The following is a 57671-nucleotide window of genomic DNA, read 5'->3' on the forward strand; positions in this document are numbered from 1 at the left end:
AAAAGTTGTCGCCCAACAACACGACCATGTCCAGCCGCCCGTCCCTGGCCGCGACACGCTCCATGGCCTGCCCCACTCGCCACTGTTGCAGATCGCCGCTGCCCTGGTCGCCCAAGGCAATCATCGACACGACTGCAGGGTCCAGGTCAATCAACGGCACATACGGCGCCGGTGGTGTGAACATCCAGTAACCCACAATCGCTGCGGCGATCAGCAGGATGATCAAGGCAATACCGGACCTGCGAACAGCTTTTCCAAGAGCGGCACGTCTTGCAGCCGGCAATGGAGTTGGGGTGTGTTTCAATCAAGAGCTCACTTGGCAGGGCCAGTCAGGCATAAGGGAAAAACAGGTTCGGCGTCTGCCAGTAATAGATCACATCGTTTGTTCACACTTTGTTAAGAATTCGCCCCGTATACTTTTTCCAGCCCGTTTTTTTACGGCCCCCTTTCTTCGGTAGCCAGAACCTTATGTCGCGTCCTGCCCCGTTGCTGTTTCTGCTTGGCTGTCTGCTGTTTTTCTTCGCACTTGGCAATCACCAGCTACAAGGCTCCACCGAAGCCCGGGTTGCCGGAATCGCTATGGAAATGCACCTGGATGACGACTGGGTGACGCCGCGCCTGTTCGGTGAACCCTTCCTGGAGAAACCGCCCCTGAGCCTGTGGCTCGACGCCGGGGCAATTCGTGCATTCGGCGGCACACCGTGGGCGGTACGACTGGCATCGGCGTTTGCCGGGTTGTTCAGCGTGATGCTGTTGTACGCGATGCTGCGTCGGTTCGGCCGGCCGAAAGCCATTGCCTGGACCGCCGGGATCCTGCTGGCGACGATGGCCAGTTACTGGAGCAACGTGCGGGGTGTCGGTGAAGACGCCTTGCTCGCCCTCGGTGTGACCATGGCGCTGTTGGCGTTTTTCCAGGGACAGCGACATGCCACGGTCGGCAATGCCTTGCTGTTCGCTCTCGGGATTGCCATTGCGACCCTGAGCAAAGGCGTGCTGGGCCTGGCGATGCCAGGTGTGGTGATCTTCGCGTTCCTGCTGGCCGAGAGCCTGATGGATAAACGCCTGAAAATCACTGACTGGCTGCGCCCCGGCCTGTTGACGCTAGTGGGGCTGATCCCCCTGCTGATCTGGCTCGCCGTGCTCTATCAGCGCGGCGGTACACATGCAGTGAGCGAAGTGTTGCTGACCAACAGCGTCGGCCGTTTCAGCGGCTCCTTTGTAGAAGCCGGGCATTACGAACCGTTCTACTACTACCTCGCCAAACTGCCGGAAGCCTTCCTGCCCTGGAATATCCTGGTGTACCTGGGGTTGTGGCACTTTCGCAAAAGCCTGATGGCCAATCGTTACTTGCTGTTTTTCACCCTGTGGATCCTGGCACAGTTCGTCATGCTGTCGTTGGCGTCGAGCAAACGCACGGTGTACCTGATGTCAATGACGCCTGCCGCGGCGGTGATTGCAGCGGAATATGCCCGTGTCCTGTTTGAAAGGTTGAAGGCCCGTGAAGGTGCCTCAACCCTGATCGGTCGTATCGCCCGGCACCGGCAGGGCTTGGCCGCCGGTTTGCTCACCGTGGTGATCGCCAGCTACCTGGCTGCCGCACAATGGGCAATGCCACGGGCCGATGTCGCGCTGTCCTTCCTGCCGCTGACCGAGCAGATTCAAACGCTACAGGCCAATGGGCAACAAGTCGCCCTGTTCCAGGCCAATGAACGGGTCGGCGGCGCGACCGTGTTCTACACCCGGAAAGTGCTCAAGGGCTTGGACACCGAGGCTCAGTTGCATGAGTTTCTGAAAGCATCGCCGACCAACGTCGCAGTGATGTCTGGCGAAAGCGAGCCCGTCGCGCCATTGAAGGTGCTGAAGGTCATGATGGTAGGACGGCAGCCGTATTATTTTGTCGGGGAGTGATTCCTTCAGGTAGGCCGCGTTATCGTTCTTCGCGGGCAAGCCTTGCTCCTACAGGAGCGAGGTCGATCACAAAAGTTGTGTGCGACACAAACCCTGTAGGAGCGAGGCTTGCCCGCGAAAGCAATCTCCCTGCCACCACCATCCCCCAATCCAGACAACAAAAAACCCGCCACCCTCGATCAGAGGCTGGCGGGTTTTTGTCATTCAGGACCGTGTTCAGCCGACAGTCTGCGCCTCAGCCATCTGCCCCACCCGCTCATGTCGCTGCAACACCGGCACCTCCAGCCGCGCCCGGCCATAAAACGCCAGCGCCGTCAGCAAACACGCCAGCCACACAAAGATCCCGGCCCAGAAGGTATGGGACATGTAGTGCCAGCCCTGCAGGACCCGGGCGGTGCCGTAGATGAACCCGAGCAATAACGAGCCCCACATCACGGCTTTCGAATAGCGCCAGCGGTAGCGGCGCGCCACGAAGTACAGCGCGAGCATGGTGAAGCCACCCGAAGCGTGCCCGCCTGGCCAGCAGCGCCCCTCGCCCGCCTCCTTGAACAGCTGGAAGTTGTTGTACCACTCCACGTGGGCGAGTTTGCCGCCGTAGAGGGTCGTCTCAATCGGGCAATACACACTGGTGTGGGCCTTGAGGAAATGGATCACGCCCGTGCAAATGGCAAACGCGACCACCACGAACAGAAAATCCCGCCGATGATCACGGGCAAAGCGCAGCACCGGTAACGCTTTAGTGCGCTGCAGAAAACCGCCGAGTCGCGGGTGTTTCTGCGGATTGATCAGTGGCCAGACAAACGACAGGATCGCGCCGATCACGGCAACTTCACCGGTCCAGTTCGGAATGATCCGCGCCCATTTGTGGGTCAGCTTCTCGAAGAAGTGAACCTTGTCGAGCGGGAAGATCTGGGCGACCGGGTCAAACAGCAGATTGCTGAAGGCAATGTCGATGTTGGTCATATCGAACATCAGGAACACCACCGCCGCGCAGGCCAGTGGAATGCCGAAGTTCACCCAATAAAAGCGCTTAGAAGAAGCCGTCTGCATCGGAAATCCTGAGTCAGGGAAATTATCGGGTCGTCACCGAGCGCCAGTCAGAGGCCTCGATGTAACCGAGAATGGTGGGCGCTTGCGGTGTTTCGGTCGACACGAACAGCGAGGCGCCGTAACCCAGGGTAGACGTCGACACGTTCATGCTTTTTTCCAGCGCCGTCATGCACTCGCTGTGGGTCACCAGAATCAGGTTGCGGCCCGGCACTTTATGCGCCAGGGCGTCACGCAGCATGGTGCCCTTGCAACTGATCAACCAGTCTTCACCGGCACTGACCGAGTTGAACATGTAGCCGGCGGTCTGCGCCGTGCGCACCATCGGGCTGTTGTAGATGTCAGCTTTGGCCAGGCCCAGGCGTTCGAAATGCGAGCCCACCTCCACGGCGACGCCACGGGAGCGATCGGTGATGCCATCGTTGCCGCTCAGGCATGCCGCCGTGGAGTGATCGCAGCGCTCGACGTGGCGTACCAGCACAATCATGTCGCCCTTGGCCCAGCCGGACATCAACGCCTTGGCCCCGGCCACGTTGCCATGGGCCAGGTCCGGCACGGCGGCGGGCGCCAGCAACCAGAAGGTCAGCGGAATGACCAACAGCGCCGAAGCGAGCACCACCAAGGTGTTGCGATAACGGGCCAAACGGCTCAGATCAATCGAGCGTTTTATCCCGAACAGACTCAGTCTCACTTCCACATCAAGCCGCCTCGCCGACATGTCGCACCTGTCACTAGATGCCGCGAGGGTAGAGAGGCAAGCGTCCCCGGCAAGTGAAACCCATGTGAAAAAAAGCTGAAAACCGACCCAATACCTTGTTACAGGTTCTGTCCGACAAAATCCTTTCAGCTCTCGGCAATGCTGCCGATACAGGTCTGCGACACACCTTGCTGGCACCTAAAAACAACAATCTTCCAGCCAACTGACGATAGAGAAATGCAACGTTCCTGGAGGAATTGTGATGAATAGCTGGTTCGGCAACATCAGCGTGAATATGAAACTGGGCCTGGGATTCGGCCTGGTCCTGGCCCTGACCTGCGTCCTGGCCCTCACCGGCTGGACGAGCCTGGGCGGGTTGATCGACCGCAGCAACTGGATGAGCGACATCACCCAGCTCAATGCCGGCCTGACCAAGCTGCGTGTGGTGCGTCTGCAATACATGCTGACCAACGGCGACGAAACCGCCGCACAGAACGTACAAACCACCCTCGACAGTTTTGCCGCGCAACAAACCGCGCTGCTGGGCAGTTTCAAAAATGTCGACAACCTGAAAATGCTCAAGGAGCAGGCCGGCGTCATCGCCGCTTATCAGGCCTCGCTCAAGGAAATGCGCAGCGCTTACCGCACCGGTAACAGCGCCCGCGATGCCATGGGCGCGAATGCCGAAGCCGCCAACACGCTGATCAATACGATCAGCAAGCGGGTCCAGGAAATGCCCCTGAGCGATCAGCGTTTCGAGCAGTTCCAGGCCGTTACGGCAGCCAAGGAAGCATTCATGCTGGCCCGCTACGAAGTGCGCGGCTACACCGCCACCACCAACGCCGAGACCGAGCAAAAAGCCGTCGGCCAACTGGACGCGGCCATCGCCAGCCTCAAGCCGCTGAACGTGCATTTCGCCGACACCCAGCAAGACGCCTTGCGTCAGTTGGACACCGCGCTGACCAATTACCGCAGCGCCTTGCTGGCGTTCAAAACCGCCACTGCCGACGCCGTGCGCGTGCGCAAGGACATGACCGACCAGGGCACCGCCATCGTCGACCTGAGCGACAAGCTCTATCAATTCCAGATCGACCGTCGTGACATCGAAAGCGCCCAGGCCCGCACCCTGCAGCTGATCAGCACCTTGCTGGCGTTGCTGGTGGGCGTGATTGCCGCCGTGGTCATCACCCGTCAGATCACCGGCCCGCTGCGTGAAACCATGACCGTGGTCGACCGCATCGCCAGCGGCGACCTGTCCCAGGACGTCAAAGTCACCCGCCGCGACGAACTCGGTGTGTTGCAACAAGGCATCGGCCGCATGGGCGTGACCCTGCGCGACTTGATCAGCGGCATCCGCGACGGCGTCACCCAGATCGCCAGCGCCGCCGAAGAGTTGTCCGCCGTGACCGAACAAACCAGCGCCGGGGTCAACAGCCAGAAGATCGAGACCGATCAGGTGGCCACCGCGATGCACGAGATGACGGCCACGGTGCAGGAAGTCGCGCGTAACGCCGAAGAAGCCTCCCAGGCGGCCGCCGCCGCTGACGGTGAAGCCCGCGCCGGCGACAAAGTGGTCAACGAAGCCATCGCCCAGATCGAACGCCTGGCCACTGAAGTGGCGCGTTCCACCGAAGCCATGAGCGTGCTGCAACAGGAAAGCGACAAGATCGGCAGCGTCATGGACGTGATCAAGGCTGTGGCCGAACAGACCAACCTGCTGGCGCTTAACGCGGCGATTGAAGCGGCCCGTGCCGGTGAAGCCGGTCGTGGTTTTGCCGTGGTGGCCGACGAAGTCCGTGGCCTGGCCCAACGTACGCAGAAATCCACCGAAGAAATCGAAGGCCTGGTGGCCGGTTTGCAGAACGGCACGCAACAAGTGTCGGCGGTGATGAACAACAGCCGCGCCCTGACCGACAGCAGCGTCGCCCTGACTCGCAAGGCTGGCGTGTCCCTGGAAAACATCACCCGCACGGTGTCCAACATCCAGTCGATGAACCAGCAGATCGCCGCCGCTGCCGAACAGCAAAGCGCCGTGGCCGAAGAGATCAGCCGCAGCATCATCAACGTGCGCGACGTCTCCGAACAAACCGCCGCCGCCAGCGACGAAACCGCCGCGTCCAGTGTTGAACTGGCACGCCTGGGTGGTCAGTTGCAGCAGATGGTCAGCCACTTCCGGGTCTGACATTCACCGTCTGATCGTTCCCACGCTCCCGCGTGGGAATGCCTCAATGGACGCTCCGCGTCCGCTTCGGCATGTGACGCAGAGCGTCACGGGCTGCATTCCCACGCAGAGCGTGGGAACGATCAACGTGGTCGACGCATATCCTGTCTGATCGTTCCCACGCTCCCGCGTGGGAATGCCTCAATGGACGCACTGCGTCCGCTTCGGCATGTGACGCAGAGCGTCACGGGCTGCATTCCCACGCGGAGCGTGGGAACGATCAATGTGGTCGACGCAAATCCTGTCTGATCGTTCCCACGCTCCCGCGTGGGAATGCCTCAATGGACGCTCTGCGTCCGCTTCGGCATGTGACGCAGAGCGTCACGGGCTGCATTCCCACGCAGAGCGTGGGAACGATCAACGTGGTCGACGCAAATCCTGTCTGATCGTTCCCACGCTCCCGCGTGGGAATGCCTCAATGGACGCTCCGCGTCCGCTTCGGCATGTGACGCAGAGCGTCACGGGCTGCATTCCCACGCGGAGCGTGGGAACGATCAATGTGGTCGACGCAAATCCTGTAGGAGCGAGGCTTGCCCGCGAAGAGGCCCTGATAGCCAACATCAAACCCGACGACTACCCTCCCCAGCCCGGCACCCGCTAAGCTCGAAGAAAATCCCAAGGCGTGTCATGACAATGTCTACCAAGAAGCGAATCTACCTAGGCCTGGCCGTGTTGGTGCTGGTGAATATCGCCGTGCTGGCAGCCGTCGTGCTGAGCAACGTCTCAAGCGCCTATGGCCGGCACATGATCAAAACCACAGAACCTCTTCTGATCGAAGGGCGCAACGGCGATGAACATGACTACGTGCTGCCCCTCGGAACCACGCTTTATTACGATAAAAGCTACCCCGAAGGATTCGATCGTTATTGGGTTTACTTGAACCACAAAGGCGTTATCGCCCACGAAGAAGTGCCGATGCAGCCGAAATACGGCGGCGCTTTGATTGATCCGCTTTGGCTATCGAATATCGACGCCGATACGCTGAAGGACCTGTTCAAACGCTTCCCCCTGTCCAAGGAAGACGTCGCCGCCGCCATAAAGGCCAATCAAATCACCCGGGACGATTTGGCGGACATCCTCCGTTCGATGCCGGAGTAACGCCGCTTACGCTCCACCCCCCATTCACCGCGTCCCGCGCTGACGCAATGCCGACGGCATGAAGTACGCGTCCTCCGGCACCGGTTGGGTGAAGTCCACGGTGGCGGGTTCTTCGTTGTCCAGGTTTTGCACGTAGTAGCGCCGCGCCTGCAAGTCGTGGAAGACGTCCAGCGCGCTCCAGGTGGTGGGCAGGTCGTAGAAGTTTTTCAGGTAGGCCATCGACACCCGCCACAACTCCCCTCGCCCATCGTATTGATCGACCAGTGCGGCGCCCCAGCTGTCCTCGTCCAGAAACAGCACGCGCTTGGAATAGATATGCCGCGAACCGGGTTTGAGCGTGCCTTCGACTACCCAGACCCGATGCAGCTCATAACGGGTGTATTGCGGGTTGAGGTGGCCGGGTGTGAGTAATTGCGCGTACTTCACGTCGGGGCTGCCGACTTTGTAGCTGTTGTAGGGAATGTAGATTTCCTGCTTGCCCTTGAGCTTCCAGTCGTAGCGGTCCGGCGAGCCGTTGAACAGGTCGGTATCGTCCGCCGTGCGCAGGCCGTCGGATGAGGCGATGGGCGTGTCATACGCCAGGTTTGGCGCGCGACGCACCCGGCGTTGGCCGGCGTCGTAGACCCAGGCCTGGCGCGGGTCCTTGAGCTGGTCGAGGGTCTCGTGGATCAACGCTGCACCGCCGGCTAGCCGGGCCGGGCTTTTCACGAAGGCCAAGTAGTAGAACAGGATGTTTTTCAGGTCGGCGAACTGCCCGCCCGGCCGGTAATAGTTGAAGAGCCCTTCCTGCTGCGAAGTCACCAGCGCGAAGCTGCCGTTGCGCTGCACCGGTGCTTCGGAAGCACGACGAACCACGTAGGTGCCGCGATAACGGGTGATGTGGTTCCACAGCGCCTCGATCCCGTCCTTGGGCACCGGGAATGGCACGCCGCCATAGGCATCGGCAAACCCGGTGCCGCCGTCGAGCAGCTTGGCCGAGGTTGCGTTTTTGAAGGTGTTGTCATACAGCCACTGCGGCGCCGAGCCCGAGCGGCGAGACGGATAGACCGGCATCTGGAACGTGTCGGGATAGCTGTTGAACAGCGCCATCTGGCCCGGGCTGAGGTGGGCCTTGTACTGTTCAAGGTTGGCCTTGGTGATGGTGAACTGCGGCTTGTCCGCCGCGTACGGGTCCGGGTGATGCTGACCTGGCTTGTAGCCCGCCGGAGCCTGGGTGATGCCGCCGTCCCACGCCGGAATGGTGCCGGCCGCGTTACCTGCGCGTTCGGCGCCCAGCGGCGTCAGTGTGGTTTTCAGTTGCTGGGCTTGCTGGGGCGTGATGGCGGCCAAGGCGCTGCCGGCCGCCAGGCTCAGGACCAGCGCCAGCGTGGTCTTGGTCAGTCGAGGTGTGAACATGGACGTTCTCCGAAATAACTCGCGGTTAGGGGCACTCACAAGAAGTACTTGAGGTTGAAGCCGACGTTGTCCCGATCACGAAGGCCGTTGTCCTGCCCGCCGCCGTAGAAATTGGTGTATTGCAGCTCGGCCTCCAGCTTGTTCTGGTAATTGGCCTTGACCCCCAGGGTGTAGGCCTTGCGCCCCTCGATGGTGTTGCCGGCCTGGTAGCTGTTGCCCTTGAAGTCATCCTTGTAGACGACGTAGGGCGAGACGTTGACCCCGGCATACACGTCGTTCCAGGTGCCATTGAACATCGCGGTGTAGCTGTAGGAATTGCGGTCGACCTGGTCGCTGCGTTCGCCGCCGGACACATAGGAATAGTTACCGGTGCCGGCGTAATAACGGGTGCTGCCGTCATACGCGGTGTAATGCAGGCTGCTGCCGCGCAGGTGCTCGGACGCCAGTTCGAACACACCGAACATCGAGTCGAACGACAGGCTCGGGCCAAAGTTGTAGATGCTGCCCAGGGACGTGTTGAACGCTTCCACCCGCTCGCCGTTGTTGATCTGGCTGTCGAGGGTGACGCTCTGCCCGCCGATGTTGATGGTCTTGCCGGCCGCCGCAGCGGCAGCGCCATTGGCCAGGTCGCCGATCAAGTCGTTGGTGGCGGCGACGCCGATGGGCAGGTTCGGCCGATAGGCGACTTCACCGAACACCGACGCCTGGCCCAGGGTGGTGTTGAAGCTGAAGCCGTACATGCGGATGTCCTCGGCGTAGCGCCGGTGCGCCTGAATATTGCCCAGCACATCCGCGGTCGCCAAACCATTGGCCAGTTGCCCCGCCTGGCTGCCGGCGACACCAGCCAACAGGTTGGTCAGGGCGTTCATGTCGATGCCCTTGTAACCGCCGAGGTCGGCGGAAACGGTCGGCTCCTTGGCGTGGTAATTGACCATGTACAGCCCGAACTCGGTGCTGTTGAGTGCTTCGGCAATGTATCGAAAGGCGAAGCCGAACTGGCCGTCGTTGCGCGCGTTGTAATCCTTGCCGACCGAGGCCACTTTGAGGGTGTTGCCGAAGGCCGGGGTCACGCCGTTGGCGTACAGGCCGGTGCTGCCGAGGGCCTGTTTGAGCAGCGGGTTGTTGCCCAGCGCGCTGTACAGATCGATCACGTTGCCGAAGCCGGGCACCGGGGTGTCCAGCGCGGTGCCGGTGAAGTCGTTGTAGGCGGTGTTGCCGCCGTCGGCGAACAGGTCGGTTTGCGAGTAGAACGTGCCGACCGGATCAATGCGGGTTTCCTTCCAGTTCGTCTGGTAGAAACTTTCCATGGTCAACGTGTCGGTCAGGCCGATGTTGAAGCTGAGCGCTTCCACCGGCACCAGTACTTCCTTGACCTCGGCGCCGGGCAAACGGTACTTGGCGGCGTCCACCGGGTTGGTGGTGTTGATCCCGCCACGGTAGAAAATCCCCTCGCCCCAGTTGAACACCTGACGCCCGAGGCGGGCCGTGACCGGCATCTGGGCCACGTCCCAGCTCCCGTGGACATAGGCGTCGAGCATCTCGATCCGGCTGCCGGCGATGTCGCGGGTCTGGCCGGTAAAACGGTCGTCCTGCGGGTAACTCTGGCTGGGTTGCGACGGGCTGTTGTTGCGGTAGTAATCGTTGCGCTTGTCCATCAACTGGGTGTCATAGAACGCGGTGCCGCGCATGAACAGCCCATAGTTCTGATAGTTGGCTTCAAGCTCCGAGGTGATTTTGTACACCTCGGAGACCAGCCCGGTGTCGAAGTTGCGATTGCCGTCGCTGGTGTTGACGTCATCGTTGCTCTTGTCCCGGCCCTGAACCCGCCACAAGCGGCCATAGGACAAGGTACTGTCGAACGAGCCGGTGACCTGTTTGTCCAGCACGCTGAACTCCACGGCCTGCACCCCGTCGACCACGCACAGTTGCAGCAGCCCGGCCAGGCCGACGCCGGGTAGCGCCGCGCCAGACAGGCGCAATCGAATCCTCATGGTCTGTTCCTCCTTGTCTGTTTTTTTTGTTTTTGTGTCCGGTCAACGTTGTCGCAAAGGCTAGGGCGCCAGGCCCGCACTGACATAAATCCGGCTGTGCGCACCGAAATGCCCCAGCAACTTGAACAGCTGCTGGTTCAAGGCCGGATGGTCGTAGTCTTCGTGCTGCACCTGATTGCCGGCGCTGAAATCGCTGGTGATCGGCGCCGTCTCCAGCCATCGGCCGATCGCTTCATCGAAGGCGGCGGATGTGTCGGCGGATTCGGCACTTACAACGTCGCGCAGGTAATCCTCCGAGTACGGCGGGTAACGGGCGTCTTGGGCAAAGTCGGCGTACGCCTGGAGCATCGGATGTGGCTGGCCGGCGCGCAGCAGGCGACGCAGCCAGGTCGACTGATATTTCTCCACTTCCATGTGCCGGGTGGCGACCCGTTCGATGGCCGCGTGTTTGTCGGCCTCATACCCGGCCAGTGCCTTGCCTTCGAGCAGCAGCAGGCTCGACAGCTCGACGCCGGGCAGCGGTTTGGCGTGGTAGGGCTGGGTCAGGTCCTGGATGTGGTGCAGGCCCCAGCCGAGAAAACGATAGCCCCAGTAAGGATGACCACTGGCAAACGCCAGTCGCGCCAGGCCCATGTACTGGTAGGCGCGCCAGTCCGGCCAACTGCGCTGGAGAAACCCGGCCGCGGCATACACCACCGCGCTTTCATGGAAGAAGCCCATGTGGAACGGCGCCTGGGAGCTGTACTGAAACCGCGCATCGCCGAACGGCTGCGGACCGAAGCCGTACACCGCGCCGACCTCGCCTGGGTTGTCGCTGAACAGGTTGATGTCGTGGCCGTAATCGGGTTCATCGGCGGCGCTGGCGAGCACGGCCAGGGGCGCGACTTGTTCGCCATCGACCACACGGATAAAGCGCTGGCGATTCCACGGCGAGAGGGTTTGTTCGACCATCACCTGCTCGGCCTTGAGGTGTTCACGCTCGGGCAAATCCTTGCCGGGCATCGGTTGGATGACCATGGCCAGATGAATCAGGGGATTGATGCGTAACGCGGTGAGGAAATCGTGGCGCAGATTGTCCCCAGGCAGGGCGGGCAGTTGCAGGTTGTCGGGGCGCGGCGGGTACTGGGCGAAGTGCTGACGGGCGTAGGTTTCCTGCTCATCCAGCAAGGCGCGCACGGCGTCGTATTGCTGCGCGAGGAACTGCTCCAGCGGTTCGACGTCGACCAGGGAGGCGTCGCGCAAAACCGGCAGATCCTGCAAGGCCAGGTAGCTGCCCACCGTATGGTTGGACCAGCCCCAGGCTGTCGGGACCGTTCCACACAACAGCAGCAGGAGGAATGTCAGCTTCATTGCTTTTAGTTCTTATTGGATATGCAGTGGGGGTGAGCCTAACAACCGACCCCGCCGCTGACACTGTCCAATCTCACCAGAAAAGTTCTCCGATAGCGCCACGTTCACCCGCGGTCTACGCCGGGTGCAAAACACACGTCAGGCCGGGTACCCGGTGATGTTGCGAATGCTTTGGTACAGCGGCTTGAGCTGGCGGTACATGCGCAGGTAGACCTCCTTGTACAGTCGTTCATAGACCTGCTGCGCCTCGGGTTGCGGCATGAAAATCGCGCCGACCCGGGTCATGGCCGCCATCGCCGTGGGGAAATCCGCGTACAAGCCAAGCCCCACCGCGCAGCAAATGGCCGCGCCCAGACCGGACGCTTCGTACACGTGCGGACGCTCGGCCGGCAGGCCGAAAATGTCCGCCGTGAGCTGCATCGCGGCATCGCTCTGGGAACCACCGCCGGCGACGCGCAAGCGCTTGATCGAGACCTTCGAACGCTGCTCGATGCTCTGCAAACCCTGGCGCAGGGCATACGCCAGACCTTCGAGGATCGCCCGGTAAATATGCGCGCGGGTATGCACGTCGCCGAAGCCGATCATCGCGCCTTTGGCTTCCACCCCCGGTTCGCGAATGCCGGGCGACCAGTAGGGTTGCAGCATCAGGCCCATGGAGCCCGGGGGCACGGCGTTGACCAGCGCGTCGAACAATTGCTCGGGCTCAATGCCTTGCGCTTTGGCCTGCTGCATTTCTCGCAGGCCGAACTCGTTCTTGAACCAGCTGACCATCCAGTAGCCGCGATAAATCATCACCTCGCAGTTGTACTGATCCGGCACCGCCGACGGGTAAGGCGGGATCAACGGGACAATTTCCAGGTAGCGCGAGCGGGTGCTGGTGATCGTCGCCGTGGTGCCGTAGGACAGGCACACCGTGTCCGCATCGACCACGCCGGAACCCACCACTTCGCAGGCCTTGTCGGCACCGGCGGCAATCAGCGGCAAGCCCTCGGGTATACCGGTGTGGCGGCTGGCTTCGGCGCTGATGTGACCCAGGGTTTCACCGGGTTTGTGCAGCGTGGGCAGTTGCTCGGGACGCACCGCCAGCGCCTGCCATTTCCAGTCGCGGGGAGCGGCCCAGCGCAGGCGCTTGAAGTCGAACGGCAGGTAGCCGACGCAACAACCCACCGAGTCGACAAACCGCCCGCACAGGCGATGGGTGAGAAACCCCGACAGCAGCAAAAACTTGTCGGTCGCCGCCCACACGTCAGGCTGATGGCGCGCGATCCAATTGGCCTCGGCTTGCGCACGAAAATAATCCACGGTGGCTTGCGCACCGACCAGTTTGAACAGCCAGCCCCACGGTCCCTTCAGCCGGCCTTCGACTTCGGCCTGGCGTTGATCGAGCCACAGGATCGCCGGGCGTAGCGCTTTGCCCTGGGCATCGACGTTGATCACGGTGCCGCGCTGGGTGGTCAGGGACACGCCGGCAATCTGCGCGCGGTCGATGCCGGTTTGCTGCCATAACTGCTGGCAGGCCTCCCCCAATTTTGCCCAGTAATAGTCCGGGTCCTGCTCGGCCCAGCCAGGTTGTGTCGAGTAATAGGCCTGCAACTCGACCTTGCCTTTGCCCAGCAGATTGCCCTGCAAGTCGAAGAGCAGCGCGCGCACGCTCTGGGTGCCATTGTCGATCGCCAGCAGGTAACGCTTGTTCGGGTGGTTATCCATGGAGCTCACTTCAATGGGCATTTTGCGAGGCATCCGGCAAACCATGATGACGTTGCCACAACGCTTGGTAACGCTGTTGTTCCTGCTGCCAATGTTCATCGTCCCAGCCCAGTCGCGGCTGGCAGAGTCGGCGAATGGCGGCAAAGTAATCCTCGCCGCCACTTGGCAGTAACAAACCCAGACGGGTGCGCCGCAGCAGCAGGTCATCCAGGTGCAGGACCATTTCCGTGTCGCAGGCAAAGGCCAGTTCCGCCCACAAGGTGTCCGTGGCGCCGACGCAGGCATGGCCCAGTTCGGCGATCAGGTGCGCCAGTCTCGGCAGGTCACGGCCATGGCGTCCGGCCAGGCGCCGCCATTGACTGCCACTGAGCCCGGCAATCGGCAGCGGCGGCACGGCGGCAAACACCAGGCCGCCGTCATCACTGAAGGCGCGCCCGAGCATCGTCGCGCAGGCCTTGAGCACTTCGATGGCCTGCGGGCGAAAGGTCGTCAGCTTGCCACCGGCCAGGGTCACGCAGCCGGGCTCCAGCCACAGCACATGCTCGCGGGTTTCACTCGACGGTTTGCCCTGGTGCTCACCCGCCGCACTGCCGACCACCGGGCGCACACCCGACCAGGTCGACAACACATCGGCGGCGACCACGCCGGCATCGGGAAACTGTTGAGCGCAGGCGGCCAGCAGATAGTCGAGTTCCTCGGCGCTGATGCTCGCGCTCTGGTCCAGATCGTCCTGATGATCGAGGTCCGTGGTGCCGACCACCGTGGCGCCTTCCCAAGGGAAAACAAACACCGGTCGACGGTCGCGCTCATGCAGGAAGGTGAAGGCCTGCGCCACGGGCAGGCGCCAGCCCGGCAGCAACACATGACTGCCGCGCAACGGGCGCAACTGACGCGGAGCGTCGGATGGCCGCAAGCGTTCAGCCCAGGCGCCGGTGGCCACGGCCAACACCGCACAGCGCAATCGCAGCGATGCACCGCCCTCGCCGTCCTCGACCTCAACCCCGCACACCCGCCCCTCTTCACGCAGCAATTGCTGCACGCGCATGCCGTTGATGACCACGGCGCCGTCGGCCCGGGCCTCGCCCAAAACCCGCATCACCAGGCGCGCGTCATCGGTCAGGGCATCGACAAAACAGGTGCCGCCCAGCAGGTCTTTTTGCTTCACGCCTGGCGCGAGATAACCCAGTTGCTGCGGATCATGGAAGTGATGACTGCGCCGCCCGGCCAGTGCGTCATAGACGCTCAACAAACCGCCCAATACCCGTGGGCCGGGAAAGCCGCCACGGTAATGCGGCATCAGGAAACTCATCGGTTCCACCAGCCCCGGCGCTTCGTCGAGCAGGCGCTGGCGTTCGCGGACCGAATCGCGGGTCAGGCGCCACTGGCCCTTGGCGATGTAACGCAAACCGCCATGGACCATTTTCGAGGAACGGCTGGACGTGCCCCAGGCGAAATCCCGCTGCTCCAGCAACAGGCAACGCCAGCCACGCCGTGCGGCTTCGCGCAGGATGCCAGCGCCGCTGATGCCGCCGCCGATGACGATCAGGTCCCAGGTTTCATCCGCCAGCGTTGACAGCACCTGTTGGCGCCACGCCGCGTTCCAGTCGAGGCTCATGGCCGTCACTCCTGCAACAGCGTGCCGGGGTTCAGGCGCCCGGCGGGATCGAAATGCCGACTCAGCGCCTGCAAGGTGTCCATCGCCAGTGCGCCCTTCTCCCGCAGCAGGTACGGCGCATGGTCCTTGCCCACGCCATGCTGGTGACTGATGGTGCCGTGGTGGTCGACGATGGTCTGGCTCGCGGCCTGCTTGAGCGCCTGCCAGCGCGCCAGGGTGGCGGCGTAGTCCGCTGCCGGACGGAACACGTAAGTGGTGTAGATGCTCGACCCTTCGCCATAGACATGGGACAGGTGCGTGAACACATGCACCTGCTCGCCTTCAGCGGCCAAGGCGTCGCGCAGGCTGTTTTCGACCCGGCCGAGCAGGTTGTCGACGTTGCTCCAGTCGGTGGCGGTTTCCAGGGTGTCGACCACGTAACCGGCGTTCCACAGGTTCTCGCGCAGGTAGGGGAAACGGAAACGGTTCTGCGACCATTTCTTGCCAAGCAAGGTGCCGGTGAACACGCCGCCGAAGGCTTTCAGGTGCTGCCGGGCCTGGCTCAGGGACAGCGCATTTTGCCGGCGATTGCCGGTCACGCCGAACGTCAGCAGGCACTTGCCCGCACCGGCGCCGCGCAGGGCCAGGTACTTTTCCAGCCAGGCGATCTGCTGTGGATGACCGGCCAGCGCCAACTGGGTTTCGGTTTCCACCGCGTTGGACAAGCGCAGCATCGACAGCGGCACGCGGGCCTGGGCCAACTGACGGATGGCTCGCAGCGCCTGCGGCCAGTCGGGCAGGAACACCCCATAGAAACGCTCATCGGCCGGCAGCGCACTGACCCGCACCTTGACCTCGGAAATGATCCCGAAACGGCCTTCACTGCCCAGTACCACTTCGCGCAGATCGGGACCGGCGGCCGAGGCCGGGAACGTGGCAATTTCCAGAGGACCGGCAAAGGTTTCCAGGGTGCCACCGGCGAACAACTGCTCGATGCGCCCATAGCGCAACGATTGCTGGCCACTGGAGCGGCTGGCGACCCAACCGCCCAGGGTCGACAGTTCCCACGACTGCGGGAAATGCCCCAGCGTATAACCACGGGCACGCAGCTGACTTTCCACTTGCGGCCCTGTCGCGCCGGGGCCGAAGGTTGCCAGCAGGCTCTGTTCGTCGAGGTCCGTCAGGCGATTCATCCGCGCCAGGGACACCGTCACCACCGGCCGTGTGGAACGCGGCGGATTGATGTGCCCTGCCACCGAGGTGCCGCCGCCATAGGGAATCAGGCACAGGTCCTGCGCCTGGGCCAGCGCCAGTAATTGACGAATCTGCTCGGCGCTTTCGGGGAAGGCCACGGCGTCGGGATAAAGCCCCGGCGCTCCTTCGCGCAGCGCCAGCCAGTCCGGCAGGCTCTGACCCCGCGCATGCAACAGACGATCCTGCGCCGTCACGCTGTACAAGGGATGTTCCGCCAACCGTGAGGCCGGCACGCGGGCCAATGCCGTCTCGAGCGTTGCATCGGGCAACGTTCGACCGACACCGAGCCGCTCATTGAGAAATCCCGCGCCCTGGGCCGGCAGTTCGACCACCGTGGTTGCATCTCCCCAGCCGTTCCAGCGTCGCATGCGTGTGTCCTTTTGCGGTTCTGATAGTGATATTTCAGGAGCCCATACTAGTCAGCTGCCGAAAAGTGTCACGGTCGCATCCGGCCAGTTCGAGTAGCCAATTGAGTCAAACGTCGCGTAAACCTCAGCCATTTACTTTAGCTGTGGTTTCAACTTACCTTTCAGCGCATTGATCCGCGCACGCGGGCTTTGATCAAAGGACTACGATCATGCAATCCCTGGGCTTCACTTCAGTCCCTCCGCTGCTCAAATACGTGCGCCATGCCGAACAACTGGGCGTGGCCATCGAGCCGGCGTTGGCGGCGTCCGGGTTGCAGGCGCAGCAGTTGAGCGACAACAGCCTGCGCTTGCCGGGCGAAGTGCATGAACGGTTGCTCGATTATTTCTGCGAACATTCGGGCGATCCGTTGTTCGGCCTCAACGCCGCGCGTTTTGTGTTGCCCAACTCCTGGAGCGTGCTGGGTTACATCACCATGAACTGCGCGACCCTGGGCGATGCCATGAGCCGCATCATGCCGTTCGAGAAGCTGGTGGGGGACATGGGGGTCAGCCGCGCCGAGGTGCGGGACAGTCATGTGCACTTGATCTGGACCTGCCGTCATCAACGGCCGCGCATCCGCCGGCATCTGGTGGAAAACGTGCTCGGTTCCTGGCTGCAATACGCGCGCTGGATCGCCGATACCCAACTGTCACCGGCCGCCGTCTGGCTCGAACATCCACGACCGGCCGACACGACGCAGGCGCAGTACGAACAGTTCTTCGACTGCCCGGTGTTGTTCGACCAGCCCTATTCGGCCCTGATTGTGCCGTTGCCGTATTTGCAGTTGCCGTTGCGCCAGGCCGATCCGCAATTGCTGCGCACCCTGGAAGAACATGCCCTGGGACTCATGGCCACGCTGGAGGACGCATCACTGGAGCAGCGGGTCAAAAGCATCCTGCGCCAGTTGCTCAAGGAAGGGCTGCCGCGCAAAGAGCAGGTGGCCGAGCAATGCGCCGTGTCGGTGCGCACCCTGCAACGCCAGTTGCATCAGGCGGGCACGTCGTACCAGCAGATTCTCGATGACCTGCGCCAGGAGCTGGCTGAGCATTATTTGCTGAACAGCACCTTGCCGATCCAGGACATCGCCCAGTACCTGGGTTTCACCGAACCGCGCTCGTTTCACCGTACGTTCAAGAGCCGGCGCGGGATGCCGCCCGGCGAGTTTCGCCAGACCCACCGCGCGCCGGACGAAGGCTGAAACTCAGACACAAATCGCATTGGTAAACACCAACCGATTGCCGAACGGGTCGATCACGGTCAGGTCCTGGCTGCCCCATGGCGTGGCCTGGATCTGCGGTTTGGCGTAGGTGTAATCCTTGGCGCTCAGTTGTTGCTGGAAGGCTTCCAGTTCATCGGTCTCGATGCGCAATGCCGAACCCGGCGTGGCGTCGCCATGGTGTTCGGACAGGTGCAGCACGCATTCGCCCCGGGAGACTTGCAGGTACAACGGGAAATTGGCTTCGAAGCGATGCTGCCAATCGATGTTGAAGCCCAGGAAGTCGACGTAGAACGCCACTGCCTTGGCTTCATCGAAAATCCGCAGGATCGGGGTGGTTTTGCCGAAGCTCATGGGTTGCTCCCTGGTTGGAAAGGCCCAGTGTAGCTGGGCTGGATGTCAGCGCTTCGGCTTGGCGATGGCTTTCTTTAATTGCAGAGTGCCACCACTGTGATGCAGCTCTCGGAATGTTTACCGGAACCCGTCGCGCAAATCCCCTTCCCGCGCCAGAAACCGCCCTTCCCTTTTGCCGTTCGCCTGGCCATCGATGTAACTCAACACACCATTGACCCACACCCCATCAATCCCTTCCGCCGCCCGTTGCGGGTCATGGAAATCCGCCACGTCGCGAACGGTCAACGGATCAAACAACACCAGATCCGCCCAATGCCCTTCACGAATTTCACCGCGTTCCTTCAAGCCAAAGCGCGCCGCCGACAAACCGGTCATCTTGTGCACGGCGGTGTGCAGCGCAAACAGCCCGACATCACGACTGAAATGCCCGAGCACCCGCGGGAACGCGCCCCACAAACGTGGATGAGGAAACGGATCTTCCGGCAACCCGTCGGAGCCGACCATCGACAACGGATGCGCGAGGATGCGCCGCACATCCGCCTCGTCCATCCCGTAATACACCGCACCGGCCGGTTGCAGACGCCGGGCGGCGTCGAGCAGCGGCATGCTCCATTCGGCAGCGATGTCGATCAAGTCGCGGCCACTCACTTCAGGATGGGGCGCGGACCACGTGATGGTGATGCGATGGGCATCGGTGACTTGCTTGAGGTCCAGGGTCGAAGAACTCGCCGCGTAGGGATAACAATCGCAGCCCACGGGATGGGTTTGCGCCGCGTGCTCAAGGGACGCCAACAACTGCGGACTGCGGCCCCAGTTACCGACGCCGGCACATTTGAGGTGGGACACGATCACCGGGGATTTGGCATGACGGCCGATCTGGAACGCCTCGTCCATGGCCTCCAGCACCGGTTCGAATTCGCTGCGCAAATGGGTGGTGTAGACCGCGCCGAAAGCGCTCAGCTCTTCGGTCAGTTGCATCACTTCATCGGTGGACGCCGAGAACGCACTGGCATAGGCCAGCCCTGTGGATAACCCGAGCGCGCCGGCCTCCAGGCTTTCGCGCAGCTGCTCGCGCATCGCGCTGATTTCATCCGCAGTGGCCGTGCGAAACAGGTCGTCGAGGTGATTGCTGCGCAACGCGGTATGGCCGACCAGCGCCGCCACATTCAACGTGGTGTTCGCCGCTTCGACGGCGGCGCGGTAATCGCTGAACGTCGGATACACAAACGCCGCACGGGTGCCAAGCAGGTTCATCGGGTCCGGTGGATCGCCACGCAGACTGACCGGCGAGGCACTGATCCCGCAGTTGCCGACAATCACGGTGGTTACACCCTGGCTGAGTTTGGGCAGCATCTGCGGTTGGCGGATGACCACGGTGTCATCGTGGGTGTGCACGTCGATAAAACCCGGCGCGAGCACCCGGCCGGCGGCGTCAATTTCATCCGTGGCGCGAGCGTCGTGCAGGTCGCCGATAAACGCGATGCGGCCGTTCAAAATGGCCACGTCAGCGGAATAACCGGGCGCGTTGCTGCCGTCGATGACCAGGGCGTTGCGAATCAGCGTGTCGTACAACATGTCAGTCTCCAGGCCTCAGCTCCTGCCCTTGATCAAATGGTGATCGAACCCTTGCTCCACCAGGTAACGCCAGGCGACCTGGACCTCGTCGGGAATCAGCTGTTCCGCCTGGAAGCCCAGCGCAGGGTAAACCATGATGCGGTGCACATCCCCGACCATCTCGTCGATCAGCCCCAGGACCCCGATCAGGTTGCTGATCCCTCCCGGAAAAGCGAACGACGGCGCATCCACACACGCCTCCAATTCGGGCCACTGCACGGGCAAGGTCAAGGCCACACGGCGGATGGAGTTCGGTTTGGTCAGGAACGTCGCTCGATGCACCTGTGGGAACAGCGCCTTGGCAAACGCGATGTTCTCGGCAAAGTTGGTGGCGCGCGGTTCCAGGGTGAATTGATCCGCCGTCACCCCCAGCGCCAGGGCTCGTTGCGCAAAAATATCGGCTTCGGTGCGTTCCCACAAATGCTTCGTCCAGTTGCCGGTATTGCCGGTGAACAGCAGGTGCGGGGCGACGCCTTTTTTCAGCAGTTCGCAGGCGTAATCGCAGACCCGCAAATCGTAGGAACCACAGACCACGATCAGCTCGCAAGCCTGGTGCTGGCGCCCTGCTCCGAGGAAGTCCCACAGGACGGTGGCGTGTTGCAGGGTCGGCGTCATGAGCGGGCGAACCTCTGGGCAACCCGCCCACTGATGAACAGACCGCTATTGCCAAAGACGTGAGGCCCCAGATCGGTCAGCGAGACCGGCAGCGCGGTGAAATCCGCATACACCCGCGTCGCGCCGTGATCGGTCAACGTCGAGTCTTCGCCGATGCCCACACACAGCGCGCCGCTGCTGATCGCCGACTGCACGCCGCTGACCGAGTCCTCGAACACCAGGCATTCATCGCTCTGGCGCTCCAGTTGCGCCGCCGCCAGGCGATAGGCATCCGGCGCCGGTTTGCCACTGCGCACGTCGTCGCGGCAAATGATGCTGTCGAACACCGATGTCAGATTATGTTGCTGCAGGACATGTTCGACCCGCGCTCGCCAACTGCTGGTGACCAGCGCCATGGGCACCGCGCTCGCCTTGAGTTGCGCGATAAACGCGGCCACCCCCGGCACCAGCGCACAAGTCGAGACCTGCTCGACCGCATCGACTTGCTGCTTGATCGCCACGCGCTGCGGCTCGTCAAACTGACCGAACAGCGCCTGCATCGTATGACCGCCCGGGCGGCCGTGAATGTGTTCGGTGATAAAGGCCTGATCCACGGCCACGCCGTAGCGCCGGGCGACGCTGGTCCAGGCGAATTCGATGACGTCGCGGGACTGGATAAGCACGCCGTCCATATCAAAGCAGACGGCTGTAAACGTTCGTTGTGTCATGAGTTGAACTTCGCATCTTCTGATGAGCAATAAACGCCAGCACTGTGCCGATCAAGGCAAACAGCGCCATCACGTAGTAGGACCACTGCGGCTGCGTTTCGTACAAGTACCCGGCAAAAGGTGTGGCCAGGCCCATGGGCAGCGCAACCGCCAGGGAGTAATAGACGCCCTGAGTAAAGACCTGAATGTCTTGCGGCGCATGGTCGCGAATAAACCGCATGATCGCCGAGTGGTACGCGGCAAAACTCAGGGCATGCAGGCACTGCCCCAGCAGAATCACCGACACCGCATCACTGTTGGAAAACACCGCCCAGCGCAGCGCCGCACAGACGCTGGAAAAGATCACGATGGACAAGGGCGAACAGAACGACAGGACCTTATTGGAGAGCGCGAAGTAAGTGATTTCCGCCAACACCGCCACCGACCAGAACGCGCCGATATAGGCCGAAGAGTAGCCCTTCACGCCCCAGCCAATCGACGCCGTGGAAAAGTACAGGGTGTGGCTCAGCTGAATAAAACTGGCGGCGGCAATCGCGATCAACAGACTTTTGTGCGCACACAGCGCCTTCCAGTCCGGTCGTTTAATCGTGCGGCTGACCGGCTGCAAATGTGCCCGGGACACTTGGCGCTTCAAGCGCAGACAGGCCAGCGCGGTGAACAACATGCTCGCCGCAATCACGATCGGCACCCAGGATTGGCTGGAGTGCGCGAACAACAAACCGCCGAGGGTCGAGGTCAGGATAAACGCCGACGAGCCCACCGCCCGCACCCAGCCGTAGTTCTGCAACGCCTGTTTGTCACGCTTGAGCAGATAGGACTCGGACAGTGGCAACACCACCATCCACAGTCCGCCAAACAGCACGCTCAGGCACACGAAGATCCACAGGTGCGCCGGCATGAAGTAGAACAGCAACGTACAGAATGACGCCGAGAACCCGAGAAAAGCGGCGAGACGCAGTTGGTCCACGCGCCAGTCGGCCACGTACGTGATAAACACCCCGGTAAACACCTGGGGCCAATAAGCCGCTGCTATCAGCAGGCCTATCTGGCTGGCGCTGAACCCCAGCGAATCCAGCCAGGTCGGCCAGAACGGATAAATAATCCCCTCGGCCGCAAAGAACCCGAAAAAGATCAAATACATTCGTCAACCATACGCTCAATGCTCCAAAGCAGGGCTCCACGGGAGCCCTGAAAACGATCCCTTATTCGAAGCGTTGTTGGGTGAAGCTGTTCTTGCCCTTGCGCCAGACGATCAGCGATTCACCCATCACCACCAGATCGACCATGCCTTCTTTCAACGCATCCAGCGCGTCCTGGGACGAACAGACGATCGGCTCTTCATGCCGGTTGAACGAGGTGTTGATCAACGCTGCCTGGCCGGTCTTGTCGTGCCAGGCGTTCAACAGGCGATGCATGAACGGGTCGCCTTGCGGGCGGATGACCTGCGGCCGCGCGGTGCCGTCGATGTGCACCACCGCCGGGCTGGCCTCGCGAAACTGCGGGTGACAATCGTAGGTCATGGTCATGGTGTCTGCCGCGACCTGATCCTCATCCCAGCCGACGTAGCACGCGGCGGCCTGCTCAATGGCCGTGACCGGGCCGAACGGCATGAACTCGGTGCGGTGCATGCGCTTGTTGAGCCAGTCGTTCACCTCGGCATCCTGGGCGTGATAGACGATGCTGCGGTTGCACAGCGAACGCGGGCCGAATTCCATCTTGCCCTTGAACATGCCCAGCACCTGATTCTCCAGCAGCGCCTCGGTCAGGACGTCGATGATGTTCGACGGCGTGTGGTAACCGAGTTCGGGGTAGTCACGTGTGATCAGGTTGATGTTCTGCGACACGCTGCGCGCTTGCGGCCCGAGAGCCATCGCCGGGTTCTTGAAACGGGTGCCGTTTTCCAGGTACGCCGCCCCGACCGCCGCCGCCAAGGCCAGGCCACCATCGCCCATGCACGGCAACACGTAGACGTTTTTCACCCCTGGAATCTCGCGCAGGCGCTGATTGAGTTTCACGTTGCCGAACACGCCGCCAGCCAGGCACAGGTTGGTGCTGCCCCGTTGCGCCAGGTGATGCGTGACCGTCGCCACCAGCAGGTCTTCGGTGTGGCGTTGCACGGCGGCGGCGATGTCTTCGGGGGTTTGCCGGGCGAAGAGGGTTTCCAGCGGTTCGCTGTAGTGGTGGTAGGACGGCAGGAACAGATCACCGCAGCAGGCCTTGATGCGCCCGTCTTCGAAACGGATCATTTGCTGCATCACCCCCAGCAGCTTTTGTGGATCGCCAAACGCGGCCAGGCCAGTGACTTTGCCTTCATGTCGATTGGGTTTGTAACCGAGCAAGTGGGTGATCCGACCGTAGAAATAACCCAAGCTGTCGACGCTGGTTTCGCGCTGCAACACCGTGGTTTCGGTGGGGCTGTACCAGGTCACGGTCAAGGACTGGAAATCACCGCGGCCGTCGCAGGTCAGGGTCAATGCCTCGTCAAACGGTGAGCAGACATAGGCGCCGAGGGCATGGCACTCATGGTGGTCAATGTAATAAGCCTTGCCGGTCAACTCATTGGCCGTAATGAATGCTTCAAACTCGGTTCGTTTCTCTTTATCGTTTTTGACTTCATCCGTTATACGTTGTCGGAATTGTGTCAGCCCTTGCGGATTATTCCGGACTTCTTCAACGATGCGATCAAAGTACAACTCAAGGTGTTTATCGGCACTGAAACCAGCATTCCATCCATACGCAACATAATTGACATCTTCGAGTGATAACCCCGCTTGGTTCAGTACAAACTCAATGGACTGTTCCGGCCAGATCTTGTGATCTTTTATACGAGTAAAGCGCTCTTCGCTGACCGCTGAAAGAATCTGACCATCACGTACCAGGCAGGCACCCGACAAATCATTATTAGTAATGCCTAAAATGATCATAACTGCTCCTTGTTCTTGCCAATTCCAGTGATGACTGTGCCTACGCTTGATAAGCGCAGCGCTCTAGCCTGGGTTTATGAGCGAATTTGCGGCATCTATCGCCGAACGTCATAAAGGGTGAAGTGGCGGAGTCAAACGACTCGCCTGAGATATGCCTTACGGGAAGACATCAAGAGTGTGTATTGCCATCGCAAAGTCCTTTTGCAAAAAAAGTCCACGGGCATTTACCTGTGTGCCCGGCTTCATGCCGGGGTAACAAGTGGATGTCGATACTTCTTATTCTTGCCATCAGAGTTGGCTATGTCGGTGCAGGCAACAGCCTAGTAGCAAACTTGCGAAGAATCTCTTGCACCCTCCACTAAAAATTAAATACCACGCTGACCTCCCCTGTTTCCGGGGACTTCAGTGGGCAAAATAAACAGTTAGATTCACCCGGCATAAAAAAGGCCCGCCGAAGAGCATTTTGCTCGTCGGCAGGCCATTGCTTGTAACTTCAGACAGGATCAGTCGGCATTTGCCTCAGACCATTTCGTGCAGGATCCACTCGGTCACCGAAGTACGTTTCGGCGCCCAGCCCAGCTGTTCACGGGCATGTTTGCCGCGCACCCGGCTGTTCGAACCCAGGCCATAGTTGGCCATTTCATAACCCCACTCGGCTTCGGCGTCTTTCAGCGGCCAGTCTTGCGGCTCGCCGAGGTTCAGGGCCTTGGCCATGGCGGTGGTCATGTCGATAAACGACGACTCTCCGCTTTCGACAAAGTAGAACGTGCCCGGAACGTTTTTGGTCAGCGCCAGCAGGTACAGGGCGACGACGTCTTCGATGTGCACGTTGGACCAGATGTTCTGGCCAGTGCCGACGTGGCGCACCACACCACTTTTACGGGCCTGTTTGAGCAGGCGCGGCAACTGCACGCTGTCGCGCTTGACGCCCAGGCTGTGGCCGTAGATCAGGGTGTTGCAGATGACGGCCGAGTTCACCCCGTCCTTCGCGGCGGCGAGGATCAGGTCGTCGATGGCCACGCGGGCGGCTTTGTCGACGGTGGGTGCCGGCAGGTTGTCTTCGTAGTAGATGACGTCGCTGGATTTACCGCCCGACGCATCGCCGACGATGCTCGAACCGCTGGTGTGCAGGAACACTTTGTTGGAACCGCGCAACGCATCGAGCAAAGCTTCTACAGCGGCGCGATGGTCGCTGCTGGCGGCGTTGATCACAGCGTCGGCGGCGCGGGCCTGCTCGGCCAGCAATGCGCTGTCATCGAGGGTGCCGATCACCGGCGTGATGCCCAGAGCGGTCAGTTCATTGGCTTGTTCGGCGCTGCGCACCAGACCGGTGACGTGATGGCCGGCCTGGACCAGACCCGTGGCGATGGAACCGCCGATAAAACCGGCAGCGCCGGTAACGAATACGTTCATGGAGAAACTCCCTGCGTGAATAAGTGATGCAACGAGTATCAACGACCGATCCCTGTCGAAAAATCCCCGGTGGCCCAATTCACTCTTGCGCAGGGATCACGAATCAGCCCTTGAAATCGGAATTCGCGTACACCGCCAATTTGCCCTGGATGAAGTCCAGGAAGCACTGGATGCGCAGGGCCAGTTGCGAGTTGCGGTAGTACACCGCGTTGATCGGTTGGCGATAACCGCTGTTGAATGCCGACAACACCTCTTTCAGGCGTCCGGCGCGGATGTCGTCGTGGGTCATAAAATCCGACAGGCAGGCGATGCCCTGGTTTTCCAGCGCCAAGTGCCGCACCGTCTCGCCGCTGGAAGCGTTGATCGCCCCGTTGATCGGCCAGCGATCACCGTGCACATGACGCAACGGCCATTGGTTGAGGCCTTCGTTCTGGGTGAAGCCGATCAGCGTGTGATCGTTGAGGTCGGCGACGGCAGTGGGTGTGCCGTGTTGCTCAAGGTAAGCCGGGCTGGCGACGATGTGCAGCGGGCTGCAACCCAGGGAGCGCGCATGCAAGGTCGAGTCGGCCAGGGTGCCGATACGGATGGCGATGTCGGTGCTTTGTTCCAGCAGGTCAATGATCAGGTCGTTGCTGTTGAGCTCGAGCTGGATGTCCGGGTAGAGACCGCGGAACTCATCGATGTACGGCACGATGGCGTGCAGCATGAACGGTGATGCGGCATTGATGCGAAGGCGTCCGGACGGGGTTTGCTGGCGGGAGTTGAGGCGTTCTTCGAGTTCGTCCATCTGATCGAGGATCCGCTTGGCGTGTTCGAAGAAATACTTGCCTTCCTCGGTCAGGTCCATGCGCCGCGTGGTGCGGTTGATCAGCGTGGTATCGAGCTTGGCTTCCAGGCGCGACAACGTGCGGCTGACCGCCGACGGCGTTTGCCCGACTTGCTCGGCCGCAGCGGAAATCGACCCGCATTCAATCACGCAGACGAAAATCTGCAATTCATCGGATCTGGCTTTCACTGAATTCCTCTTATCGATATTGCTGCGGCAAATCCCTGCAGATGAGGGGTTTACTGTGGCTCTGGTCACAGATTCCGACTGTCGATAGTAGCTGACTGTCAGGCCTTGAGCCCAAACACCTCAGTCAAATGCTGCTCATAGCGCTTCACATCACCTTCAATGTCCGGGCGTTTCATCACGTCCACGCACAGGAAAGTCGGCAAACCGGTCATGCCGAGGAAGGTGTTGGCCTTGTGGAACGGGAAGTACACCGCGTCCACGCCTTTGGCTTCGAAGAAGTCGGTCGGATCGTCAAAGGCTTGCTGCGGCGCGTTCCAGGTCAGGGACAACATGTATTGCTTGCCCTGCAACAAACCACCACTGCCGTACTTTTGCGACGCATCGGAACGGGTGCGGCCGTCGCTGGCGTAGAGGCTGCCGTGACCTTCGGTGAAGACTTCGTCGATGTACTTTTTCACGGTCCACGGTGCGCCCATCCACCAGCCCGGCATCTGGTAAATGATCACGTCGGCCCAGACAAACTTGGCGACTTCTTCGGCGAGGTCATAGCCCTCGTCGATGAACGTGGTCTTCACGTCCAGGCCCCCACGATCCAGCACGCTGAGCGCGGTGTCATGCAGGGTGGTGTTGTAGCGGCCATCGGAGTGGGCGAACTTTTTGCCGCCGTTGAGCAAGAGGACTTTTTTCATGAAGGATCTCAGAAGGTTGGGAATTCGATGGCGGCAGAGTAGCGATGCGCCTCGCGTGGAATAAGCCACGAATTCACAAAATTCATTTGACCAAAACGCACGAATCGATAGGCGATTGTTGCCATAGACTTTCGCCGATTCTTATTTTCGAGGGATTTTTTCGATGAGTGATGTACAAGGCTTCATCCTGCACGCCAAGACCCGCCCGGAAAAAGCCGAGGCCTTTGAAGCGCTGTTTCGCGCCTATGTCGCGCCAAGCCGCGCCGAACCCGGTTGCATCGAGTACCACATGCTGCGCGACCAGCAGGACCCGACGCTGTTTATCTTTTACGAGATCTGGGAATCCCAGGCGCATCTGGATGTGCACTCGAACCTGCCGCACATGAAGCAGTTCCGCGAGCAGCGCATGAACTTCCTTGAGCGGGATTTCGACATTCGCGCCATCGAGATGCTCAGCCCGTCGTCTAGCCGCTGATCAGCAAGTGGCCGCCGAGTGCACCAAGGCCGATGAAGAACACCCGCTTGAACAGCACGGCGCTGATCCGCTGACGCAACCACTGCCCGAGCAACATGCCGAGCACCGCCGGGATCAGCGCCAACAGCGAGGCGCTCAACTCGCCACCGCCCAAGGCACCGCGCCAGAACAGGCCGGCGGCCAGGGCCAGGGTCGAGACGGTGAACGACAACCCCAGCGCCTGCACCAGTTCATCCTTGTTCAAGCCCAGTGCTTGCAGATAAGGCACTGCCGGAATCACGAACACGCCGGTGGCTGAAGTGATAACGCCGGTTAGCACACCGCAGACCGGGCCGAGCCAACGCTCGGTGCGACTGCTGACTCGCAACGCTGGCAGAAACAATCCGCTCAAGGCGTACACCAACAACGCCGCCCCCAATCCCCGCACCACCCAATGCCCGCCGGCCATGCCGATCCACAGCGTACCGGCGCCGGTGCCGATGAAGATCGCCAGCAGCATCGGCCACAAGCGTTTGATCAGCCCTTGCAGATGCCCGCCGAAGGCCAGTTGCCAGACGTTGGTCAGGGTCGCCGGGATGATCAACAACGCGGCAGCCTGCGACGGCGCCATAGCCAGGCCGAGCAGGCCCATGGCGATGGTGGGCAGGCCGAGGCCGATCACGCCCTTGATCATGCCGGCCAGCAGGAAGGTGGCGATGACCGATACAGACAGGGCCAGACCGAGGTTTTGGTAGAACGCGGCGAGTGTATTCATGGGGCTATCCTGCGCCCCGGCGGCCGGGTTGAAAATCTGCCATATACTGAGGGTGCCTCTTGATATGACAGAGGCACGATCGTTCCCACGCTCTGCGTGGGAATGCAGCCCGTGACGCTCAGCGTCACTTGCCGAAGCGGATGCGGAGCGTCCAATGAGGCATTCCCACGCAGAGCGTGGGAACGATCCTGTGGAAACTTATGCACTTCGACCTCACCGACCTGCGTCTCTACCTGAACATCCTCGACACCGGCAACATCACCGCCGGCGCCGGCCGCACGCATCTGTCCCTGGCCGCCGCCAGTGCACGCATCCGCGCCATGGAGGCGTCGCTGGGTATCGAGTTTCTACAAAGGAATCGCCGCGGCGTCACGCCCACGCCCGCCGGCAAGGCGCTCGCCCAGCACGCCCGGGTGCTGCTGCAACAGGCCGAGCGCATGCAGCAGGATCTCGCCGACTACGCCAAGGGGGTCAAAGGCCAGGTGCGGTTGTTGTGCAACACCACGGCGATCACGGAATACCTGCCGGAGCTACTTGCGGACTTCCTGCGCGAGCATCCCAACCTCGACATCGACCTGCAAGAACTGCCCAGCGCACGCATCACTCACGCCTTGCGCCAAGGGGCGGCGGACCTGGGTATCGTTTCCGACGCCATCGACACCGACGACCTGCAAACCCGGCCTTTCCGCGACGACCCGCTGGTCTTGATCCTGCCCCGCGATCACCCGTTGGCCGACGCCGGCGACGTCAGTTTCAGCGACACCTTGCACCATGACTACGTAGGACTGAGTGCCGATAGCGCACTGGCGGTGTACCTGGAAGAACAAGCCCTGCATATCGGTTCGAGGATGCAAATCCGCATCCGCGCCGACGGCTTCGATGGCGTGATGCGCATGGTCGCCCGGGGCGCCGGGCTGGCGATCGTGCCCTTGGCCGCCGTCGAACGCTGGCCAGGCGAAAAGCCTTTCCAGAGCCGCGCCCTGCAAGAGCCCTGGGCCCAACGCAAACTGCTGCTGTGCGCCCGGGACTTCGCCGCACTGCCCGGTTACGCCAACGCCTTGCTGCCCGCCTTGACTCTCCCCTGAGGGGCAGACTTTACCCTTGAGGTTTCATCCTCAAGGACGCAGACGATGGGCAAGAAAATCCTGGTGATTCTCGGTCATCCTTCCAGCAACAGTTTTTGCGGCGCGCTGGCCGAGCGGTATGCGCAATCGGCGTTACGCGCCGGGCACGAAGTGCGGCAGTTGTTTCTCGGCCAGCTGGATTTCGACCCGGTGCTGCGTGAAGGCTATCAACAGATCCAACCGCTGGAAGCCGATCTGCGCCAGGCTCAGGCCGACGTTCTGTGGGCCGAGCATCTGACACTGGTTTATCCGATCTGGTGGGGCGGGATTCCGGCGTTGCTCAAGGGCTTTTTCGACCGGGTGTTCCTGCCCGGATTTGCCTTCAAGTACCGCGAAGGCAAGGCGTTTCCCGACAAACTCCTGCATGGTCGCACCGCGCATTTGCTGGTGACCATGGACACACCGCCCTGGTACTACCGCTGGGTCTATCGCATGCCGGGGCTGCACCAGATCCGCAAAACCACCCTGGCGTTTTGTGGCATAGAACCCCGGCGCACCCTCACCTTCGGCCCGATCCTGGGCTCCAGCGCGGGTCAGCGCGAAGCCTGGCTGCTGCGAGCCCAGGCTATCGCCGGCCGATAAGTCTGCCGATAATGGGCCCGGTTTACCCACGGCAAAAAAGGACTTTCCATGTACATCGGCCAGGCTGCGCAGCGTTCAGGAACCACCGTCAAGAGCATCCGTCACTACGAGGCCATCGGCCTGTTGCCACCCGCCAGGCGCCAGGGCAACTACCGGGTTTATGACCAACAGAGCGTCGATCTGCTGAGCATCATCAAGTGCGCCCAGCAACTGGGTTTCAAGCTCAAGGAGTTGCAGGCGATTTTCGCCGGCCAAACCGGCCAGCCACTGGCATGGAGCGACGCGCAGCAGGCGATCACGGACAAGAAGCGCGAGGTCCACGACCAAATCGCTGCGCTGACCCAACGGCACGCGCAATTGGTCGAGTTTGAAGACAGCCTGCAAAACGCCTGGAAACACTGCCCTTTAGAGCGAACTTGAACGCCATTGTCCGTACGTTAATCAACGCAAAATAAGCCCAAGGAATAACTTGCAAGGTACGGCTACATACGTACTATAGCTCCGGAGCGAACGTGTTGTCCGAGAGCCGTTTTCGCACAGCGACAGCGGTCAAGGAAGAACGGATCAGCTCCAATAACCTACAAGGAATGAAGGGGACGCTATGGTTGATTCATCGGAGTTTCGTAACGCAATGGCGATGCTGGGCAGCGCCGTCACCATCGTCACAACGGATGGCCCCGCAGGCCGTTTCGGCTTCACCGCTTCTGCCGTGTGCAGCGTGACGGATTCACCGCCGACGCTGCTGGTGTGCGTCAATCGCGCCTCGGCCAACCACGAGCATTTCAAAACCAACGGCGTGCTCTGTGTGAACGTGCTGACCGGGGGCCACCAATCCACCTCCGGCGCCTTCGCCAATCGTCAGTTGACCATGCAGGAACGCTTCTCCAGCGTTAACTGCCAGACCCTGGTGACCGGCTCGCCGGCCATCGAAGAAGCGCTGGTCAATCTCGACTGCCGTGTCAGCAAGATTGACGAGGTCGGTACCCACAGCATTTTTTACTGTGAAATCCTTGAGCTCAAACACAGCGAAGCCAAGGAAGGCCTGGTCTATTTCAATCGCAATTACTACCGTCTCAATGACGAAATGCGCTTGGCCCCCGATCAGTAATCGATGCCCCGACCTGCGTGACCGCCGCCGGTTTTTGCTGACCGGCAGCTCGTGCGCAACGGGTCATGACAGGGATGAAACCATGTTATTCAATGAAGACAACTTCGCGGATCTGGACCTGAACCTGATCATCATTTTCCTGGTGTTATTTCGCGAGCGAAGTGTTTCGCGCACGGCCGAACGCCTGCACGTCAAACAGCCGGCAATCAGTGGTTCGTTGGCGCGCTTGCGCAAGAAGTTTGATGACCCGCTGTTCCTGCGCTCGTGCAACACGATGCGCCCGACGTCGAAAGCGGAAAAACTGGCCCTGGCCCTCACCCCGGCCATCAGCCAGATTGAAGCCGTGATCAACCTCTGAGACGCATCAGGCAGACAGCCCTTTGGCCGGCCAACGGCCAAGGGTTCGCCGCCCGATGATAGCGGCTGGGGAAATGATCTTTGGGGGATGATGTCTGGGTGTTTTTTCAAGCTCGATTGCCGAGCCTGATGTCGAACTAGACCCGCGCCCAGAACGCCGGTAGAAAGCACTCGCTGACCAACAAGGCCGAGCCGTTGCGCGTAAAGCGCGAGCGCCGGGCCAGCAGCCGTTTGGCGTGTGGCGCGTAACGATAGGACAGCGCCGCCAACGGCGCGCCGGGGCTCAGCAAGGCACACTGGAACGGTTCGCGCAGGGTCTGTTCCGAGCGGTAGAGAATCTCCGCCAGCGGTCGGCCACCGTACCCGTTCAACTCGGCCCAGTCGGCGCTCAGGGCCGGCACACTGGTCAGGCTGCGCGCCGTGACGCAGGCCTCGCCGTCGATCTTCATCACCACTTCGCGCACCCAGCCGGTGGATGCCGGCGGGACATCAAGCGCTTCGGCTTCGTCATGATTGAGCAGCGTATGCGACTGCTCGATGACTTCGATGGAATAGTCGCCCATGGCTTTCAGGCGCGGGGTCAACGCGCCGGGCAAAAACAGCCAATGGTGCTCGGGGGCGGTCAACTCCGACAACGGTCCGGATGACCAATAATGATTCGTTCCCATGCTCACACACCTCCCTGGTGATCGTGAATCGGTTGGTTGCCGTGAAGGGCACTGCCCTTCACCTGCGGTGGATCAACTGCATTCAAGCGTCGGCGTCTTCGGTGACTTCATGCTTGCTGATGACATCAACAGTCTGTTCATCGAACTTGACCGCGGTGAGCAGCGAATCGAGCAGCCCGGGAAACCGCAGGTCCATGTCCTCGCGGCGCAAGGACAAGAGGTTTTCCCGACCGTACGGCCGTTGCCAAATCAGGCCGCTGTCGCGCAAAACCCGCCAGTGATGGGTCATGGTCGACTTCGATGCGCCCTTGAGGATCCGGCCACAGGGGTGTTCCTGGCCATCGGCCAACACCTTCAACACGGTCAGGCGCAACGGGCTCCCCAGCGCGGACAGAACATTCTCTAACAAGATCTGATCCTGGTTGGGGTGATTCGGGACGTTCATAGGTAGGTACCTTTGAGGATATAGGCGGGAAAAGTCATGCGTGAATTCGTCTATACGAGAACAGTAAGACTATACACAAAGATCCCTTTTCCCGCGATCAACGCCCCGGGCGCTACTGCCCGCTGAACGCTACTGTTCGGTGTTCTTCGCTAACGGCGATTCAGGCTCCTGGAAGCCGCCGCCCAACGCCGCCATCAATGAAATCGAACTGTCGACGTGCTTGCTGTTGAGGTAAGCCAGGCGCATCTCGTCCTGAATCAATTGTTGCTCGATGTTTAGCGCGTCGAGGAACGTATCTTCCCCGGCCTTGTAGCGCGACTGCGAAAGCTCATAGGACGACTGGGCAATCGCACACGCATCCTGTTGCACCACGATCTGCTGTTCGAAGGAACGCAGCTGCGTCACCGAGATCGCGACTTCGTGCAGCGCCGACGTCAGCACCTGGTTGTAGTGCGCAATGGAAGCATCCAGCTCGGCATTCCCGGCCTTGAGGTCGGAGCCCAAGCGCCCGGCATCGAAAATCGGCAAGGAAATGGTCGGCGCGATGTTCCAGAACTTGCTGACGCTGGCGAAAATCGCGTCACCGGACAAGGCATGTGTGCCCGCCGCAGCGACCAGGTTGATGTTGGGATAAAACGTGGTTTTGACCGCGTCGACATTCCTGTTCTCGGCCTCCACCCGCCAACGCGCCGCGACGATGTCCGGCCGGCGCCCGAGCAGCTGCGCCGGCAGTTGTGCGGGCAGCGCCACCGCGCTGGCTTGCAAGGTCGAAGGCCGCTCGATGCCCTGCGCCCGATCAACGCCCTTGCCCACCAGCACAGACAATTGCAGCCGCGCAATTTCGATGTCGTCCAGCGCACCGATCAGGGTCGATTCCGAGCGGGCCTTGAGGCTTTGCACCTGCTTCAACTGCGACAGGTTGTCCAGCCCCGAGTTGTAGCGCGAGTCCGACAATTCCACCAGTTTGCTCAAGCGCTCCAGATCCCGGCGATTGAGCTCCGAGACCTGCCAGGCATACGCCAATTGGTTGTAAGCCTTGACCACGTTGACCGTGAGAATCAGCTTCGACGATTGCAGGTCGACTTCCGCTGCCATGGCGCTGTTGAGCGCCGATTCCCAGGCCGCGCGCTGGCCGCCCCACAGGTCAAAGGTGTAGTTGAAATTGACCGCCAGGTTGCGCGCCGTGAAGTACTTGTGGCCTTCGCCACTGTAGTCCTCGAACTTCGACAGACGCCCACGGCTGACCCCCGCCGAGGCGTCCATTTCCGGGTAACGCTCGGCATCGCGCAAGTCCAGAAAAGCATTGGCCTTGGCGACCCGCGCCGAGACTTCCTGCAAGTCCGGGTTGCTCGCATAAGCCTCTTCGATCAAGGCCCCCAGGCGTGGATCGCCGAGGGACGACCACCAATCGGCACGGGGCCAATTGGCCGGTGGCAGCGTGTCTTTCAAGCTGTTCGAGGACGCCTGGTCAATGCTCAGCAATTGGCCCTGATGATCGATCCCGGCGTAGTTCACACAGCCGGCCGTCAACAGGATCGAAGCGGCCAGCGGCGCCAGCATGAAGCGTGTAATCCGATACATACAACTTCCTCAGATGGGTTGCGGCGCACTGACCGAGTGAGTTTCAGCGGCGCGAGCCGGCTGCTTGATCGAGCTCAGCAAGGTGTAGACCGACGGCAGGATGAACAGCGTGAACAGCGTGCCGATCAGCATCCCCACCACAATCACCAGACCCAGACCGAAGCGGCTGTTGGCACCCGCGCCGCTGGCGAACAACAGCGGCGCCAGACCCACCACCATCGCGGCGGTGGTCATCAGAATCGGCCGCAGACGCACTTGCGCGGCATGTTGAATCGCTTGCACGCGGTCCATGCCTTGCTTGCGTTGCAGTTCATTGGCGAACGCGACCATCAGGATCCCGTGCTTACTGATCAATCCGATCAAGGTAATCAGGCCGATCTGGGTGTAGATGTTCAACGACGTCATGCCCAGCGCCAGCGGCACCAGGGCCCCGCAGATCGACAGCGGCACGCTGATCAGAATGATGAACGGGTCGCGGAAGCTCTCGTATTGCACGCTCAGCACCAGGTAAATGATCACCAGAGCCAGGCCGAAGGTGAACACCAGGCTGTTGCCTTCCTGCACGTACTGACGCGCATCGGACTGCCAGTCGAAACTGAAGCCGGCCGGGAAGTTTTCCGATTGTTTTTGCAGGAAGCCCACGGCATCGCCCAGGGTCACGCCCGGGGCCGGAATGGCCTGGAACGTGGCGGAGTTCTGCTGGTTGAACTGGGTCATGCGGTTAGGCTCGACCTTCATGCTCAGGGTGGCCAGCGTCGACAGCGGCACCGGGTTGCCCTTCTGGTCTTTCACGTAATACAGCTTGAGGGTTTCCGGGGTCAGGCGGTCGGCGGAAATCGACTGCGGAATCACGTCATAGGAACGCCCGTGGAAGGAGAACCGGTTGACGTACTTCTCGCCGATCAGGCTGTTGAGGGTCTCGCCGATGTCCTGCATGCGAATGCCCAGGGCGTTGGCCTTGGCGCGGTCGATCTGGATTTCGACCACCGGGTTGTTGAAGTCCAGGTCGCTGTCCACCACCGCAAACAAACCACTGGCCTGGGCCGCCTGCTTGAGTTGGTCCATCACGTTGAACAACGCCAGGTATTCCTGATCGCTGCGAATGACCATTTGCACCGGCAACCCGCCGGTCGAGCCCGGCAATGGCGGCATCTGGAACACAAAGATGCTGGTGCCTTCGATCTGGTTCACCTTCGCCTGCAAGTCGGGCTGGATGGTGTTGGCGTCGCGACCGCGTTTTTCCCAGTCCACCAGGTTGATCCCGCCGACGCTGTTGGACAGCCCGTCGGAACCGTTGGCCACCCAGTTGCTGTAACCCTCGGGAATCTCGTTGAACGTCTCGTAGAGCTTGTGGGCGTAGGCTTCCAGGTAGTTGAGGTTGGCATGCTGCGGCGCCTTGATGGCGGTCAGCAGGATGTTCTGGTCTTCCAGCGGCGCCAGTTCGGTCTGCGCCGAGCGGTACAGGAACGGCAGGCTGAAAAAGATCACCAGGGCCACGCTCAGGCTGATCCAGCGTCGAGCCAGGGAACCGCCGAGCAATGCGCCGTAGCGCCGGGCCAGGTACTGGAAGAAGCGGTCGGCCTTGACCGCCATGAAGCCTTCGCTGCTTTTGGCATCCAGCAGGCGGGTACTCATGATCGGCGACAACGTCAGCGCGACGATCCCGGAAATCACCACCGCACCGGCCAGGGTCAGCGCAAATTCCTTGAACAGCGTACCGGTGAGGCCGCCCATCAAGCCGATCGGCGCGTACACCGCCGCCAGGGTAAACGTCATCGCCACCACCGGCCCCGCCACTTCACGGGCACCGATCAACGCCGCATCGAACGGCGTCTTGCCCTCCTCGATGTGCCGGTGGACGTTCTCCACCACCACAATCGCATCGTCCACCACCAATCCGATGGCCAACACCATCGCCAGCAAGGTCAGCAGGTTGAGACTGAAGCCGAACATCTGCATCAACATCGCCGCGCCGAGCATCGACAGCGGAATGGTTACCAACGGAATCAGTACGGTGCGGAAGGTACCCAGGCACAGGTAAATCACCAGCACCACAATCACCAGCGCTTCGAGCAGCGTGTACGACACTTCGTCAATCGAGGACTGAATGAAGTGCGCCACTTCGAACGGGATTTGTACGGTCACACCCGGCGGCAGGGTTTCCTGGATCTGCGGGATCAGTTCCCGCACACGCTTGACGATCACCAGCGGGTTGCCGGTCGGTGCGGCATCGAGGCCGAGGAACAGCGCCGGGACATCGCTCATCGAACCACTGGTGTCGGTCGCGGCCGCATTCAGCTCGACCGTGCCCACGTCGCGCACTCGAATGATCCGACCGTTGTCGTTGCGCAGCACCATGTCGCGGAAGTCTTCGACGCTGTTGAGGTCGGTGTTGACCCGCAGGTTGCTGACCACGTACAGGCCTTTGACCTGACCCGGTGCGGCCTGGAAGTTATTGCCTTCGATGGCTTTCGACACGTCTTGCCCGGTCATGCCGTAACCGGCCAAGCGTTGCGGGTCCAGCCACAGGCGCATGGAGAGTTTCTGCTCGCCCATGATGTTGATTTTCGCCACACCTTCGATCCCGGCGAACATCGGCTCGACGACGCGGGAGATGTAATCGGACATCTCCGGGATGGTCAGGTTGGAACTGGCAAACGCCACGTAGGCCACGCTGGTGAAACCGCCCGAGGTGCGTTCCACCACCGGGTCATAGGCATCCTTGGGCAAGCGATACTTGATCTGGTTGACCTTGGCCATCACCTCGGTCAACGCCGAGATCGAGTCACTGTTGAGGGCCATGCGGATCGTGACCAGGCTGCGGCCCTGGGTCGAGGACGACGACAGGTAGTCGATGCCCTCGACCGAGGCCACGGCCTGGCTGATCGGCTGGGTGACAAAGCCTTGCATCAGTTCCGACGAGGCGCCGGGGTACTGGGTGGTGACCGTGATGGTCGACGTCTCCAGCATCGGGTACTGGCGGATCGGCAAGTTCAGCAACGCACGCACACCGAACAGCAGGATCAGCGTACTGACCACCACTGCCAGCACGGGGCGGCGTAGAAAGATGTCGGTAAATTTCATTGTTTCGACCCGGTTGCGAGGTTAAGACCAATCGTGTCCGGAACACCTTCCACCGCCACGCCGTCATGGAGTTTCAACTGCCCGGAAGTCACCACTTGCACGCCTTCGGTCAGGCCTTTGTTGACCACCGCCCAGCCATCGCGACGCTCACCGACCTTGATGCTTTCACGTTTGACTTTGGTCACGCCGGCCTCGTCGAGGTACACCGAGAACACGCTTTCGCCATAAGCGTTGTAGGTGATGGCGGTTTCCGGGATGAGCAGTTCCGCGGTTTGCGGCAGCGTCACCGAAACCCGCGCATACATGCCTGGGCGCAGCAGTTTTTTGGTATCGGTAATCACCGCCTGGACGTTAATGGTGTGGGACTGGTTGATCTGTGGATCGACCGCCACGATCTTTCCCAGAAACTTCACATCGGCCCAGGCATCGACCTTGGCCTGCACGGTCTGGCCCAGTTCCACGCGGGAACCATCGCGCTCGGCCAGAGTGAAGTTGACCCGCAGCACACCCGGATCGGTCAGCGTCGCGACAGCGCCGCCGGCTTCAAGGTATTGGCCCAGATGCGCCTGGCGAATGCCCAGGGTGCCGGCGAACGGTGCACGGATATGGCGCTGGGCAATTTGCGCCTGCATGCGTTCCATATCACCTTTGGCGGCATCCAGTTGAGCGCGGGCACTGTCGAAGGCGCGGCGGCTTTCGGCACCGGTCTTGGCCAGTTCCTGCACCCGAGCGAATTGCGCCCTGGCGGATTCGAACTCGCCCTTGAGGCGTACCAGCTCACCCTGTTCGGGCGCATCGTTAAGGGTCAGCAACACTTGCCCGGCCTTCACTTCATCGCCGGACTCGAAATCGATATCCACCACCTTGCCGCTGACTTCAGCCGAGACCAAGACCTGACGCTGCGCTTCGAGCTTGCCGATCGCTTCGAGGTAGTAGGTGTACGGTTGCTTCTTGACCTGGGCCAGACCGACCCGGGTGCTGGGGATTCGTTGTTCGGCAGCCGCCGGGGCCGGTGACCAGAAACGCCAGCCCAATGCGCTGGAAATGATCACGACGAAGATAATAAAGACCAGTGTTTTAACTATATTTCGAGCAAGCATGTGGCACTCCCTTGACTCTTTACTGCGAGCACAAAAGTTTAAGAATTAATAAAAAAGAGGCGACACAAACCCGGCGAGTTACTAATCCCTGTGATCAACCACTCATAACTCGCCGAACTTGTTTATTAGCGTATTACGCCGCAATCAGTACGTTGGTTTTATCCAAATACAGTTTGCCAATACCGTGCAAGTTCAAAGGCGACAAGGTGAAGTGCTTTGAACCGGTATGAATATCGCGGAAGCAACGTTCCAGGAAGCTGGTTTTGTAAACCGCCTTGGAACCGGCCAGTGCGTAGATCTGATTGACCGCATTCACCGAGTTTTCCGTGAGGACCGAAGCGGCCAGGCCGACCCGTGCGCTCACCGGTTCACCGATGGTTTCACCGCGGTTGATCACTTGGCAGATGGCGTCTTCGAGCAACAATTGCGCGGTGTGCACCGAAGAAATGGCGCGGCCGGTCTTCTCGAAAATCACCCCTTCCAGCCCCGGATCGGTATTCACCGCGCGGTCATTGCGAAAGTGATCGACCGCCGCCCGGGCCACGCCCAGCACGGTGGACATCGCCGCCAGCGTACCGAACTCGTAGTACCCCGTGGCATAAGCACGGGAGCTGCGAATTTCCGGGGATTTTTTCAGGGTTTCGACGTCCAGGGAGAACGCCTTGTTGACCAGCACCTGTGAACATTCAAAGTGGTTGCTGCCGGTGCCGCGCATGCCCAGGGTGTCCCAGGTGTGGTTGATCTTGCACTGGCTGGCCGGGACGAAAAACATCCGCACCTCAGGCGCCGAGCCGTTGGCCGGGCCTTTGACGGTAGCGGTGCACACCAGCCAGTCGGCGTGGGCCGAGCCGCTGGCGAAGGCCCATTTGCCGCTCAACAGGTAGTCGTCGCCCACGGGCAACGCTTCGCCGCCGGAGTGGATCGCCCCGATCACGAAACCGTTGCAGGTGCTGTAGATCGCTTCGGAAGTGTGCTCCGGCAAATAGTCGGAGAGGCGCCCCATCGCCACTTGTACGGCCAATTGCCAGGAGACGGAAGCGTCATGCCGGGCAAATTCCAGCAGCATGGCGGAGGTGGTCTGGATATCGACCTGGGAACCACCAAACGCCCTGGACACGGAGGTCCGGGCAAAGCCTTCCTTGAAAAGCTCAGACATCACATCCTTGTGAGTCGCATTCGTCTGCTCGCTGTAATCCCGGTGTTTAAGGATCAAAGGATTCAGTGCACGTACCTTCTCAAGCCATTCATTGGATTCGGTGGGAAGGTTATTCCATTGCATTAGATTTTTCATAACGGCTCCTAGCTATTATTTATTAACGTTCAGCAGACGAAAAACAGACAACGTTTTATTGTTATTAAACCCCGTGAAAAATGTACGTCTACAGTCGTACATTGGCAAGCGTTATTATCAGGAGCAATACTTATTTTTTAGAAGGCACTGATAATAATTAAAGGCGAAAAGAAACATCCGAACTTGCAACGAAGTTACGGCGTTTAAACACTAAGGAATTAACGTGCGCCGGCGCGTCGTGCGCTCACCTCCGACAGCGATGCCCAATCCTGATCGCCTTGGCCGTGGGCCATGCCATCCAGCAGGTTGTCCTTCAAGACACTGGCAAACGGCAACGGCACCTGCGCCGCTTCACCCGCCTCCAGCGCCAGGCGAATGTCTTTTAAGCCCAGGGATAATTTGAACCCGGCCGGCTCGAACTGTTTGTCGACCATCAGTTTTCCGTAGCCCTGATAGACCGGCACCGCAAACAGCGTCGAGGTGATCATATCGATGAAGGCTGCGCGGCTGATGCCGTAGCCGCTGGCCAGGGTCGAGGCCTCGGCCGTTGATTCGATCGCCGCGGCAATCATCAGATTGGCCGACAGCTTGGCGACGCACGCCAGTTCTGCACACTCGCCGAACGGCCAGGTCTTGCGCCCCAGCACATCGAACAATGGCTGGACCCGCGCCAACGCATCGGCCGGCCCGGACACCAGAATATTCAGATTGCCGGCCGCCGCGACATCCACCCGCCCCAGCACCGGTGCCGACACATAAGCCACCCCACGCTCGGCGTGCAGCGCCGCCATTTCCTTAGCCAGCGCCACCGACACCGTGGACATGTTCACATGCACGCTGCCCGGCGCCAGGCCGTGCAGCGCCTTGGCGTCGATGAACACGGAGCGGATCGCGGCATCGTCGCCCAGCATCGAGATCAACACTTCGGCGTTCGCCGCCAGTGCCGGGCTGTCGACCGCTTGAGCGCCGGCCTGCACCAATGCTTCCAGCGGCGCCGGCGAGCGATTCCACACGCGGACCTGATGACCGGCCTTCAGCAGGTTCAGCACCATCGGCGCGCCCATCGTGCCCAAACCAATAAAACCCAGTTCCATGTCTTGCTCCTGTCGGTGTCAGGTGCCCGGAATGTCCGTTGCACGGCGAATCAGAATTGCGATTGTACGTGTACAGGCGTACATTTCAAGTGCCTCGATTATTTAACCTTCGGAGCACCGGTTTCAAACATACCTATACGCAAGGCAAGGAGGCTTTATGCAATTCGGGATCTACACCGTTGGCGACGTCACGCAAGACCCGACCAACGCCAGTACCCCAAGTGAATCTCAGCGCATTCAGGCCACCCTGCAAATCGCGCAAAAAGCCGAGGACATCGGTCTTGATGTGTTCGCAACCGGCGAGCACCACAATCCGCCGTTCATTACCTCTTCCCCGACTACCCTGCTGGCGTACATCGCGGCGAAGACCCAACGCATCATCCTCTCGACCTCCACGACCCTCATCAGCACCAACGACCCGGTACGCCTGGCCGAAGAGTACTCGCTGCTGCAAAACCTCTGTGGCGGGCGCATGGACCTGATGCTGGGTCGCGGCAACACCGCGCCGGTCTACCCCTGGTTCGGCAAAAACATCACCGATGGCCTGCCGCTGGCGATGGAAAACTATCGGCTGCTGCACCAGTTGTGGCGCGAAGAAGACCTCAACTGGAGCGGTCGTTTTCGCACCCCGTTGCAGAACTTCACCTCGATTCCCCGCCCCCTGGACGACTTGCCGCCCTTCGTCTGGCACGGTTCGATCCGCACCCCGGAAATCGCCGAACAAGCGGCGTATTACGGCGACGGTTTTTTCGCCAGCCATATCCTCTGGCCCCGCGAACACTTCATTGCCCTGGTCGAGTTTTACCGGGAACGCTTTGCCTACTACGGCCATGGCACGCGTGAGCAAGCCATCGTCGGCCTGGGCGGGCATATCTTCATGCGCCGCAACTCCCAGGATGCGCGACGCGAGTTTCGCCCCTACTTCGACAATGCCCCGGTGTACGGCCATGGACCGTCACTCGAAGAGTTCATGGAGATGACCCCGTTGTCGGTGGGCAGCCCCCAGGAAATCATCGACAAGACCCTGACCTTTCGTGAGCATTTCGGCGACTACCAGCGCCAATTGTTCCTGTTCGACCATGGCGGCATTCCGTTGAAAACCGTGCTGGAACAACTCGACATGTTCGGCGCCGAAGTGCTGCCGGTGCTGCGCGAAGAAACCCGCAAACGCCGTTCGCCGCTGGCGGCCGAAGCCCCCACCCACGCCAATCGCCTGGCCCATTTGCATTCCACACAGATGCTTGAAATCGACCCGCGAACCGGTTTGAAAACCACGTCTCACGACACCGTCACCGGTCGATAAAACCACCCGGCAAGCGCCCTCGATCCATCGAGGGCCCTTGCCGAGGATCAGGCCGCGCCCCGCAATGACTGACGCGCATCCATGACCATCAACACATCATCGGTAATCAGCCGGGCGAGGTATTGACCGTAACCGGTCTTGCTCATGGCACCGGCCAGCACCAGCAACTGCGCATCGTCGATCCAGCCCTTGTTGTAGGCAATCTCTTCCAGGCAGGCGATTTTCAAGCCCTGGCGCTTCTCGATGGCGTGCACGAAATTGCCTGCTTCCAGCAACGCATCATGGGTGCCGGTGTCGAGCCAGGCCATGCCGCGCCCCATCACCGAGACATTCAATTTGCCCCGTTGCAGGTAGACGTTGTTGACGTCGGTGATTTCCAGCTCGCCCCGTGGCGACGGCTTGATATCAGCGGCGATCTGCAGCACTTCGTTGTCGTAGAAATACAGACCGGTGACGGCGAAATTGGATTTCGGATCGGTCGGTTTTTCGCAGATGCTCAAGGCCTTGCCGGTGGCATCGAACTCGACCACGCCAAAGCGCTCGGGGTCGGCCACGTAGTAGCCGAACACCGTCGCGCCCTCGTCGCGGCTGGCCGCTTGCAGCAGGGTTTCGCCGAAGCCGGCGCCGTAGAAAATGTTGTCGCCCAGCACCAGGCACACATTGTCTTCACCGACGAATTCGCGGCCGATGATGAAGGCCTGCGCCAGGCCGTCCGGGCTTGGCTGCACGGCATAGCTCAGGTTCAAACCCAACTGGCTGCCGTCGCCGAGCATGCGCTGGAAACCGGGCAAATCTTCCGGGGTGGAAATGATCAGGATTTCGCGAATGTCCGCCAGCATCAACACTGACAGCGGGTAGTAGATCATCGGTTTGTCATACACCGGCAGCGACTGTTTGGACACGCCCAGGGTGATCGGGTGCAGACGCGAACCGGCGCCGCCCGCCAACAGAATTCCTTTGTACTTGGCCATGCTTTTTTCCTTTTAAGCAGAGAGGTTTGAAGGGGGTAATATTCAGGCTTCAACCGATTCGGTGGCGTGTTCGCCGAGGCGTTCCAGGGCGTAGTCGCCCGACAGGACCCGCGCCCACCAAGGGCTGTTTTCCAGGTACCAGTCGACGGTTTTACGCATGCCGGTCTCGAAGGTTTCCTGCGGCGTCCAGCCCAGGTGGGCATGGATTTTCCCGGCGTCGACCGCGTAGCGTTTGTCGTGGCCCGGGCGATCCTTGACGAAGGTGATCAGGTCGCGAAAGTGCGCGACGCCCTCCGGTTTGACCGCGCCGCGCTCCTCCAGCAAATCGCACAAGGTGTGCACCACTTGCAGGTTGGTCTTCTCATTGTGACCGCCGATGTTGTAGGTCTGCCCGACCTCGCCACGACTGACCACGGCATAGAGGGCCCGGGCATGATCCTCGACAAACAGCCAGTCGCGAACCTGCGCGCCATCGCCGTACACCGGCAACGGCTGACCTTGCAGCGCATTGAGAATGACGTGGGGAATCAGTTTTTCCGGGAAATGGAACGGCCCGTAATTGTTCGAACAATTGCTCAGCACCACCGGCAAACCGAAGGTGCGGTGCCATGAACGCACCAGGTGATCGGAACTGGCCTTGCTCGCGGAATACGGCGAACTCGGCGCGTAAGCCGTGGTTTCGGTGAAGGCCGGGTCCTGGGGCTCTAGGTCGCCATACACTTCATCGGTGGAAATGTGGTGGAAGCGAAACGCGGCCTGGCGCGGCGCATCCAGCCGGTTCCAGTAGCTTCGTGCCGCTTCGAGCAAGGTGTAGGTGCCGACGATATTGGTTTCGATGAACGCCTGCGGGCCTTCGATCGAGCGGTCCACGTGGGACTCGGCGGCCAAGTGCATCACGGCATCGGGTTGCTGGGCAGCGAAGATCTCGTCCAGCGCATTCTTGCTGCGGATATCCACCTGGTAAAACGAGTAGCGCGGCGAGGCGGCGACGTCGGCCAACGAATCCAGGTTGCCGGCGTAGGTCAACTTGTCCACGTTGATGACTTCGCAGTCGGTTTCATTGATCAGATACCGCACGACGGCCGAGCCGATAAAACCCGCGCCCCCAGTCACTAAAATTTTCATCAGCGCCTCCCTTGGCCAATTGATGATTGAACAATCCTTGAACGTTCGCTCAGTTGAGCAAAGCCACCCAGTACTGGCTCAAGCCCTGCTCCAGAATCAGCAGCGTCTGGATGCAGACAAAGCTTTCATCGGTGGTGGCCGACGTCGAGTTGAGCGGGCCGAATCCGCCGTCCTGTTTTTGATGGGCGGCAATCCAGTCCTTCGATTCCTGCAGATAAACCGGTTGGGCATCAAGCAAGTACATCGCCGCAATGGCCATGTAAGTGCCCACCAGGCTCACGGCTTTACCCGGCCGGTAATGGAACGAACCATTGGCCAATTGCAGTTTTTGCAGCCAGGCCACGGTGTGCCCGGCGTCGACGATGCGCTTGTTGAGAATGAACAGCGTCGACACCACGCGGTACACCGAAAACGCGTCCGGCGGATAACCCGGTTTGTTGGCAAACCCGCCGTCTGCGGTGCGGCAGCGCAACGCGAACGCGAGGACCGCTTGCTCGTCCGGGGCCTTGGCGCCCAGCGCATGCAGCGATAGCACCGCCAGGTTGGTGTGCCAGATATCGGAGGCAAAACCCGGCACATCGCCGAAACCACCGTCCGGGTTCTGGCTTGCCTGCAAGTAACGCACGCAACCGTCGATATCGTTCGGCAGAGCGCCCAGCACCCGCAACGACAACACCGCGCAGTAACTGGCGAACACATCGCTCAGGTGCCCCGGCTGCTCGGCGAAGCCGCCGTCGGTGTTTTGCGAAGACTTGATGCAATCGATCAGGCTCGCCTTGTTTTCAATCTGGATGCCCAGCGCGTGCAGGTCCGAGATCACGTGCAAGCCGGAAAACACCTGCCAGGTCTTGTCCGCCCGAAAGCCCAGCGGCGCGGTTTCGGCGGTCAGCCCGTACGGCGTATCGCTTGAAGCGCGGGCCTTGGACAGCCAGGCCAGGTAGCGTTTCAGATCCACGTTGATGGCGGGCACGGCCGCAGGATGGATGTCTTGCACATCGCCGCTGCCATCGATCGCGATCAGTTCCTGCGCCACCAACGCCGCATCGTCGTGATGATGCACGGTGGCCGGTGGCGCCAGGTTCTGCAGGGCGTGGGCGGCGGCCAACTGGGTTTTCAGGCTCTTCAAGTGCAGCGGCAAGTAAGTCAGGTTGCCGATGCTGAAGATCCCCGGCTGACGCGGCGGCGCCCAAAACTGCCGGATAAACGGCACGGTCGGGTCGTCGGGGGTGGACCAGAAGTAGCCCTTGCCCAGGAACAGCCCGCCGTTGCTGCGGTCATGAAACTCCAGCAACGCGGCGGTCACCGAGGCTCGATCAGGCCCTTCGAAACCGCCCGGGAATGCCTGCATCGCCTGCAACAGTAACGCGACGTCGTAGGCGGTTTTGATCGGGAACGGCGACTCGTGTTTTTTGTACGAGGTGTGCCAGTCGACCCGCACTTTGCCGTTGATGCACACCCGGTCCCAATACCCGCCATAGGCCGGATCGCGAAACAGCGCCAGGGTTTGCAGCAGAAACGAGCGCGCCAGATTCGACAGCGCATTGTCGTCGCGAACATTCGCCAGTCGCGCCAGTGCAAGGCTGATGTGGGCGCGCACGGCGCAGCGGCTCAAGTCCACGTCGACGCACGAGTCACTGTCACCGCCGGCGATGCGTGCGATCAGGTTTTCGGTATGCACCTGCAGGTGCCCGACCAGTCCCTGGCCCAACGGATCGTTGCCGATCCGGGTGAGCAGGTTGGCCGCGCTGATATCCAGCTCAATGGACGTCGCCACTTCCAGGGGCGTCGACCAATCGCTGCTGTAGACGCCGGCGACGGTGGACCGGGCGTAGAGCGCTTCGATCTTTTCCAGCATCGCGCTGATGATCTCGCGGTTCGCCGCGCTGTGTGGCACCCGGCGCTGATAGGCCATCAAGGCATTCAGCGCATCCAGTTGCAGCGCCAGGGTCCGGCAGCGCCCCGAACCGTGGGGCGTCCAGAACTGATCGGCCAGTTCATGGAACCCCGCGTTCTGGGCATCGTACAGACCCATCAACCCGTCATGGGCGAAGCGCAATTGCGCTTCATCGCCATGCTCGGCCTGGTAGAGCGTCGCCTCAACCTGATCCTGCAACTGCTTGTCACTGGAAATGGCGACCTGCCCACTGGCATCGGTGATTGCAAAATAGCCACCGTGCTCGGGGTCGGCGAGGCCTTGATCAAAAAAGAACTGCGGATGAAGCGACATGGTGAATCCCTCTTCCTTGAGGTTAAGCGGCCTGGCTTTCAGCCAGCGGCATCACGACGCCCTGGCACAACTCGATGATGCGGGTGGCGGCGCGGGCGGCACCGTCGCCGTCCGGGGAGGCGACCTGTTGATGCGGCGCAAAATAGTTCAGGGCCTGGGTGTCTTTGTCGAGTTCGGCCTGGACCAATTCAACGATGCGGTGCTGGTCGTGGCCCAGGTGCGTTGCAAAACCGAGCAGTTCCAGGCGACGCAAGGCTTCCAGTTCGTGGTATTCCGATTTGGACGGCAACACGAACAAGGTCGGGATCTTCAACGCGGCAATTTCTGTCACGGTGATCCAGCCCGGCGCGGAAATCAGCAGGCTGGCTTCATGCAGCAAGCCCATCCAGTCCGGGTAGTACGGCACGCAGATCACGCCGTCCTGGGCCGCGATGTCCTGACGTCCCAGCAACACCATTTTCAGGTCGGGATTGCGTTCGCGCAGGGTCTTGAAACTGTCCAGGTAGGCGGCGAGCAGCGCATCCTTGTTTTGCGAGAACATCGTGGTGCCGCTGATGGACGCGACGATAAACGGCGAATCGCCGATGTTCAGTTCGGCGCGCACATCCAGACCGCTTTGCACGTATTCGCGAATCATCGGCCCGACAAAATGCGCCTTGCCGTTGCTCAGGGCTTCGGCGACCGGCGTGCCCTGATCAAGCGCTGCCACAAACGGCTTATCGGTCAAGACCAATTGGGTCTGGTTGATCATCCAGCTGAACTGGCTGTGCAATGCCGCTCGAGCACGGGCCATTTCCAGTGCATTGACCTCGAAGCCACCGTCGGCCAGGTCATGGTCTTCCAGTTGGCAGAGGGTGAAGTCATAGCGTTCGGTGACAAACACCAGCGGCGTGCCACTGAAAATGGCGGCCAGGCAAGCGGCCATGTTGTAGTCCGAGACCAGCACCGAAGGTTTGTACTCGGTGATCAGCGCCAGGTAAGACAGAATTCGCTCGCCGGACAAGAACGTATTGGCGATATAACCGCCAATGTAATTGGCCCAGTCCAGTTCTTTCGACAAGTTGCTCTTTTTCGAGTAGTCGACCAACCGCCCGGCAATATCCACGACCTCGACACCGGCCTTTTCAAACAACGGTGTAAACGTGGGTTGCAAGGACGCCAGCGCGACAGTCAGCGGCATGTCCGGCGTTTGCTTTTTAATCGCCTGGGCGATGGACAGCGCGCGCATGTTATGACCGGAACCGGTTGGATTAGGGGCAAATAAAATCATTCTTGAATCTCCATTAGTTGAACAACGCCATGAACCACAGTGTTTTCCAATACATCCCTTATAACCACGGAATAGGGCTTTATAACGGCACCTTCACCAATATTCAGTGGACCTACCAAGATGGCACCTTCGCCAATAACGCAACGACTTCCGATCCTTATCGGAGCTTCCTCCCAAGGCAGTGAACGAAACGAATAATCATGAGTTGAAGCCACAATCGTGACCCCGGCGCCGACCTCCGTGAAGTCGCCGATCGCGACACCACCGGCGGCCTCTATCACCACGCCTTCACCCAGCGTGGCGCCGGTGCCCAGTTCAATGCCGCCTTGCTGGGACAGGCCACCCTGGCGCTGACTGCGCCCGATCAGGATGCAGTCCCGGGCGATTTCCACCGACGCACCGCCACGCAATTCGGCATCAATCAACGCGTCTTCGCTGATGTCCCAGGTGATGGTGTCGGGGTTCAACTTCTTGAGCCGGGCCACGGACAGCGACGCTTTGTCGATCAGCGAAGGCAAGCCCTGGCGGGCTCTGTCCCGCACTTTGGCCAACACATGAGCCGGGCTCGGCGTACCATCCTCGATCACTTTGCGATAACTGATCACCCGAGCCGGGCGGCCCACGGCAATGGCGTCCGGCGCAATATCCGAGGTCACCAGGGCACCCGACGCAATCACGGCCCCCGCACCAATGGTGACGCCGGCACGCACCGTGACCTTGGCGCCGAGCCAGGCATTTTCGCCGACCCGAATCGGTGCCTCCGGGGTGCCCAGGCACTGCACTCCGGTCGCCAGCATGCTCGACTTGCCGAGGCTGACATGGCGCAAATCCGACTTGAAGCCGACAAAAATGTCATCGCCCAATTCCGCACTTTCCAGGCGACAGGCCGCCCGAATCCAGACATGTCGACCCAGGTCGCTGGCGGAATCAATCGTCGTTAAAACTTCGATCAGATTAATATCGTCCACAATAAAGCCTCATTCCATTGATGCCGGGAACATAATAAATTCAGCGCGCACAAAACTTCGCTGACTGAGTCAGCCGATGCGCAACTGTTAACTAATTAGTGATAAATCAAACTTCTCTAAGCACGCCTGACGTTGCGTCTGCGCCACTTAATTAACTGACTGTTCCATTATCTGATCGCCTTCCATAAATGACAGATAAATGTCCACGCTTGTGCCGGGGCCAAGTCAGATATTAACGAGAGAGCTTGCTGAATTAAGTCCGTCCGTGACTACGATGTAACTCCATTGAGGGGAATGTCCTTTAGTACGAATGTTATAGTACAGACGATTTTGTTTTGCAATAGGTGTCCGGCTGGTTATCTCGTTTAAGTCTAAAAAAATACTGAACTTTTATGGTGCATTACTGTAGTAGTTCCGTCATATCTGCACAAAATCGGTGCAACTCGTTATTCCTGCGCAGTGAATGTCCCCAGCGCTAACAGGTAACTGGATGTCGAAGCCAGACATCCGGCCACTGCCGCCGAACGATAGGGTGGCTGTTCAAACCTGTCATTCGCCTGGAGCTGTCATGTCCGCACCTATCACCGTCCTTCGCGATACCCACCCGTTGCCCGTCCTCGACGCCTGCAAATGGGAAAAGCTCGAAGGCGACCCGCACACCGTCAACCTTAACGCCTACACCAGCGAAGACGGCAGCAAGATCATGGGCACCTGGATCTGCACGCCGGGCAAGTGGTATGTGGAATACGTGAAGTGGGAATACTGCGATTTCCGCGAGGGCTACTGCATCATCACCCCCGAGGGCAAAGAGCCGATCCACCTGCGCGCCGGGGATATCTTCGTCATCGAGCCGGGGATGAAAGGCACGTGGGAAGTGGTGGAGACAGTACGTAAGTATTTTGTGTTTGCCTGACAAAGCAAAAGATCGCAGCCTTCGGCAGCGCCTACATGGGAATGTGTACATCCCGTAGTAGCTGCCGAAGGCTGCGATCTTTTCTTTTCCCCTGAATAAAAAACCGGGGATCTGCCCGACGCAGCCCCCGGGAAAACCTCTTATTGAGGTTTGCGATAGCTATTGATGATCGCCGAGAAGTCCTTGCCACCCTCTCCGCGCTGGCTCATCGCCTGATACAACTGCTGGGCCACCGCGCCAAGCACCACCGGTTGGTGCGCCTGACGGGCCGCTTCCGTGGCCAGCCCCAGATCCTTGAGCATCAGTTCGGCACCGAAACCGCCGGTATAACCGCGCGAGGCCGGCGCCGTTTCGACGATGCCCGGCCACGGGTTGTACATTTCCGAACTCCAGCAACGCCCGGTCGAGCTGTTGATGATCCCGGCCAACACACCGGTGTCGATCCCCAGAGCATCGCCCAACGCCATGGCTTCACTGACGCCGACCATCGAGATCGCCAACAACAGGTTGTTGCAGATCTTGGCGATTTGCCCGGTGCCGACTTCGCCGCAATGGACGATGTTGCGGCCCATTTGCGCCAGTACCGGTTGCAGCGTGGCGAACAGTTCTGGCGTTGCGCCGACCATAAAGGTCAACGTCCCCGCCGCTGCACCGCCAGTGCCACCGGACACCGGCGCATCGGCCATGGCCACGCCTTGTTTGGCAGCAGCGGCCGCCACATCGCGGGCCGTCTGCGGATCAATGGTGCTGCAATCCACCGCCGGCACACCCTTGCCGATACCGGCGAGCACGCCGTCCTCACCGAGCCAGACGCTGCGCACATGCACAGCGGCTGGGAGCATGGTGATCACCAGTTCTGCACCCAGAGCCGCTTCCCGCGCCGTAGCGCTGATGCTGCCGCCCAGTTGCTCCAGCTCCGCCAGTACCGTTTTGTTCAGATCGACCAGGTTCAGCGCATGGCCGGCCTTGATCAGGTTGCGCGCCATCGGCGCGCCCATGTTGCCGAGACCGATAAAAGCGATTTTCATGCCTGGCTCCTTAACGCAAGTTGATGGTGGTGTTCACACCGTCATTGACGCTGTCGTCATCGAACCAGCGGCTGGTGACCGTCTTGGTCTGAGTGTAGAACTGCACCACTTGCTTGCCATACGGACCGAGGTCGCCGAGTTTCGAACCACGGGAACCGGTGAAGCTGAAGAACGGGACCGGCACCGGGATCGGGATGTTGATGCCGACCTGGCCGACATCGATTTCGCTCTGGAACTTGCGCGCCGCCGCACCGCTCTGGGTGAACAGGCCCGTGCCGTTGCCGAACGGGTTGGCGTTGACCAGGGCAATCGCCTGATCGAGGGTGTCGACTTCCAGCACCACCAGCACCGGACCGAAGATTTCCTGGGTGTAGATCTGCATCTCGGTGGTTACGCCGGAGAACAGGGTCGGGCCGACAAAGTTACCCTTCTCGAAGCCCGGAACGCTGATCTCGCGACCATCCAGCTCCAGCTTGGCGCCTTCCTTGATGCCGCTTTCGATCAGATCGAGAATCCGCGCCTTGGCCTTTTTCGAAATCACCGGTCCAACGTCAGTGCCCGCCTCGCTGCCCGCGTTCACCTTGAGCTTCTGCGCCAGCGCTTTCAGGTCCGGCAGCCATTGCTTGGCCGCGCCCACCAGCACCACCACCGAAGTGGCCATGCAACGCTGACCCGCCGCACCGAAACCGGCACCGACCAAGGCGTTGAGGGTTTGTTCGCGATTGGCATCCGGTAGCACCACAGCGTGGTTCTTGGCGCCCATCATCGATTGCACGCGCTTGCCGTGTTTGCCAGCCAGATCGTAGACGTGGGTGCCGACGGCGGTCGAACCGACGAAGGAAACGGCCTTGATGTCTTTGTGGGTGCACAGCGCGTCGACCACGTCCTTGCCACCGTGAACGACGTTGAGCACGCCCGCCGGAACGCCGGCCTCGATCGCCAGTTCCACCAGCAGCATGGTTGACAGCGGATCCTGTTCGGACGGCTTGAGCACGAAGGTGTTACCGCAGGCGATCGCCATCGGGAACATCCACAGCGGAATCATCGCCGGGAAGTTGAACGGGGTGATGCCTGCGCAGACGCCGATGGGCTGGCGCAGGGTGTAAGTGTCAACGCCGCCGGCGACGTTCTCGGCGAACTCACCCATCTGCAGCGTGCCGATGGAGCACGCGTGCTCGACCACTTCCAGGCCACGGAAAATGTCGCCTTCAGCGTCGGCAATGGTTTTGCCCTGCTCGGCGCTCAAGACTACGGCGATGCGTTTGGAGTGTTCGCGAATCAACGCCTGGAGCTTGAGCATGATGCGCATCCGCGCGCCGATCGGCGTCAGCTTCCAGGTCTGGAAGGCGCGATGGGCAGCGCTGATGGCGGCGTCGACTTCTTGCGCGGTAGCGAAGGGAACCTTGGCCAGCACTTGCTGGGTCGCCGGGTTGACGATGTCGTGCCACTCGGTGGTCTGGGACTCGACCCACTCGCCGTTGATCAACAGCTTGACGGTCTGGACGGTGGTTTCGTTGGGCGTGAGCGATGCGTTCATGCTGGTCTCCAATACTTATTGTTATGCAGGGAGCCAAGGCGGGTAAGTCGCCTTGAGATGAGGCGTGTGTCGCGAATTGGTTGTCGGACTGTTTTTGGAGTATAGATGTGCAAACTTCTAATAAGAACGCACATAAAAGCCGGTCCAACATGCAAAAAAACATCACGTCTTTAGGTTCGCTGAACTGGGATGACCTCAAGTTTTTCCTCGAAGTCGCCCGCACCCGCAAGGCCAGCACCGCGGCCAAGCGCCTGTCTGTGGATTACACCACCGTGTCTAGGCGCATCAGTTCGCTGGAAGCGGCATTGGGCACATTGCTGTTCGAAAAGTCCCGGACCAGCGGTTTCGTGCTGACCGCCGAAGGCCAGCGCCTGCTGGGGTACGCGGAGTCGATTGAAAGCACGCTGCACATGGCCTGCGAACAGGTTTCCGGCTCCGGCGTGGCGCTGTCCGGGCATGTGCGCATGGGCTGCACCGAAGGTTTCGGCAGTTTTTTCATCACCCCGCAGCTGAGCCACTTCGTCGACGCCTACCCGGCCATCTCGGTAGACATCCTGCCGCTGCCGCACTTCATCAGCCTGTCCAAACGCGAAGCGGACATCGTCATCGCCCTGGAACGCCCGGAACACGGGCCGTACGTCTGCTGCAAACTCTGCGACTACAAATTGCAGCTCTACGCGACCCAGGACTATCTGGACAAACACCCACCGATCCGCCGCCCGGCCGACTTGGCCAAACATTCATTCATTAGTTATGTCGATGACCTGGCGTTCAGCTCGGAGCTGCTGTACCTGGCGAACGTACTGCCCGGCGCCAGCGCCAACCTGCGCAGCACCAGCGTGATCGCGCAGTTCGTGGCGGCGCAGCAAGGGCGGTCGCTGGCGATTCTGCCGTGCTTTCTGGCGGCGCAGGATCCGCGGTTGCTGCCGGTATTGCCGGCTGAGATCAACATCACCCGACAGTTCTGGATGTACTGCCGGGAGGACCTGCGCAAGCTCAAGCGGATCACCCTGTTGTGGGATTACATCCGCGAAGTCACCGAGCAGAATCAGCGTCTGTTGATGGGGGACAGCCGGGAGATGGTGTTTGCGGATTAGTCGGCGCTCACCACAATCGAGACTCGACGATTTTCGGTACGGCCAGCCGGTGTGTCGTTGGATGCCACCGGCTCTTTGCTGCCGAGCCCCTGCAACTTGATGTCCTGCTCTTTCATCCCGACCTCGCTCAGGACTTTGCCAACACTTTTCGCCCGCCGCAGGGACAGTTGCTGGTTGTAGGTTTCTTTACCCGAAGCGTCGGTGTGACCATCGACCCGCACCCGCTCAATCCCGACGCCCAGCAGGGCCTTGCCGATGCGCTGGACGATCTCGGTGCTTTGCGCATTCAGGCTTTCGACATCGCTGCCAAACAACACTTTGCCGGACAGGCCAAACGCCCAGCCCTCGTCGGTCAGTTCGAAGCCTTGTTGCTTGAGCACAGAGATTTGCGCCGGGGTCAGGCCTTTTTGCGGCGTGGTTTGGCATCCGGTCAATGCCAATAAAGCCATGAACAGGGTGATGGAGAACAATCGCAGGTAACGCTGGGGAATTGAGAACACAGAAATTAGCTCCTGGTTTGAATGTGGGCGACCGGGAGCTCCGACCCGGCCGTTTGCTGTGCGCCTCGGGACAAGCGTTTGGCCTGGTACATCGCCGCGTCGGCAGCGTTGAGCAGAGCGCCGGGCGTGGCGCCATGATCGGGATAGACGGCGATGCCGATGCTGAGGGAGGTCAACACCGTGGTGTTGCCCGGCAAGGTGATCGGCACTTCCATGCTGGCAATGATTTTGTCGGCGATCCGCTCGGCGTCTTCGGTCTTGTGCAGCGGCGTCAGCAGCACGGCAAACTCATCGCCGCCCAAACGCGCCACCAGATCCTCTTCGCGCAATTGCGCACGTACCCGCGTAGCCACCGCGACCAGCACCGCATCGCCGGCGGCATGGCCGAAGCTGTCGTTGATTTCCTTGAACCGGTCGCTGTCGAGGAACAGCACCGCCACCCGCTCGTTGAGCTTGTGGGCATTGCGCAGCGCACGAATCAGTCGACCTTCGAAAAACGCCCGGTTCGGCAGCCCGGTGAGGCTGTCATGGCTGGCTAGGTGGGCCAGGGTTTCGTTCTCGCTTTGCAGGTGGGTTTGCCAGGACTCGAGTTCATCAAGCAGGGCATTGAAGTCGTTGCCGAAGTCGTCCAGTTCGGCGATGTCGGCGGGCGGCACGCGCTGGTCGAAGGCTCGGTCGCTGCGCGCGGCGTGGGCTACGGCGGCCAGACTGCGCAGTGGCCCGGTGATTCCGCGAAGCTGGCGGCGCGCCAGATACAGCGCAACCCAGGCACTGATGGCGGTACACAACACAATGCCCATCAGACCGCTGAGCAAAAACCGCATCAGGCTGCCGCCATGTCCGGTGAGCTGGATGCTGCCGATTTCCAGGCCCTGGTGGACGATAGGCATGTTGATGGGTTTTTCGAGAAAGGCCTTGGCGATCTGCGCTTCCAGATCGGAAAACAATCCGGTTTCCGGTCGCTGCCAACGGGCGAGCAACACGCCCCGGGCGTTGAGCACCTGGGCATCCGCGACTTCTTCGGTGGAGGCGATCAACGCCAGCGCTTCGGTGGCCGCAGACTTGTCGTTGAACACCACCGCAGCTTCCACGGTGTAGTTGATCGAGCGTGCGATCAGGTGCAGGTTATGGTCGGCATAGACCCGCAACGCCAGGACCCCGAGCAGGGTCAGGGACACGCTGGCCATGGTCACGCCCACCAATGCGACGATCAGGTGGCCGCGACCGATGACCGAACGTAACGTAAGACGACTTTTCGATTTGAAGAGGCTCATGGCGCCGCCGGCTTACGGCGCGACAGTTGCAGCACGCTGGGGTGAATGCGCACGCCACTGCGGGCGACGGAGTCGAGATTGACCTCGAACGACACTTGATCGTCGCTGACCCGCAGGCAGAACAGGCTGCCGACGGTGCACTGATCGCTGCTTTCGCTGATGCTCAACACCGGTTGGCCAATCAACGAGGCGAACAGACGGCTGCGCTCATCGGCGGTCAACTTGCCGATGTACACCGCATCGCACTCACTGACAATCGCCGGGTTGTCGGCCAGCAGGCGTCGTACGGTGACCGGACGCCCGGTGGCCTGGGTCGAGCCCTTGACCAGATTGTCGGTGTATTCGGTCGGGCCGACCACGCACAGGCGCAACTGCGCAGGCTCCACCGGCCAGCGCGCATAACTGAGGATCCCGAGCACCACCTGGGTCACCGCTTTAGCCCGTTGATCGGCCATGCTGACGGCGGCTTCAGGTTGTGCGAACGCAATGCCGGTCAGCAAACAGAGCAGGCCAACAAGCAAAAATCGCTTGCAGCCAGTAACGCTCTCTGTCGCCCGGACAGCCAACTTCATGCAGGGATTCTCTTCGATTACAACGAAATGATGCCGCAACGATAGCACAGCACCGAAATGCCCGCGAGGCCGCAGAACACGGCGCTTCGGACAGATTTACGTCGTCAACCGATTGGCATATTAAGGGCTAAACTCAATGCCCTCCTCCAGCTCCAGCATCAACCCGCTCAGGCGTTTCACCTTGCGTTGCACCGCCTCTTCAAACACCCCGGCACGCGGTTCGATCAGGGTGAACCAGTCCTTGGCCCGGGTGATTCCGGTGTAGATCAATTCCTTGGTCAGGACCGGATTCAGGGCGTCCGGCAGGATCAACGCCGTGTGGGCAAATTCCGAGCCCTGGGACTTATGTACGGTCATCGCGTAGACCGTCTCGACATCATTGAGGCGACTCGGCAGCACAAATCGCACGCCGCCCTGACCGTCGTTACGCGGGAAGGCGACACGCAGCACCGGCTTGCCAGCCTCGGGCCCGTCGCGCTCCGGTAGCTTGAGCGCAATACCGATGTCGCCGTTCATCAAGCCCAGGCCGTAGTCGTTGCGGGTCATCAACACCGGTCGGCCTTCGTACCACTGCTGATCGCTGTCGATCAACCGGGCCTTGAGCAAGGCCTCGGTCACGCGCTGATTCAAACCCTCGACGCCCCAAGGCCCTTTGCGTACGGCGCACAATAACTGGAAGGTATCGAAAGCGTTCAGCACCTGCCGTGCCCACTCGGTCCAGCAAGGCTCATCGAGGCTGCTGCCGAGGGGTGGTCGCTGCGTGCGCAGCAGGCTCAGGTAATGTCGATAACCTTGTGGGCCGTCGTCGTGACCGTCGAGCAGTAAACGCTCCAGCGCTTTGTCCTGCTCACCTTTGAGGGACAAGGAAAATACGTCCTTAAAGCTGCGTTCGGCCAGCAGCTTGCGCGCTTCTTCGGGGTGTTGTTGATTGACCCATCGGGCCAACTGGCCAATGCCGCTGCCTTCGCCGAATCGACGCGAGTGACGCAGCATCACCACTTGCTGGGCCAACGGATGAGTGCCCTCGGTATCCTCGTGCAAACCGCTGGCTTCAAGGCTTTCGCCGCTGACGGCCTCCAGCCACTGGCGAGTCTGCGGACTGTACCAACCGGCCTCGGCATCGCGACACAAATCCCCCAGCACGGCCCCCGCTTCCACGGAGGCCAACTGGTCCTTGTCACCGAGCAGCACCAACCGCGCATGCGCGGGCAATGCGTCGAGCAGATTGGCCATCATCTCCAGGTCGATCATCGAGGCTTCGTCGACCACCAACACATCCAGCGGCAAGCGGTTACCGGCGTGGTGACGGAAATGTCGGGTGCCGGGGCGGCTGCCCAGCAGACGGTGCACGGTGGTGACGTCGGACGGAATTTTTGCCCGCACCGCTTCGGCAACGGTCAAGGTCTGGACTTGCTGGCTGATGGACTCTGTCAGCCTTGCCGCGGCCTTGCCGGTGGGCGCGGCCAGGCGAATACGTAGCGGTTTTCCCGCCTCCACGGCTGGCGCCTGAAGCAGTGCCAGCAAGCGCACGACCGTGGTGGTCTTGCCGGTCCCCGGCCCGCCAGTCACGATGCTGAACGCACTGCGGGTGGCGAGGGCACAGGCGAGTTTTTGCCAGTCGATCACCTCGCCAGGCCTGGCAGGGCCGAACAAACCGGTCAGGCGCTGGAACAAATCGCCGGGTGTTGCCTCGTGCTCCGACAGGCGTTGGCGCAACGCATTATCGATGCGGCGCTCGTAAGCCCAATAGCGGCGCAGATACAGGCGCTTTCCGGACAACACCAGTGGCCGATGCCGCGCGGCCTCACGACCATCGACCGCCAACGCCACCAGACTGCTGGAGGCCAGCACTTTGCACCAGTGAGCGCCGTCCAGCGCTTCAAGCAACTGCGACGGCAGCAACATCGCGCCACCTTGCACATCACCTTCTGGCGGCAGTGACAGGGCAAAGTCCGGCGCCTTGAGTGTCTCGAACAGATCCAGACACACATGACCGTGGCCGAGCT

The 57671-nt window shown here is 60.8% G+C and carries 50 protein-coding genes and 1 pseudogene (2 of these 51 cut by a window edge); 14 read left to right on the forward strand and 37 right to left on the reverse strand.

All coding sequences use genetic code 11. The annotated features are described in order from the left end of the window. Positions 1-226 carry the 5' portion of a metallophosphoesterase gene (locus tag FQ192_RS05550; RefSeq protein WP_256672225.1) on the reverse strand. It extends 749 nt beyond the left edge of the window, so 226 of the gene's 975 nt are visible here — the first part of the coding sequence; the start codon lies at positions 224-226; its stop codon lies off the left edge, out of view. Positions 227-468: 242 nt separating this feature from the next. Between FQ192_RS05550 and FQ192_RS05555 the strand changes: the two genes are divergently transcribed. Further along, complete coding sequence (locus tag FQ192_RS05555) at positions 469-1908, forward strand: glycosyltransferase family 39 protein (protein WP_149657677.1); 1440 nt, start codon at positions 469-471, stop codon at positions 1906-1908. A 216-nt stretch (positions 1909-2124) separates the two neighbouring features. On the opposite strand, the gene FQ192_RS05560 is transcribed toward FQ192_RS05555, so the two are convergent. After that, complete coding sequence (locus tag FQ192_RS05560) at positions 2125-2958, reverse strand: phosphatase PAP2 family protein (protein WP_149657678.1); 834 nt, start codon at positions 2956-2958, stop codon at positions 2125-2127. A 22-nt stretch (positions 2959-2980) separates the two neighbouring features. Further along, positions 2981-3652, reverse strand: coding sequence for a histidine phosphatase family protein (locus tag FQ192_RS05565; protein WP_149657679.1), 672 nt, complete (start codon positions 3650-3652; stop codon positions 2981-2983). A 397-nt stretch (positions 3653-4049) separates the two neighbouring features. Here FQ192_RS05565 and FQ192_RS34935 point away from each other — a divergent pair. The 3 genes and pseudogenes from FQ192_RS34935 to FQ192_RS05580 form a co-directional block, all read left to right on the forward strand. Further along, positions 4050-4928: pseudogene (locus FQ192_RS34935) on the forward strand (methyl-accepting chemotaxis protein); the annotation flags it as partial. A 201-nt stretch (positions 4929-5129) separates the two neighbouring features. Next, complete coding sequence (locus FQ192_RS34940; protein WP_372242325.1) at positions 5130-5834, forward strand: methyl-accepting chemotaxis protein; 705 nt, start codon at positions 5130-5132, stop codon at positions 5832-5834. 672 nt (positions 5835-6506) lie between these two features. Next, on the forward strand, positions 6507-6971 hold the full coding sequence (locus FQ192_RS05580; protein WP_256672226.1) for a hypothetical protein: 465 nt from the start codon (positions 6507-6509) through the stop codon (positions 6969-6971). 24 nt (positions 6972-6995) lie between these two features. Here FQ192_RS05580 and FQ192_RS05585 read toward each other — a convergent pair whose 3' ends face one another. From FQ192_RS05585 to FQ192_RS05610, 6 genes are all read right to left on the reverse strand, one after another. After that, positions 6996-8366, reverse strand: coding sequence for a DUF1329 domain-containing protein (locus FQ192_RS05585; protein WP_149657682.1), 1371 nt, complete (start codon positions 8364-8366; stop codon positions 6996-6998). Positions 8367-8401: 35 nt separating this feature from the next. Then, positions 8402-10357 (reverse strand): DUF1302 domain-containing protein, encoded by a 1956-nt coding sequence (locus FQ192_RS05590; protein ID WP_149657683.1) that lies wholly within the window; start codon positions 10355-10357, stop codon positions 8402-8404. Between the two features lie 60 nt (positions 10358-10417). After that, entirely contained in the window at positions 10418-11707 is a 1290-nt protein-coding gene (locus FQ192_RS05595; protein ID WP_149657684.1) for a phospholipase, read from the reverse strand. Between the two features lie 138 nt (positions 11708-11845). Next, positions 11846-13414 (reverse strand): FGGY-family carbohydrate kinase, encoded by a 1569-nt coding sequence (locus FQ192_RS05600; RefSeq protein ID WP_149657752.1) that lies wholly within the window; start codon positions 13412-13414, stop codon positions 11846-11848. 10 nt (positions 13415-13424) lie between these two features. Next, positions 13425-15029: a glycerol-3-phosphate dehydrogenase/oxidase gene (locus FQ192_RS05605; RefSeq protein ID WP_149657685.1), complete on the reverse strand. Its 1605-nt coding sequence runs from the start codon at positions 15027-15029 to the stop codon at positions 13425-13427. A 5-nt stretch (positions 15030-15034) separates the two neighbouring features. Continuing rightward, positions 15035-16630 carry an FAD-binding oxidoreductase gene (locus FQ192_RS05610; protein WP_149657686.1) on the reverse strand — a complete coding sequence of 532 codons (1596 nt, stop codon included), beginning with the start codon at positions 16628-16630 and terminating at the stop codon, positions 15035-15037. A gap of 209 nt (positions 16631-16839) precedes the next feature. On the opposite strand from FQ192_RS05610, the gene FQ192_RS05615 reads away from it, so the two are divergent. Continuing rightward, positions 16840-17868, forward strand: coding sequence for an AraC family transcriptional regulator (locus tag FQ192_RS05615; RefSeq protein WP_149657687.1), 1029 nt, complete (start codon positions 16840-16842; stop codon positions 17866-17868). A 3-nt stretch (positions 17869-17871) separates the two neighbouring features. Here FQ192_RS05615 and FQ192_RS05620 read toward each other — a convergent pair whose 3' ends face one another. The 9 genes from FQ192_RS05620 to FQ192_RS05660 form a co-directional block, all read right to left on the reverse strand. Then, positions 17872-18240 (reverse strand): glyoxalase superfamily protein, encoded by a 369-nt coding sequence (locus FQ192_RS05620; RefSeq protein WP_149657688.1) that lies wholly within the window; start codon positions 18238-18240, stop codon positions 17872-17874. Positions 18241-18357: 117 nt separating this feature from the next. After that, positions 18358-19815, reverse strand: coding sequence for a D-aminoacylase (locus tag FQ192_RS05625; protein WP_149657689.1), 1458 nt, complete (start codon positions 19813-19815; stop codon positions 18358-18360). Positions 19816-19830: 15 nt separating this feature from the next. Then, entirely contained in the window at positions 19831-20469 is a 639-nt protein-coding gene (locus tag FQ192_RS05630; protein ID WP_149657690.1) for a YdcF family protein, read from the reverse strand. Beyond that, positions 20466-21176, reverse strand: coding sequence for an HAD family phosphatase (locus tag FQ192_RS05635; RefSeq protein WP_149657691.1), 711 nt, complete (start codon positions 21174-21176; stop codon positions 20466-20468). The genes FQ192_RS05630 and FQ192_RS05635 overlap by 4 nt, the downstream gene beginning before the upstream one ends. Then, positions 21142-22317 (reverse strand): MFS transporter, encoded by a 1176-nt coding sequence (locus tag FQ192_RS05640; RefSeq protein ID WP_149657692.1) that lies wholly within the window; start codon positions 22315-22317, stop codon positions 21142-21144. The genes FQ192_RS05635 and FQ192_RS05640 overlap by 35 nt, the downstream gene beginning before the upstream one ends. Before the next feature lie 61 nt (positions 22318-22378). Then, positions 22379-24100 (reverse strand): carbamoyltransferase C-terminal domain-containing protein, encoded by a 1722-nt coding sequence (locus FQ192_RS05645; RefSeq protein WP_149657693.1) that lies wholly within the window; start codon positions 24098-24100, stop codon positions 22379-22381. A gap of 519 nt (positions 24101-24619) precedes the next feature. Continuing rightward, positions 24620-25513: an NAD-dependent epimerase/dehydratase family protein gene (locus FQ192_RS05650; RefSeq protein WP_149657694.1), complete on the reverse strand. Its 894-nt coding sequence runs from the start codon at positions 25511-25513 to the stop codon at positions 24620-24622. A gap of 103 nt (positions 25514-25616) precedes the next feature. Next, a complete protein-coding gene (locus FQ192_RS05655; RefSeq protein ID WP_149657695.1) occupies positions 25617-26528 on the reverse strand; it encodes a LysR family transcriptional regulator in 912 nt (303 codons plus the stop codon). 98 nt (positions 26529-26626) lie between these two features. Next, entirely contained in the window at positions 26627-27217 is a 591-nt protein-coding gene (locus FQ192_RS05660) for an NAD(P)H-dependent oxidoreductase (protein WP_149657696.1), read from the reverse strand. Positions 27218-27380: 163 nt separating this feature from the next. On the opposite strand from FQ192_RS05660, the gene FQ192_RS05665 reads away from it, so the two are divergent. Next, complete coding sequence (locus FQ192_RS05665; RefSeq protein WP_149657697.1) at positions 27381-27692, forward strand: putative quinol monooxygenase; 312 nt, start codon at positions 27381-27383, stop codon at positions 27690-27692. On the opposite strand, the gene FQ192_RS05670 is transcribed toward FQ192_RS05665, so the two are convergent. After that, entirely contained in the window at positions 27682-28446 is a 765-nt protein-coding gene (locus FQ192_RS05670; protein ID WP_149657753.1) for a sulfite exporter TauE/SafE family protein, read from the reverse strand. The genes FQ192_RS05665 and FQ192_RS05670 overlap by 11 nt on opposite strands. A gap of 200 nt (positions 28447-28646) precedes the next feature. On the opposite strand from FQ192_RS05670, the gene FQ192_RS05675 reads away from it, so the two are divergent. From FQ192_RS05675 to FQ192_RS05695, 5 genes are all read left to right on the forward strand, one after another. Then, entirely contained in the window at positions 28647-29531 is an 885-nt protein-coding gene (locus FQ192_RS05675) for a LysR substrate-binding domain-containing protein (protein ID WP_149657698.1), read from the forward strand. Positions 29532-29576: 45 nt separating this feature from the next. Beyond that, positions 29577-30152 carry an NAD(P)H-dependent oxidoreductase gene (locus FQ192_RS05680; protein ID WP_149657699.1) on the forward strand — a complete coding sequence of 192 codons (576 nt, stop codon included), beginning with the start codon at positions 29577-29579 and terminating at the stop codon, positions 30150-30152. A 48-nt stretch (positions 30153-30200) separates the two neighbouring features. Beyond that, the gene (locus FQ192_RS05685) at positions 30201-30572 is read left to right on the forward strand and encodes a MerR family transcriptional regulator (protein WP_149657700.1); all 372 of its coding nucleotides are present in this window, start codon (positions 30201-30203) and stop codon (positions 30570-30572) included. A 181-nt stretch (positions 30573-30753) separates the two neighbouring features. Next, positions 30754-31260: a flavin reductase gene (locus FQ192_RS05690; RefSeq protein WP_149657701.1), complete on the forward strand. Its 507-nt coding sequence runs from the start codon at positions 30754-30756 to the stop codon at positions 31258-31260. A gap of 82 nt (positions 31261-31342) precedes the next feature. Further along, on the forward strand, positions 31343-31618 hold the full coding sequence (locus FQ192_RS05695) for a LysR family transcriptional regulator (protein ID WP_149657702.1): 276 nt from the start codon (positions 31343-31345) through the stop codon (positions 31616-31618). Between the two features lie 136 nt (positions 31619-31754). Here FQ192_RS05695 and FQ192_RS05700 read toward each other — a convergent pair whose 3' ends face one another. The 7 genes from FQ192_RS05700 to FQ192_RS05730 form a co-directional block, all read right to left on the reverse strand. Next, positions 31755-32285 carry a chorismate lyase gene (locus tag FQ192_RS05700; protein ID WP_149657703.1) on the reverse strand — a complete coding sequence of 177 codons (531 nt, stop codon included), beginning with the start codon at positions 32283-32285 and terminating at the stop codon, positions 31755-31757. Positions 32286-32367: 82 nt separating this feature from the next. After that, positions 32368-32694: a helix-turn-helix transcriptional regulator gene (locus tag FQ192_RS05705; RefSeq protein ID WP_256672227.1), complete on the reverse strand. Its 327-nt coding sequence runs from the start codon at positions 32692-32694 to the stop codon at positions 32368-32370. Between the two features lie 165 nt (positions 32695-32859). After that, a complete protein-coding gene (locus tag FQ192_RS05710) occupies positions 32860-34311 on the reverse strand; it encodes an efflux transporter outer membrane subunit (protein WP_149657704.1) in 1452 nt (483 codons plus the stop codon). Positions 34312-34320: 9 nt separating this feature from the next. After that, positions 34321-37395, reverse strand: coding sequence for a MexW/MexI family multidrug efflux RND transporter permease subunit (locus FQ192_RS05715; protein WP_149657705.1), 3075 nt, complete (start codon positions 37393-37395; stop codon positions 34321-34323). Next, positions 37392-38495, reverse strand: coding sequence for an efflux RND transporter periplasmic adaptor subunit (locus tag FQ192_RS05720; protein WP_149657706.1), 1104 nt, complete (start codon positions 38493-38495; stop codon positions 37392-37394). Before FQ192_RS05720 ends, FQ192_RS05715 begins: the two co-directional genes overlap by 4 nt. A gap of 133 nt (positions 38496-38628) precedes the next feature. Then, on the reverse strand, positions 38629-39786 hold the full coding sequence (locus tag FQ192_RS05725) for an acyl-CoA dehydrogenase family protein (protein WP_149657707.1): 1158 nt from the start codon (positions 39784-39786) through the stop codon (positions 38629-38631). Between the two features lie 218 nt (positions 39787-40004). Then, positions 40005-40880: an NAD(P)-dependent oxidoreductase gene (locus tag FQ192_RS05730; protein ID WP_149657708.1), complete on the reverse strand. Its 876-nt coding sequence runs from the start codon at positions 40878-40880 to the stop codon at positions 40005-40007. A gap of 157 nt (positions 40881-41037) precedes the next feature. Between FQ192_RS05730 and FQ192_RS05735 the strand changes: the two genes are divergently transcribed. Further along, the gene (locus FQ192_RS05735) at positions 41038-42183 is read left to right on the forward strand and encodes an LLM class flavin-dependent oxidoreductase (protein WP_149657709.1); all 1146 of its coding nucleotides are present in this window, start codon (positions 41038-41040) and stop codon (positions 42181-42183) included. 47 nt (positions 42184-42230) lie between these two features. Here the strand turns inward: FQ192_RS05735 and rfbA are convergent, their stop codons facing one another. Genes rfbA through FQ192_RS05760 form a run of 5 tightly spaced genes read right to left on the reverse strand, consistent with a single transcriptional unit; the run spans position 42231 to position 48744 of the window. Beyond that, the gene (rfbA, locus tag FQ192_RS05740; RefSeq protein WP_149657710.1) at positions 42231-43154 is read right to left on the reverse strand and encodes a glucose-1-phosphate thymidylyltransferase RfbA; all 924 of its coding nucleotides are present in this window, start codon (positions 43152-43154) and stop codon (positions 42231-42233) included. A gap of 42 nt (positions 43155-43196) precedes the next feature. Beyond that, positions 43197-44279, reverse strand: a complete 1083-nt coding sequence (gene rfbB / locus FQ192_RS05745; protein ID WP_149657711.1) for a dTDP-glucose 4,6-dehydratase — start codon at positions 44277-44279, stop codon at positions 43197-43199. A 49-nt stretch (positions 44280-44328) separates the two neighbouring features. Continuing rightward, positions 44329-46506, reverse strand: coding sequence for a prenyltransferase/squalene oxidase repeat-containing protein (locus tag FQ192_RS05750; RefSeq protein ID WP_149657712.1), 2178 nt, complete (start codon positions 46504-46506; stop codon positions 44329-44331). Between the two features lie 22 nt (positions 46507-46528). Further along, positions 46529-47776: a UDP-N-acetylglucosamine--N-acetylmuramyl-(pentapeptide) pyrophosphoryl-undecaprenol N-acetylglucosamine transferase gene (locus tag FQ192_RS05755; RefSeq protein ID WP_149657713.1), complete on the reverse strand. Its 1248-nt coding sequence runs from the start codon at positions 47774-47776 to the stop codon at positions 46529-46531. Continuing rightward, on the reverse strand, positions 47773-48744 hold the full coding sequence (locus FQ192_RS05760) for a DapH/DapD/GlmU-related protein (RefSeq protein WP_149657714.1): 972 nt from the start codon (positions 48742-48744) through the stop codon (positions 47773-47775). Before FQ192_RS05760 ends, FQ192_RS05755 begins: the two co-directional genes overlap by 4 nt. A gap of 568 nt (positions 48745-49312) precedes the next feature. Between FQ192_RS05760 and FQ192_RS05765 the strand changes: the two genes are divergently transcribed. Beyond that, positions 49313-49657 (forward strand): cupin domain-containing protein, encoded by a 345-nt coding sequence (locus FQ192_RS05765; RefSeq protein WP_008024653.1) that lies wholly within the window; start codon positions 49313-49315, stop codon positions 49655-49657. A 140-nt stretch (positions 49658-49797) separates the two neighbouring features. Here the strand turns inward: FQ192_RS05765 and mmsB are convergent, their stop codons facing one another. Together mmsB and FQ192_RS05775 are read right to left on the reverse strand one after the other, a co-directional pair. Next, on the reverse strand, positions 49798-50685 hold the full coding sequence (mmsB, locus tag FQ192_RS05770; protein WP_149657715.1) for a 3-hydroxyisobutyrate dehydrogenase: 888 nt from the start codon (positions 50683-50685) through the stop codon (positions 49798-49800). A gap of 10 nt (positions 50686-50695) precedes the next feature. After that, positions 50696-52222, reverse strand: a complete 1527-nt coding sequence (locus tag FQ192_RS05775) for a CoA-acylating methylmalonate-semialdehyde dehydrogenase (protein WP_149657716.1) — start codon at positions 52220-52222, stop codon at positions 50696-50698. Between the two features lie 149 nt (positions 52223-52371). On the opposite strand from FQ192_RS05775, the gene FQ192_RS05780 reads away from it, so the two are divergent. Next, positions 52372-53319: a LysR family transcriptional regulator gene (locus FQ192_RS05780; RefSeq protein WP_133838422.1), complete on the forward strand. Its 948-nt coding sequence runs from the start codon at positions 52372-52374 to the stop codon at positions 53317-53319. On the opposite strand, the gene FQ192_RS05785 is transcribed toward FQ192_RS05780, so the two are convergent. From FQ192_RS05785 to recD, 4 genes are all read right to left on the reverse strand, one after another. Further along, a complete protein-coding gene (locus FQ192_RS05785; RefSeq protein WP_149657754.1) occupies positions 53316-53768 on the reverse strand; it encodes an OmpA family protein in 453 nt (150 codons plus the stop codon). The genes FQ192_RS05780 and FQ192_RS05785 overlap by 4 nt on opposite strands. A 56-nt stretch (positions 53769-53824) precedes the next feature. Beyond that, a complete protein-coding gene (locus tag FQ192_RS05790) occupies positions 53825-55093 on the reverse strand; it encodes a diguanylate cyclase domain-containing protein (protein ID WP_149657717.1) in 1269 nt (422 codons plus the stop codon). After that, positions 55090-55665, reverse strand: coding sequence for a YfiR family protein (locus tag FQ192_RS05795; protein WP_149657719.1), 576 nt, complete (start codon positions 55663-55665; stop codon positions 55090-55092). The genes FQ192_RS05790 and FQ192_RS05795 overlap by 4 nt, the downstream gene beginning before the upstream one ends. Before the next feature lie 120 nt (positions 55666-55785). Further along, positions 55786-57671: the 3' portion of an exodeoxyribonuclease V subunit alpha gene (gene recD, locus FQ192_RS05800; protein WP_149657720.1), read on the reverse strand. The gene runs 223 nt beyond the window's last position; 1886 of the gene's 2109 nt are visible here — the last part of the coding sequence; its start codon lies beyond the right edge, outside the window — the gene reads right to left on this strand; the stop codon is at positions 55786-55788.

It is taken from the genome of Pseudomonas sp. ANT_J12 (assembly GCF_008370045.1).
Classification (GTDB): Bacteria; Pseudomonadota; Gammaproteobacteria; order Pseudomonadales; family Pseudomonadaceae; genus Aquipseudomonas.

Coding starts and splice junctions, on each gene's coding strand:
- FQ192_RS05555 (WP_149657677.1), top strand. CDS start 469: ATGTCGCGTCCTGCCCCGTTGCTGTTTCTGCTTGGCTGTCTGCTGTTT.
- FQ192_RS05560 (WP_149657678.1), bottom strand. CDS start 2,958: ATGCAGACGGCTTCTTCTAAGCGCTTTTATTGGGTGAACTTCGGCATT.
- FQ192_RS34940 (WP_372242325.1), top strand. CDS start 5,130: ATGACGGCCACGGTGCAGGAAGTCGCGCGTAACGCCGAAGAAGCCTCC.
- FQ192_RS05580 (WP_256672226.1), top strand. CDS start 6,507: ATGTCTACCAAGAAGCGAATCTACCTAGGCCTGGCCGTGTTGGTGCTG.
- FQ192_RS05585 (WP_149657682.1), bottom strand. CDS start 8,366: ATGTTCACACCTCGACTGACCAAGACCACGCTGGCGCTGGTCCTGAGC.
- FQ192_RS05590 (WP_149657683.1), bottom strand. CDS start 10,357: ATGAGGATTCGATTGCGCCTGTCTGGCGCGGCGCTACCCGGCGTCGGC.
- FQ192_RS05595 (WP_149657684.1), bottom strand. CDS start 11,707: ATGAAGCTGACATTCCTCCTGCTGCTGTTGTGTGGAACGGTCCCGACA.
- FQ192_RS05600 (WP_149657752.1), bottom strand. CDS start 13,414: ATGGATAACCACCCGAACAAGCGTTACCTGCTGGCGATCGACAATGGC.
- FQ192_RS05605 (WP_149657685.1), bottom strand. CDS start 15,029: ATGAGCCTCGACTGGAACGCGGCGTGGCGCCAACAGGTGCTGTCAACG.
- FQ192_RS05610 (WP_149657686.1), bottom strand. CDS start 16,630: ATGCGACGCTGGAACGGCTGGGGAGATGCAACCACGGTGGTCGAACTG.
- FQ192_RS05615 (WP_149657687.1), top strand. CDS start 16,840: ATGCAATCCCTGGGCTTCACTTCAGTCCCTCCGCTGCTCAAATACGTG.
- FQ192_RS05620 (WP_149657688.1), bottom strand. CDS start 18,240: ATGAGCTTCGGCAAAACCACCCCGATCCTGCGGATTTTCGATGAAGCC.
- FQ192_RS05625 (WP_149657689.1), bottom strand. CDS start 19,815: ATGTTGTACGACACGCTGATTCGCAACGCCCTGGTCATCGACGGCAGC.
- FQ192_RS05630 (WP_149657690.1), bottom strand. CDS start 20,469: ATGACGCCGACCCTGCAACACGCCACCGTCCTGTGGGACTTCCTCGGA.
- FQ192_RS05635 (WP_149657691.1), bottom strand. CDS start 21,176: ATGACACAACGAACGTTTACAGCCGTCTGCTTTGATATGGACGGCGTG.
- FQ192_RS05640 (WP_149657692.1), bottom strand. CDS start 22,317: ATGTATTTGATCTTTTTCGGGTTCTTTGCGGCCGAGGGGATTATTTAT.
- FQ192_RS05645 (WP_149657693.1), bottom strand. CDS start 24,100: ATGATCATTTTAGGCATTACTAATAATGATTTGTCGGGTGCCTGCCTG.
- FQ192_RS05650 (WP_149657694.1), bottom strand. CDS start 25,513: ATGAACGTATTCGTTACCGGCGCTGCCGGTTTTATCGGCGGTTCCATC.
- FQ192_RS05660 (WP_149657696.1), bottom strand. CDS start 27,217: ATGAAAAAAGTCCTCTTGCTCAACGGCGGCAAAAAGTTCGCCCACTCC.
- FQ192_RS05665 (WP_149657697.1), top strand. CDS start 27,381: ATGAGTGATGTACAAGGCTTCATCCTGCACGCCAAGACCCGCCCGGAA.
- FQ192_RS05670 (WP_149657753.1), bottom strand. CDS start 28,446: ATGAATACACTCGCCGCGTTCTACCAAAACCTCGGTCTGGCCCTGTCT.
- FQ192_RS05675 (WP_149657698.1), top strand. CDS start 28,647: ATGCACTTCGACCTCACCGACCTGCGTCTCTACCTGAACATCCTCGAC.
- FQ192_RS05680 (WP_149657699.1), top strand. CDS start 29,577: ATGGGCAAGAAAATCCTGGTGATTCTCGGTCATCCTTCCAGCAACAGT.
- FQ192_RS05685 (WP_149657700.1), top strand. CDS start 30,201: ATGTACATCGGCCAGGCTGCGCAGCGTTCAGGAACCACCGTCAAGAGC.
- FQ192_RS05690 (WP_149657701.1), top strand. CDS start 30,754: ATGGTTGATTCATCGGAGTTTCGTAACGCAATGGCGATGCTGGGCAGC.
- FQ192_RS05695 (WP_149657702.1), top strand. CDS start 31,343: ATGTTATTCAATGAAGACAACTTCGCGGATCTGGACCTGAACCTGATC.
- FQ192_RS05700 (WP_149657703.1), bottom strand. CDS start 32,285: ATGGGAACGAATCATTATTGGTCATCCGGACCGTTGTCGGAGTTGACC.
- FQ192_RS05710 (WP_149657704.1), bottom strand. CDS start 34,311: ATGTATCGGATTACACGCTTCATGCTGGCGCCGCTGGCCGCTTCGATC.
- FQ192_RS05715 (WP_149657705.1), bottom strand. CDS start 37,395: ATGAAATTTACCGACATCTTTCTACGCCGCCCCGTGCTGGCAGTGGTG.
- FQ192_RS05720 (WP_149657706.1), bottom strand. CDS start 38,495: ATGCTTGCTCGAAATATAGTTAAAACACTGGTCTTTATTATCTTCGTC.
- FQ192_RS05725 (WP_149657707.1), bottom strand. CDS start 39,786: ATGAAAAATCTAATGCAATGGAATAACCTTCCCACCGAATCCAATGAA.
- FQ192_RS05730 (WP_149657708.1), bottom strand. CDS start 40,880: ATGGAACTGGGTTTTATTGGTTTGGGCACGATGGGCGCGCCGATGGTG.
- FQ192_RS05735 (WP_149657709.1), top strand. CDS start 41,038: ATGCAATTCGGGATCTACACCGTTGGCGACGTCACGCAAGACCCGACC.
- rfbA (WP_149657710.1), bottom strand. CDS start 43,154: ATGGCCAAGTACAAAGGAATTCTGTTGGCGGGCGGCGCCGGTTCGCGT.
- rfbB (WP_149657711.1), bottom strand. CDS start 44,279: ATGAAAATTTTAGTGACTGGGGGCGCGGGTTTTATCGGCTCGGCCGTC.
- FQ192_RS05750 (WP_149657712.1), bottom strand. CDS start 46,506: ATGTCGCTTCATCCGCAGTTCTTTTTTGATCAAGGCCTCGCCGACCCC.
- FQ192_RS05755 (WP_149657713.1), bottom strand. CDS start 47,776: ATGATTTTATTTGCCCCTAATCCAACCGGTTCCGGTCATAACATGCGC.
- FQ192_RS05765 (WP_008024653.1), top strand. CDS start 49,313: ATGTCCGCACCTATCACCGTCCTTCGCGATACCCACCCGTTGCCCGTC.
- mmsB (WP_149657715.1), bottom strand. CDS start 50,685: ATGAAAATCGCTTTTATCGGTCTCGGCAACATGGGCGCGCCGATGGCG.
- FQ192_RS05775 (WP_149657716.1), bottom strand. CDS start 52,222: ATGAACGCATCGCTCACGCCCAACGAAACCACCGTCCAGACCGTCAAG.
- FQ192_RS05780 (WP_133838422.1), top strand. CDS start 52,372: ATGCAAAAAAACATCACGTCTTTAGGTTCGCTGAACTGGGATGACCTC.
- FQ192_RS05785 (WP_149657754.1), bottom strand. CDS start 53,768: ATGGCTTTATTGGCATTGACCGGATGCCAAACCACGCCGCAAAAAGGC.
- FQ192_RS05790 (WP_149657717.1), bottom strand. CDS start 55,093: ATGAGCCTCTTCAAATCGAAAAGTCGTCTTACGTTACGTTCGGTCATC.
- FQ192_RS05795 (WP_149657719.1), bottom strand. CDS start 55,665: ATGAAGTTGGCTGTCCGGGCGACAGAGAGCGTTACTGGCTGCAAGCGA.